This window comes from Novosphingobium guangzhouense (genome assembly GCF_002896965.1).
In the GTDB taxonomy this organism is placed as follows: Bacteria; Pseudomonadota; Alphaproteobacteria; order Sphingomonadales; family Sphingomonadaceae; genus Novosphingobium; species Novosphingobium guangzhouense.
Genome location: NZ_LYMM01000030.1, coordinates 56841 through 106058, shown reverse-complemented (window position 1 = coordinate 106058; position 49218 = coordinate 56841). Strand labels below are relative to the sequence as shown.

Sequence of the window (49218 nt, the reverse complement as noted above, 5' to 3'; positions counted from 1 at the left end):
GACATCGGATGTCCTATCCCGGATGACCCATGGCCGCCCAAGACGCGAACCCTGACGTCGGCCATACGGGACGAGTTCGATGGAATGCTGGTCGAGCCGGGCTGCCCGCTGCTACCCGGCCATTCGCCTGAGCCGCGGAACATACCCCCCCGCGTCCCTGCGTGGACGCTCCCGACGCCGACCCGATTTTACTTTCGGATTGCGTTGCCTTCCCCCGGCGTAATGGCCCGCACTCGCCAGCGGGCAATGGCGTATGCGCTGCAAAAAAAAGCCTCCCCGAGATCAACTCGGGGAGGCTTTTTGCTATCGGCGCCGGATGGCTCAGCTCAGGATTTCGTCGAAGAAGGCCAGCATCGACGCCCATGACTGGCGATCGGCGCTGACGTTGTAGTCGAGGAAGGCCATGCCCTTGTCGGGGCTGTGGGGGTCGGTGAAGCCGTGCTTCACGTTGCCGTAGCTGTGGAAGTGCCAGTTGGCGCCCGCCGCATCCATCTCTTCCCAGAACGCCACCACATGTTCGCGCGGGACGAGCGGATCGGCATCGCCGTGGCAGACGAGGATGCGCGGCTTGATGCCGCCGGGCTGGGCCGGGGCAGTGGTGGGCAGGGTGCCATGGAAACTGACGACGCCCGCCAGATCCTCACCCGCGCGCGCCGCTTCCAGAACGGCCTGGCCGCCCATGCAGTGGCCGATGGCGAAGACCTTCAGGCCATCGGCAATACCGCGCAGGGCCTCGATCCCGGCAATGATCCGTGCGCGGTAATAGGCATTATCGGCGCGCAGCTTTTCGGCGAAGGGGAACGAGGCTTCGAAGCTCTCGATCGGTTCTCCGTAGAAGTCGGTGATCATCACCAGATAGCCCTCTGCGGCAAGGCGCCTTGCGCGCTCTTCCATCAGCGGGATCACGTTGGCGATCGTCGGGAACAGGGCAACGGCCGCGCGCGGCGTGCCTTCCGGGCGCGCCAGCCAGCCGGTGAGTTCCACCCCGGCATGCGAATAGGCGACGGGCTCAAGGCTTGGTTGAGGGGCAGTCATAGTATCTCGCTTGCTTGAAGGTCGGGTTACTCGGGAAGGAAATCGGGCACCGAAAGATACCGTTCGCCGGTATCGTAGTTGAAGCCCAGAACGCGGCTGCCGGCGGGCAGATCGTTCAGCTTCTGGGCGATCGCGGCCAGCGTGGCGCCCGAGCTGATCCCCACCAGCATGCCCTCTTCGGTAGCGCAGCGGCGCGCCCATTCCTTGGCATCGGCGGGATCGACCTGGATGGCGCCGTCGATCGACTGGGTATGCAGGTTGCCCGGAATGAAGCCGGCGCCGATGCCCTGGATCGGGTGGGGACCGGGCTGGCCGCCCGAGATTACCGGGGAGAGCGTCGGCTCGACGGCATAGGCCTTCATCGTTGGCCAGGCGGCCTTCAGCGTCTCTGCGCAGCCGGTGAGATGGCCGCCGGTGCCGACGCCGGTGACGAGCACGTCGATCGGCTCGTCCGCGAAGTCCTTGAGGATTTCCTGTGCGGTCGTCTTCACATGGACGGCGACGTTGGCGGGATTGTCGAACTGCTGGGGCATCCACGCACCAGGGGTCGCCTCGATCAGCTCCTTGGCGCGCTCGATCGCGCCTTTCATGCCCTTTTCGCGCGGGGTCAGGTCGAACTTCGCACCGTAGGCCAGCATCAGGCGGCGGCGTTCCACCGACATCGATTCCGGCATGACAAGGATCAGGGTATAGCCCTTGACCGCCGCGGCCATCGCAAGGCCGATGCCGGTATTGCCCGAAGTTGGCTCGATGATGGTGCCGCCGGGCTTGAGGCTGCTGTCAGCCTCTGCCGCTTCGATCATGGCAAGGCCGATGCGGTCCTTGATCGAGCCGCCGGGGTTGGAACGTTCCGCCTTCACCCAGACTTCATGGTCCGGAAACAGGCGGGACAGGCGGATGTGCGGGGTGTCGCCGATCGTGGCGAGGATGCTTTCAGCCTTCATGATTACTGCTCCCAACGGGCTTCGAAGGTACGGGCCCGGCGCAGTTCCGGGAACAGCCAGGCCCAGGCAAGGGTGATGACTATGGCAGCGCTGCCGCCGAAGACAACCGCTCCGGTCGCGCCGAGCAGCGCCGCGGCAAAGCCGGACTGGAATTCACCCAGTTCGTTCGATGCGGACACGGCAAGGCCGGAAATGGCGGAGACGCGGCCGCGCACGGTGTCGGGCGTGCGCAGCTGGACAAGCGAGCTACGGATGAACACGGATATCATGTCGGCCGCGCCCAGCAACGCTAGGCAGACGAGCGACAGCAGGAAATGGCGCGAGAGGCCAAAGCCGATCGTCGCCGCTCCATAAGCGACAACGGCGGCAAGCATCTTGACGCCGACGTTGGAGGCGAGCGGCCGGAACGAAAGCCAGAACGCCACGATCGCCGCGCCCGCTGCCGTTGCCGCGCGCATCTGGCCAAGCCCTTCGGGGCCGACATGCAAAAGATCGCGGGCGAAGACCGGCATCAGCGCTGTCGCCCCGCCAAGCAGGACGGCGAAGAGGTCCAGCGTGATGCAGCCGAACAGGAAGCGCTCGCCCCACACAAACCTGAAACCCTCCACGATCTGGCGGATCGGGTGGGCCTTGGCCGGGTCGCGCGCGATGGCGGGCAAGTGGCGGATCGCCTGGATCGAGATCGAGGCTCCCAGCGTGAACAGCGCCGAACACCAGTAGGGCAGGGCGTGATGGGCGGCGAACATGAAGCCGTAGGCGGCCGGGCCGATGATCGTGCCGGCCTGCATGGCGATGGAGTTGAAGCCGATCGCGCGCGGAATAAGTTGTGGGGGCACGATGTTGGGCGCGATGGCGGACATCGACGGGCTGATGAACACGCGCACCATGCCGTGCAGTACCGCGAAGGTATAAAGCACCGGCAGGCTGCGCAGTTCAAGGGTCGTGGTGATGCCAAGGCCAAGCGCAACGCACATGTCCAGCAGGGCGGCAGTACCCGCAACCTTGCGGCGATCGAAGCGGTCGGCGACTACGCCCGCAACCGGGGTCAGCAGAAACACCGGAAGGAACTGCGCGAAGCCAAGCAGGCCCAGCTGGAACGACGCCTGCGTGATGGACATTCCATAATCGGTGCGGGCGACATCGTAGAGCTGGTAGCCGATGATCACCACTGTCCCGGTCGTCGCCAGCACGGCGAAGAAGCGCGCCAGCCAGAACTTGCGATAATCGGCGATCTGGAGCGGCGAACTTGGACCGCCGTCGGGAGAAGGATGGGGGAGACTCACGCGATGCTGAATGGCAGCGCGGCCTCCCCTTGCCAAGATAGGGTCAGCTTGATTTTCTTAATAGGTGAACTTGGCCGTCAGGCGAACGTCGCGTCCGGCAATGGGCACGAAGTCGCTGGTGAACGAGGTGGAACGGCGGCCGATCACATCGAACAGGTTGTTCGCCGAAAGCATCAGCGTGACCGGCCCTGCATCGCCAAGCGGATGCCAGTCGGCGCTGAGGTTCACCAGCGTGAAGGCATCGGTCGGGTTTTCGTAATCGCCGACGCGGTCCTGCCTGGCGTTCCATTCGACTTCGCCGCGGACCCGCACTTCTCCAAGAGTTACGGCGCTGCCGCCCCGGACGCGCAGCGGCGGGATACGCGGAACAGGGCCGTAGCCCTTGATCTGGGCATGCGTGTAATCGGCTGCGGCATCGAAGCGCAGTTCTCCGCTGTCCCACGCGGCTGCGCGGACGCTGCCCGAAGCCTCGAAGCCCTTGAAGCGCGCCTCAACGCCCGTGTACTGGTAGACTGGCTGCCCTTCCTGCTCGGCTCCGGTGGCAAGCGGGGCTATGTAGTTGTCGAAATCGGTGAGGTAGCCGGTCAGGGCAAAATCGAAGACCGGGGTATTGTAGCGCAGGTACGCCTCGAAGCCGTTGCTCTTTTCCTTGCCAAGCGTGGCGTCGCCCAGTTCGTAGGACTGGGTGGCGATGTGGATACCATCGCTGAGCAGCTCTTCCGGGGACGGGGCACGTTCGCCATGGATGAAATTCGCACCCACGCTGAACCCGGCGCCCGACTTCCAGCTGGCACCGAAAGCGCCCGACCACAGATCAAAGCCCTTGTCGAACCCGGCACCGCGCGAACGGATGCTGGAGCTGTCGTAGCGGCCCGATGCGTCGAAGGTGATGCCGGAACCGATATCGAGCGATTGCAGGGTGAAGAAGCCGATCCGGTCGATCTCGTAATCGGGCACGACCGCTTCGGGGCCGGTGACCGTCAGGGAGCGCCAAAGGTATTGCACGCCGCTGCGCCCGCGCCAGCCGCCGTTGTTCGCCTGAACGAGATCGAGGCGGGTTTCCAGGCCTTCGCCCTCGAACACGGTGCCGACCTCGTCACCTTCGAACTCGGTGTGCTCGTAATCGGCATAGGCGCCGCGCACCTGAACGCTTTCGAACAGACCTGACAGCTTGAGTTCGCCGCGCAGGTCGAAACGATCCTGCTTCAGACCGATGGTGACATCGCCATGTTCGTGCGCGTGCCCTTCTTCTTCTTCCTCCTCCTCGTGATCATGGCCATGTCCGTGGCCGGTTTCGGGGCGGGAAGGTACGCCATATTTGGTGTCGTAGTGCTGGTACGAGATGCCCAGACTTCCCCCCGCATCGATGAAGGCAATCCCGGCGCCGATGGTCTTGGTGCGGGCGGCGGAGTTGGCCAGGCGTTTGCGCGCACCGGCCTGTGTTTCCAGTTCGACCGCCTCTGCTTCCTCGCCATCTTCCCGAAGGTGCTCGGCGGCGTGGAGCATATCTCCGCGCAGTGCGCTGGAGTAGACGTTGCCGCCGATGCGCAGATCGTCGGCCTTGCGCCACGATGCATCGACGTGAGCAACGAAGCGATCGCCCAACGGCGCCTCGATGGCACCGCTCAGTGCGCGCTCGTCGGCAGCAGTGGCGTAACTGCCGATGCCGGTCGCGGTGATGCGATCGGGCACCTGCCGGGGAATGCGCTTGTCGATCGCGTTGACTGCACCACCGATCGCATTGCCGCCGTAAAGCAGGACCGAGGGGCCGTGGAACACGTCGATATGATCGACGGTCAGCGGATCGAAGACAACGGCATGGTCGACCGAAACGTTCGACGCATCGAGCGATCCGATGCCGTCAGTCAGAACGCTGACGCGGTCGCCGCTGAAGCCGCGCAGAACGGGTCGCGATGCACCGGGCGAGAAACTGGTGGAGGAAACGCCAGGCAGCGTATTCAGGATTTCGCCGATCTGTCCACGCGTCTGGGCCACAAGCGCGTCACCTGCGATACTGGCCGTCGCAGCCAGCAGGCCGTAATCCGTCGGCGGGTGACCGACGACGACGATGTCGCCGGACTTATCACCGTCATGCGGCCGCGCGTGAGCAGCATCGGTGACGTCCACGGGGCGCGGCGTCGAGCCGGCGTCCTGTGCATGGGCATGAGATGAAAGCGCGGCTGAGCTGATGGTGGTCAGAACGCCGGCGCAAGCCAGCAAGGCGATTCGAGAAGGGCGATTGCTCATGGGGCATCCGCTATTTGTAATGTTATACTGTATCAATAGTCTTGCGGGATGCGAGACGAATTGTCTTTGTCTGGCAATATAGTGATACAATATGCCCGTTAGCGACGCGGCCGCAGGCGCGGATTGGGCTGCAGGGTATCGACCAGCTTCAGGAAATCATCGATACGAATGATGCGTTCGAACTGAAAACCGGCGCGGCCTTCATGCGTCCAGATCATGTGGGCCTCGATCCGCCCGACGACAGGCAACCGCATCACAAGACGCTCACCGCGTTCAAGCGTGATGTCGCCCTGAACCATGAAGCCCTGTGCCGAGATATTGACGATGTGCAGTTCGAGATCGCCCAACTGGCGGTGCTCGGCGATCACGGCGTAATCGACCGGGTGACGCGTGGCGCGCCGTTTGTCGGTTACAGTGAGCTGCGCTCCTGCACTCATGGTTTCATGCCTTTGCTCTTTGCGGTCGAGTAACTCTACGGCAAAATGGCAAACAAGGAGTTAATTCCGCCGACCCCGGCTTAGTGAGGCCGGCGGATTGATTGTTATATACCTTTAATGACGCCGTGTTTCTTCTTGCCGACGCTGAGCTTGCGGGTTTCTCCGGCGGCCAGCACGATCAACAGCGCCGGGTCGTCCATCGCCACATCGTCAAGACGCACGGCGCCTTCGGCAATCTTGCGCTTGGCCTCACCGTTCGAAGCAACAAAGCCAAGAGCCGTGCACGCGGCACCAAGGCGGATGCCTTCGGCATTAACTTCGATGGTTGGCAGATCACCACCCATGCCGCCGCCCGCAAAGGTTGCCTGCGCGGTGGCCTCCGCCGATTTCGACGCTTCCTCGCCGCGGCAAAGGCGCGTCGCTTCGTTGGCGAGGACGACCTTGGCCGCGTTGATCTCGTTACCCTGAAGGGCTTCAAGGCGCTCGATCTCGTCCAGCGGCAGGTCGGTGAACAGGCGCAGACGCTTGCCGACATCGCGGTCATCGGTGTTGCGCCAGAACTGCCAGTAATCGAAGTGCGGCAACTGGTCTTCGTTGAGCCAGACCGCACCGCCCACCGTCTTGCCCATCTTGGTGCCATCGGCATTGGTGAGCAGCGGCGTCGTCAGGCCGAAGACCTGGGTGCCATCGACACGGCGGGCAAGTTCGACGCCGTTGACGATGTTGCCCCACTGATCGGACCCACCCATCTGAAGGCGGCATCCGGCGCGGCGCGACAATTCAAGGAAGTCGTATGCCTGCAGGATCATGTAATTGAATTCAAGGAAGCTCAGCGACTGTTCGCGATCAAGGCGCAGCTTCACGGAATCGAAGCTGAGCATGCGGTTGATCGAGAAATGCTGGCCGATATCCCGCAGGAAGGGGATGTATTCCAGCTTGTCGAGCCACTCCGCATTGTCGACCATGATCGCGTCGCTTGGTCCGTCGCCAAACGTCAGGAAGCGTTCGAAGACACGGCGGATGGAGGCGACGTTCTCCTTGATCAGATCCTCGGTCAGCAGCTTGCGCGCTTCATCCTTGAAGCTGGGATCGCCGATCTTGCCGGTGCCGCCGCCCATAACGACGATGGGCTTGTGCCCGGCGCGCTGCAACTGGCGCAGCATCATGATCGATACGAGGTGCCCGACGTGCAGCGAAGGCGCCGTCGGGTCGAAGCCGATATACCCCGGCACCACCTGCTTGGCGGCCATGGCATCAAGGCCCTCGGCGTCGGTCAGCTGGTGGATGTAGCCTCGCTCTTCAAGGAGGCGTAGCAGGGTCGAATTGTAGGTCATCGGTTCCGCTTCGGTTTGAGGGAAGCGCGCGCCTAGCACGGGATGGCGCAGATCGCCAAAACCTCATTGCCACACCGGCATTCCAGCGCATAGCGAGTGGCCATGACCCAACTCCATTTCCATCCGGCGCACCCGCCACTTGCCATTCGAAGCGTGGAGGCGCGCATTATTGGCCACGATTCGCAGTGGCTGCGAGCGCGGTGGAAGATCATGGGGGCGGGGCGACTGGTCGTGCCGCCCTTCGCAGGAAGGGGCCGGGCGGAAGGCTTGTGGCAGACGACGTGTTTCGAACTGTTCCTGCAACCTGTCAAAGCGGCAGCGTACACCGAAATCAACCTGTCGCCGTCGGAGCGCTGGAATGTTTATGATTTCGTAGGTCGGCGCGAGGGAATGGCAGAGCGGGCAATGCCGCGCGAGCCAGACTGCACGTTGCGGCTCGGCACCGACATGGCGATCTTCGATGCCGCAATTCCGGTTGCGGGACTGCCCGCAGCCCCATGGCGCTGCGGTTTCACGGCGGTGATCGAGGAGCAGGGAGGCTGTAAGAGCTACTGGTCGCTTGTCCACGGTTCTGACGTGCCTGACTTCCACGATCCGGCTTGCTTCGTCGCAACCATTGCGGCACCCACCGCGCCATGAAGTTCGGCATAGACCGCCTGCTGGCGGACCCCACCCTGCGCACCCCGCTTGATGGCAAGCGCGTATCGCTTGTCGCTCATCCGGCCTCGGTCACCGAGGGGCTGGTGCATTCGCTTGATGCGCTGATCGCCGCAGGCGTGAACGTCACCAGCGCTTTCGGTCCGCAGCACGGGCTCAAGGGCGATAAACAGGATAACATGGTCGAAACCGTGGACGAAGTGGATGCGGTCTACGGGATTCCGGTGTTCAGCCTTTACGGTGAAGTCCGCCGGCCCACGGCTGCGATGATGGACAGTGCAGATGTCTTCCTGTTTGATCTGCAGGATCTGGGCTGTCGCATCTACACCTTCGTGACGACATTACTCTATCTGCTGCAGGAAGCATCGGCACAGGGAAAAAGCGTCTGGGTGCTTGATCGCCCAAACCCGGCGGGGCGCCCGGTAGAAGGCACAACGCTGCTGCCGGGACAAGAGAGCTTCGTAGGCGCCGGGCCGATGCCGATGCGGCATGGGCTTACCCTGGGCGAGATGGGGCACTGGTTCATCCGACATTTCGGGCTCGACGTGGACTACCGCGTGATCGCAATGGAAGGATGGGAGCCTGAAGCTGCGCCGGGCTATGGCTGGCCGCAGGACCGGATCTGGATAAATCCGAGCCCGAATGCCGCAAACCTCAACATGGCGCGTGCCTATGCCGGCACGGTGATGATCGAAGGCGCAACGGTGTCCGAAGGCCGGGGCACGACCCGCCCTCTGGAAGTCCTGTTCGGCGCACCGGATATCGACGCGAAGGCTGTCCTTGCCGAAATGCAGGCATTTGCCCCTGAATGGCTGGCAGGTTGCGCGATCCGCGAATGCTGGTTCGAGCCGACCTTCCACAAACATGCCGGCAAGCTGTGCAATGGCCTGATGATCCACGCGGAAGGCGGGTTCTATGATCACCATGCTTTCCGGCCGTGGCGCCTTCAGGCATTGGCATTCAAGGCAATCCGCCGCCTGTATCCGGACTATCCGCTCTGGCGCGACTTCCCTTACGAGTATGAATTCGAACGCCTGGCCATCGACGTCATCAATGGTGGTCCTGCCTTGCGAGAGTGGGTGGACAATCCATCTGCCTTGCCGGACGATCTCGACGCCCTGACTGCACGGGACGAGGCTGCATGGCGCTCAGAAGTGGCTGACCTGCTGCTTTACCCCTGAAATCATTCATCGGGTTCGGTTAACCGATCATCCATCGATCTGCCCTACGAAGTCTTGCGTAGGGCAGATGTGGGGTAACATGGTCGACTGCAACATGTGCGGCAGCGCAGGAACGAAGCCCCTGTTCAGGGTCAAAGGGTTTGATCTTGTTCAGTGCGTTCGATGCGATCTGGCTTATGTCTCGAATCCTCCCGATCCGGAAGGGCTGCGAAAGCTCTATTCCGCGGGGGAGAGCGATTACCATTCCGAACTGCATGACCCCGACAGCGCGGCATCGCGGCGCATGGCGGCGATCGCCGCGCGGCACCTGACATTTACGCGGCGGTTCGTCACAGAGGGGCGGCTTGTCGACGTCGGCTGTTCATCGGGGGAATTCCTTCTGCTTGCGCAGAAGGCAGGGTTCGATTGTTCCGGGATCGAGTTCTCCGAAGAATCGGCGATCGAGGCCCGCCGCCGAACCGGGCTGACGGTGGAGCGCGGTACGCTGCACGATACGACCATTGAGGCCGGTTCATGTGACGTGCTCACCCTATTCGACGTCATCGAACACGTGCCTGATCCGCTGGCCGATCTTGCGCGGGCCTTTGAACTTCTGGCGCCCGGTGGATGGCTTGTGCTCTCTACCCCCAACATCGACGGGCTGTTCCCCCGAGCTTCGCGGCCGCTGGCGAACAGGCTGGACTACTGGCCTCATCCGGAACCGCCGCATCATCTGTTTCAGTTCTCTCAGACCACGCTGTCCCGCATGGTCGGGCAGGCCGGCTTTTCCGTCGAAGGTGTGCGCCACTGCAACATCGACCTTGCCTATACCTTCGGCACCCCCGCGACGCTGGCGCGAATGCCCAAGCGGCTGGCCTATGCGGCGCTCTTTGCTCCTCTGGCCAAGCTGGGGCCGATGTTGAACATGGGCGACTGGCTTTACATGGCCGCGCGCAAACCGAAGGCGAACTGACGCTTCAGCCCTTCTTGCGCGTCAGTTCGCGCATCGCGTCGTCCAGGCCGTCGAGCGTAAGTGGGTACATGGCCCCGCCCATGATCTCGCGGATCATCCGGGTCGATCCGGAGTAGCCCCACTGCCGTTCGGCGGAGGGGTTCAGCCAGACCGTTGCCGGATATGTCTGAACCACGCGGTTCAGCCATACCGCGCCCGCCTCCTCGTTCATGTGCTCTACCGAGCCGCCGGGGTGGCTGATTTCGTAAGGGCTCATCGCCGCATCGCCGACGAAAATCACCTTGTAGTCGTGGCCGTACTTGTGGAGCACGTCCCAGGTCGGTGTGCGCTGGCTCCAGCGGCGGCGGTTGTCCTTCCATACGCCTTCGTAAAGGCAGTTGTGGAAGTAGAAGAACTCCATGTTCTTGAACTCTGCGGTGGCGGCGCTGAACAGGTCCTCCACCAGCCGGATGAACGGGTCCATCGAACCGCCCACGTCGAGGAACAGCAGCACTTTTACTGCATTGTGCCGCTCCGGGCGCATGACCACGTCGAGCCAGCCCTGTTTCGCCGTGCCTGCGATCGTGGCGTCGAGGTCAAGTTCCTCTGCCGCGCCTTCACGCGCGAAGCGGCGCAGGCGGCGCAGGGCCACCTTGATGTTGCGGGTGCCTAGTTCTCGGCTGTTGTCGAGGTTGGCGAATTCGCGCTTTTCCCAGACCTTGATTGCGCGGCCCTGCTTTCCTTCGCCGCCGATCCGCACGCCTTCGGGGTTGTAACCTGAATGGCCGAACGGCGACGTGCCGTTGGTGCCGATCCACTTGTTGCCGCCCTGATGGCGCTTTTCCTGTTCTTCCAGACGCTTCTTGAGCGTTTCCATGATCTCGTCCCACGAGCCGAGAGCCTTCACCGCCTCCATCTCCTCGGCGGTGAAATAGCGTTCGGCCAGCTTTTTCAGCCAGTCCTCGGGGATGTCCACCGGCTGCTGGCCGTAGTCGCTGAAGGTGCCTTCGAAGACCTTGCGGAACACCTGGTCGAAACGGTCGAGCAGGCCCTCGTCCTTCACGAACGTGGCGCGGCTGAGGTAGTAGAACGCCTCTGGCGTCTGCTCGATCACGTCCTTGTCGAGCGCTTCGAGCAGGACCAGGTGCTCTTTGAGCGAGGCGGGAATCCCGGCGCTGCGCAGTTCGTCGATGAAGTTCAGGAACATCGCGGGCTCCGGCTGCGGGTTGACACGGAACGACGGGTGAAAATGTGTCGCCTTACCCGTGAGTCCCCCGGTTTTCCGAGGGTTTCCGAAAAGGCCGTGTGACCTTTGGGAAGACCGCAAGGTGACAGGTCGGGGAGGGCGGGCAGGCGGGTCATGCGGCGCATTCTACCGATCGTGCGCGGTGTAGGAAACGGACGGAACCGCCGCCCGCATCCGGGGCCGATGAACGAGCGCGACCAGCACGAACGAAATGTACATCAACAGATACCACGCTCCCAGCTTGCCGAAATGGACCATCGCCCAGCCGCTGCGCTGACTTGGGTAGATCCACGCGCGCGAGAACGTGGCAAGGTTCTCTGCGAACCAGATGAACAGCGCGACGAGGAACCAGCCGAGCAGCAGCGGCATCCAGCGATCCTCGCGCCAGACGCGAAACCAGATGCGCGTGCGGGCGAAGCACAGCGCCAGCATGGCAAAGAGGATCAGCCGCATGTCCGGCAGCCAGTGGTGTGCAAAGAAATTGACGTAGATCGCCGTGGCCAGCACCACCGACAGCCACTCGCGCGGGTATCCGGTGAAGCGGAAATCGAAAATCCGCCAGACGCGCGCGATGTAGCTGCCGACGGCGGCGTACATGAAGCCCGAGAACAGCGGCACGCCGCCGATCCGCAACATGGCCGCTTCCGGATACTCCCATGATCCCACCGCCGTCTTGAACAGTTCCATCACGGTGCCGACGGCATGGAAGGCAAGGATGACCTTGGCTTCCTCCAGCGTTTCCAGTCGCAGCGCCAGCATGGCAAGCTGGATGGCCAGCGCGCTGATCGTCAGGAAATCGTATCGCGCAAGCGGCGCATCCTCTGGATAGAACAGATGCGTGCCCAGCAGCAGCGCCAGCAGAAGTGCTCCGAACAGGCAGGCCCAGCCCTGCTTGAACCCGAACAGCGCGAATTCGTAGGTCCACGCGCGCCAGCCCGGACGCGGCGTGAACTCTTCCAGCCGCGCGCGGATTGCGGCAAAGCGGGTGTGCGTGGTCGGCCCCGTGGTCATGGCCCGAATGCCTGTGCTCAGTCCTGCGATGTGGGCTTGGGCATGGGCGCGGGCGGCTGCTGCGGCCAGCGTTCCAGCGCCGGGTCGATCATCGCCCAGTCGGGCGCGTCGTCAGTCCAGATCGCCATCGCGGGCCTCAGGCGATGATCGCCTTCCAGCATGCCGATGCGGATGGTGCGGAACTGTGGACGGGCGCTTGACCGGCCAAGCACCGGGCTGCCGCAGGACAGGCAGAACTCCTGCGTCAGCGTGTTTCCGCTGGCGGCGACATAGACGAATTCACCGCGCGCCCCCGAAAGCGTCACCGAATCGGTCGGGAACATCGCATTGTTGGTCGGGCCGCCCGCCGCCGTCTTCTGGCACTGACGGCACCAGCACTGGCGCGTGGCGACCGGCTCTGCGGTGATCTCTGCCGTCACCGCACCGCAGTTGCAGCGGCCGGTGTAGAGAAGCGCGGTCATCTCAGCGATTGCCCCGTGCCATGAAGGCCAGCCTTTCGAACATCATCACGTCCTGTTCGTTCTTGAGCAGCGCGCCGTGCAGCGGCGGAATGGCCTTGCCGGGGTCCTTGCTCTGCAGCACGTCCAGCGGCATGTCCTCGTTCATCAGCAGCTTCAGCCAGTCGAGCAGTTCGCTGGTTGATGGCTTCTTCTTGAGGCCGGGCACTTCGCGCAGTTCGTAGAAGATCTCCATCGCCTTGCGCACCAGCACCTTCTGTATGCCGGGGAAATGGACATCGACGATGGCTTCCATCGTCTCGCGATCGGGGAAGCGGATGTAGTGGAAGAAGCAGCGGCGCAGGAACGCGTCGGGCAAGTCCTTCTCGTTGTTGGACGTGATGACCACGATCGGCCGTTCCACCGCGGCGACGTGTTCGCCCGTCTCGTAGACGTCGAAGGCCATGCGGTCCAGTTCGGCCAGAAGGTCGTTGGGAAATTCGATATCGGCCTTGTCGATCTCGTCGATCAGCAGCACCGGCAGCCGCGGCGCGGTGAAAGCCTCCCACAGCTTGCCCTTGCGGATGTAGTTGCCGATATCATGGACCCGTGCATCGCCCAGCTGGCCGTCCCGCAGGCGCGCTACCGCGTCATATTCGTAAAGCCCCTGATGCGCCTTGGTGGTGGACTTGACGTTCCAGGTGATCAGCGGCGCGTCCAGAGCCTGTGCGATCTGTTCGGCCAGCACTGTCTTGCCGGTGCCGGGCTCTCCCTTGACCAGCAGCGGGCGGCGCAACAGCACAGCGGCATTGACCGCGACCTTCAGGTCTTCGGTGGCGACATAATTGCTGGTGCCTTCGAAACGCTGCATCGGCTTATCCCACTCGCTTTAACCGTTTGATTAAGCCTTATGTGGTGCGGCGCAGCAAGGCAATATCGCTCCGGATACGACGGGGAGGCGATGGACTTCCCTGATCGGGCGTTGCACAGCATCGCCCATGGGGCTCTATTTCCTGCGAAAGATGGACTGGCTGGGCGCGGCGCGTTGCCGTGCCTACCTGCGCATTCTGGCGCTGCTCAACGTGGGGATGCTGGTCTGGCTGGTGGCGGGTTCGCACGGCGGTATCGATCGCAACGGGTTCCTGCTGGGCAGCGATTTCATCAGCTTCTGGACGGCGGGGCACATGCTGCGCGAAGGAGCCGACATCTATGACGGCGGGGCCCATATCGCTGCGCAGCGGGCGTATTATGCCTCGGCGGGCGGCTATACCGCGTTCTTCTACCCGCCGTCCTTCCTGCCGTTCTGCTGGCCGCTGGGAGGCATGGGTTACTTCCCGGCGCTGGCTGGGTGGCTGCTGACGACGGCAACGGTCTATGTCGCAAGTACGCGCGTCTGGTGGCACGAGGCGAAGTTGCCGGTGCCGCTGTGGTTGCTGATCCTGGCGTTTCCGGCAGTGCCGATCGTGGTGACGCATGGTCAGACGGCGTTCCTCGTTGCCGGGTTGCTGGGGGCGGGGCTGTGCCTGGTGCCCCTGCGTCCCGTTGCGGCAGGTGTGCTGCTGGGGCTGGCGACGATCAAACCGCAGTTCGGCTTGCTGCTGCCGATCGTCCTGCTGCTGACGGGGCAGTGGCGCACGATCCTTGCCGCCGTCCTGACCGCCGGGCTGCTGGCGACGGCATCGGCCATGCTGTTCGGCGTGGAGGTATGGGCCGGGTGGCTGGCCGCCAGTGGCCGCGCGCAGGAAGCCATGGCGGCGGGCGCTGTCGGCTATGCCAAGATGGTGAGCCCCTTCGCTGCGCTCAAGTTGCTGGGCGCGACGACAGAGGTGGCTTACGCGGGGCAGGCACTGGTCATTCTGGCGGTGGCCGCCGTGCTGGCGCGGGTGGCTTGGCGGGCAGGATGGACCACCGGACTGGCCGCACTTGCCCTTGCAGGAGCGCCGCTGGCGACGCCCTTCGTGCTCGATTATGACATGGTGCTGCTGGCGTTCCCGCTGATCTGGCTGGTGGGGAGGGGGCTGCGCGATGGTTTTGACGATTGGGAGAAGCTGGCGATCCTGCTGGCCTTCGTCGGACCGGCCTTCGCGCGGCCGCTGGCGTTGAGCCTTGGCCTGCCGGTCATGGTGCCGGTGCTGGGTCTCTTGTTCTTCGTGCTGTGGCGAAAGGTCAGCGCGCCAGCCTCGCCAGCCTTGCCAGCCGCAGCATGAGCAGTTCGAAGCGCTGGTTGTCGACCGGCGCCTTGCCATCGTTCCAGCTTCCGGTCGCGACCGACCATGTGCCTGCCGCATCGCGCAGGAGCCAGGTCATGCTGATCACGCCGTCCTCCGAGCCGCCCTTGTAGCCCACATAGGCGTGTGCGCGGGCGCTGGCATCGTCCATCGCCGGGTTGATGCCAAGAATGTCGAACACTTCCCGGCTGTCGAGACGGCGCAGGTCGTCCATCACGCCGGCAAGGTCGGCGGGGGAGGCGAACCATTCGATCCGCTCGATCGCTACAGGACCATGACCGAAGACTTCTCCGGGATCGGCCTGGGCGATCCGAGAGAGGTCGAGCGCGTCGAGCCGGCGCTGGCGTTCCTGCGGTGTGGCGCGTGCATAGTCCCGCGTCACCGCATCGCCGCCGCGCTTGAGGGCAAAGAGCTGCGCGGTTGTCAGCATCGGGGCCAGCGCCTCGGGCTTTGCATGCCCGGCAAGGCGAACCTCGCGGTCCAGTGCGTCCTGCCCGACGAGCCGCACCAGCATATCGGTGGCGGTATTGTCGCTGATCGAGATCATCAGGCTGGCCAGGGTGTGAAGCGTGACGGGCGCTCCATCGGGCAGCGTGTGGATGGTGCCGCCGGGGAAGGACTTGCCCTCTACCGGCACCACGTCGCTCCAGCGCCGCTTGCCTTCGTTCACCTGCCGGGCCAGCGCGGCAAGCACATATAGCTTGAAGGAGGAGCCCACCGCGAAGGGCACCGTTGCCTTGCGTCCCTTCACAAGCGCGGGCGCGCCATCGCCAAGGCGGTAGAGCGCGAACCCTGCGGTGCCGGGCAGGGCGGCGAAGTCTGCTTCCAGCGCGTCGAGACTGTCGGCAAGCGGCGTTACGGCAAAGATACGAAAGCCTGCGACGCGGGGCTGGTCGCCGGCGCCCAGTTCGATCCGGGCGGGCGCCGTGGCATTGGCCAGCTTCAGGGTGAATGTTGCCGAGCGCTGCTGCTCCCGCCGGAAGTCGGCATAACCTTCGACCGCACCACCCTGCGCGGTGATCTGGGCGGTGAGGGCACGTAGGCGCTCTGCCGGGACTTCGTTCAGGAAACGGGCGTCGAAAGTCTGCGCCGGATCGCGCGTGCCCTGCATTACCGCGATGACCTGATCAGCCCGATCGCGCAGTAACGCTTCCGTAGCGTCCTCGGCCTGCGCGGAAGCGCTGCCCGGAACGAGCGCCAGAACCAGCCCCAAAACCAGCGCCAGCATTAGCCCCAGAAAACCACGCAGCAACCCGACCATGGAATGCCCCTTCGCCATCATCGCCCCACAGGCTGACGAGCGGCAGGGGACAGGTCAACCGATGTCCGTCAGGCGTCGATCAATTCCCGATCGACGTCGCCTGCACGGTTCTGGATGAAGTTGAAGCGGTGCTCCGGGTTGCGGCCCATCAGCCTGTCGACCAGATCCTTGACGGCAAAGCGCCCCTCATTCTCCTGCGGCAGCGTGATGCGGATCAGTGAACGGGTTTCCGGGCTCATCGTGGTTTCGCGCAACTGGCCGGGGTTCATTTCGCCAAGCCCCTTGAAGCGGCCGACTTCGACCTTCTTGCCCTTGAACCTGGTCGCTTCCAGTTCCGCGCGATGCGCATCGTCGCGGGCATAGGCCGAAGTGGCGCCCGAGGTCAGACGATAGAGCGGCGGCTGGGCGAGGTAGAGGTGTCCGCGCCGCACGATTTCCGGCATTTCCTGGAAGAAGAAGGTCATCAGCAGCGTGGCGATATGCGCACCGTCCACGTCGGCGTCGGTCATGATGACGATGCGGTCGTAGCGCAGGTTGTCCGCATTGCAGTCCTTGCGGGTGCCGCAGCCGAGCGCGAGGCCGAGGTCGGCGATTTCCTGGTTGGCGCGGATCTTGTCCGCCGTGGCGCTGGCAACGTTGAGGATCTTGCCGCGGATCGGCAGGATCGCCTGCGTCTTGCGATCGCGCGCCTGTTTGGCCGAGCCACCTGCCGAATCGCCTTCGACGATGAACAGTTCGGTTTCGCCATGCCCTTCGCCCGAACAGTCGGTCAGCTTGCCGGGAAGGCGCAGCTTGCGGGCGTTGGTGGCGGTCTTGCGCTTGACCTCTCGCTCTGCCTTGCGGCGCAGGCGTTCATCCATGCGCTCCATCACCGCGCCCAGCAGCGCCTTGCCGCGATCTAGGTTGTCGGTGAGGAAGTGGTCGAAGTGGTCGCGCACTGCCGCCTCGACCATGCGCGCGGCCTCCGGCGAGGTCAGGCGGTCCTTCGTCTGGCTTTGGAACTGGGGGTCGCGGATGAAGACCGAAAGCATCACTTCGCTGCCGGTCACCACGTCGTCAGGCGTGATGTCCTTGGCCTTCTTGGCCTGTCCGACAAGATCGGCGAAGGCGCGGATGCCCTTGGTCAGCGCGCCGCGAAGGCCCTGTTCATGGGTGCCGCCATCGGGCGTCGGAATGGTGTTGCAGTACCACGAATAGCTGCCGTCAGAATAGAGCGGCCAGGCGATCGCCCATTCCACGCGGCCCTGTTCTGCACCGTCTTCGCCCTTGGGAAAGTCCTGACTGCCAGAGAAGAACTGTGTGGTCACGCATTCGCGGCTGCCGATCTGTTCGGCAAGGTGGTCGGCCAGACCGCCGGGGAACTGGAAGGTTGCTTCCGCCGGAACGCCGTCCACGGCAAGCGCGGGTGAGCACTTCCAGCGGATTTCCACGCCTGCGAACAGGTAAGCCTTCGACCGGACCAGCTTGAACAGCCGTGCGGGCTTGAACTTCTGGTCGCCGAAGATCTCGGTGTCAGGCGTGAAGGTGACGGCGGTGCCGCGCCGGTTGGGCGCCGCGCCCACGCGCTGGATCGGGCCAAGGGTTACCCCGCGTGAGAATTCCTGCGCGTAAAGCTCCTTGTTGCGCGCCACTTCCACGCGCGTCTTGACCGACAATGCATTGACCACCGAGATGCCGACGCCATGCAGACCGCCCGAGGTGGCATAGGCCTTGCCGGAGAACTTGCCGCCTGAATGAAGGGTGGAAAGGATCACTTCCAGCGCCGACTTGCCGGGAAACTTGGGATGTTCGTCCACCGGGATGCCGCGCCCGTTATCGGTGATGGTGAGGCGACCGGCGGTTCCGGGTTCCTCTTCCAGCGTCACTTCGATGCGGTTGGCGTGCCCGGCGACGGCTTCGTCCATCGCGTTGTCGAGAACTTCGGCTGCAAGGTGGTGCAGCGCGCGTTCGTCGGTGCCCCCGATGTACATGCCCGGGCGGCGGCGGACAGGTTCGAGACCCTCCAGCACCTCGATGGCGGAACCGTCATAGGACTCGCCGGAAGCGGCGGGGAGCTTGTCGAAGAGGTCGTCGGACATGGCTGCCACTATAGGACGCGCGGAATCGTGGCGGCAAGCGGGGCTTTGCGCTTTATCCGCAGGGCCGGTTCAAATCGGGAACGGAAGGTGGGTGGCGCAGAGGCTTCGGCAACCTCAAGCTGAGCTTGCCGAAGCCTCGGCCGTCACTCGCCGAACTTCACGGGCGCCGGACTGACCACCTTGGTGGCGCCGGCGCCGACCTCACGCACTTCCAGCGCGCGTTCGATCAGGCCGCCCTTGGTGAAGCGGAATGCGCCGTCCACGCCCAGGAAGCCGCCGGGAAACGCCTTGGTGTCGCGCAGGGTATCGGCGGGGAAGCGGGTGCCCGGCTTCCAGTCGCGCGCGACCCGCAGGGTCAGCAGCACGGCATCGTATCCAAGGGTTGCAATGCGGAACGGCTGGCCGCCGAAGCGGGCGCGGTAGCTCTTGGAGAACTGGGCGAAGCGCTGGTCGGAAACGGTGGAGTACCACGCGCCCGCCAGCGCGGCCGATGCGTTGACGTCCCGCTCGCCGCTCCACAGTTCGGTGCCCAGCAGGCGCACGCCGGGGGTCTTGGACGTACCCTTGAAGGCAGTGGCGGCGCGCACTGAAAGCGATCCGCTGTCGGCGATAAGCAGGGCCTCGAAACCGCCCTTGGCCTTCACACGCTGCGCGGCGGAGGCGATGGAGGCGGCGCTGCGCTCATAAGGTTCGAGGGCAACGACCGATCCGCCGCCGGAACGCACCGCCGCCAGCAGCGCGGCGCTGGTCCGGTCGCCGTAATCGCCACGCGGAACCAGCGCGCCGAAGGTGGAGATACCCTGCGCGCGGGCATATTGCACGGTGCGGGTCACCGATTGTCCGGGCAGGTTGCCCATGATCAGCACGTCACGGCTGGCCGCCTGCTCATCGTTCGAGAACGAGATGACCGGGATCTTGGCCGCACGCGCGACGCCGGACACGGTGGGGATATCATCCGACAGCAGCGGGCCGAGAATCAGCTGGTTTCCATCCGCGATGGCCTTGCGCGTGGCCTCGGCCGCACCGGCGGAGGTGTCATAGGTGGTTACGCGCAGGTTCTTCGCGGACGTATCGAGCAAGGCCATGTTGGCGGCATTGGCGATCGCCTGGCCGACCCCCGCGTTCACGCCGGTCACCGGAACCAGCAGCGCCACGCGATGCCGTTCGGTGTCGACGGGAATGTCGCTTTGGGAAGGCGCGGGCGTCGGGGCGGGCGCGGGGCCGGATACGGGCGCCTTGGGTACTACGGTACAACCCGCGAGCACGGCCATCGCCGCTGCGGCGAGAAGATTCCGGCGATTGAGGCGCCGATTCCCGCTGGCGTCGAACATTGGCTTGCCGCTCCCTCTATCTATGGGCCATGAGATCGGCCGATGGAAAACACACTCTTGCCGGGCCTTTACATAGTCGCAACCCCCATTGGCAACCTGGGGGACATTACCCTGCGGGCGGTGGAGACCCTGCGGGGCGTCTCCATAGTCGCCTGCGAGGACACCCGCGTGACGGGCAAGCTGCTGCATCACCTGGGTTTGAAGAAGAAGCTGCTGCGCTACGACGACCACGCTGGCGAGGGCGATCGCGAACGGTTGCTGGCCTTGATGGAGGCAGAGCCGGTGGCGCTTGTCAGCGATGCCGGAACGCCGCTTATCTCCGACCCCGGCTATCGCCTTGTGCGTACCGCGCGCGAGCGGGGAATCGCGGTTACCAGCCTGCCGGGGCCGAATGCGGCGGTCGTGGCGATGACGCTGTCGGGCCTGCCGAACGACCGCTTCCTGTTCGCCGGGTTCCTGCCCAACAAGGCCAAGGCGCGCGAGGATATGCTGGCCGAACTGGCGAAGGTTCCGGCTACCCTGATCTTCTATGAGACCGCGCCGCGCCTCGATGCATCGCTTGGCGCGATCGCGTCGGTGCTGCCCGGGCGCGAGGTTGCGGTGGCGCGCGAACTCACCAAGAAGTTCGAGGAATGCCGTAGCGGTTCTCCACAGGAACTGTCGGAATACTATGCCGCGCACCCGCCCAAGGGGGAAATCGTGCTGCTGATCGCCCCGCCCGGAGATGAACCGCTGGGCGAGGTTGATGTCGATACCCTGCTGCGAGAGGCGCTTTCCACCGCCAAGGCATCGCAGGCCGCCGCCGCCGTGGCGAAAGCAACCGGCCTTGATCGCAAGGTGCTTTACGCAAGGGCGATGGAACTCAAGTGAGCGATCGGCGCCGCCGGGCAGAGCAGCGGGGAAGGCGGGGCGAATGGATCGCCGGGGTCTGGCTGTGGCTCACCGGCTGGCGAATCGTCGGTCGCCGGGTGAAGACCCGGATCGGCGAGGTCGATCTCGTCGCGCGGCGGGGGCGTACCGTGTGTTTCGTCGAGGTCAAATGGCGCGCGTCTCGGGCTGATCTTGCGACGGCTATCGATGCCCGGCGTCTGCAACGGGTTGCAGATGCGGCACGGCTCATCGCACCGCGCTATGCGCGTCCAGGCGACGACCAGCGGATCGACGTGATCCTGATCGCGCCCGGATGCCGGCCACGCCGGATCACCAATGCCTGGCAACCCGGCGCGATGTAGCGTTTATCGACCCTTCGGGTGCTCTGTAGGATGCTCGGTCGGGTGAGGGGACGGATGGTCCGTCGGATGCGGCGATGGATGATCGGTGGGATGCGGCGTGGGCGTTTGCGTGGGATGCGGGTCCGGGTTCGCAAACGCGATGCCCGGTGCGGCAAGGAGGCCGCCGGCGCAGACAAGGGCGATGAAGGTGTGCTTCCTGATCATGGAAAAATTCTCTCCCTGAAAGAAGTTGAGGTTCGCTTTGCGCGCCAGCGACCTATATGCGCGAAACACAGCTGGCTTCATTAACGAGCCACCCCGGACGCCCCCGTAGGAGCGCGATTACATGACCTTGCGTATTGCCGTTCAGATGGACCCGCTCGAATCGATCAAGATCGGCGGGGATTCAAGCTTTGCCCTGATGCTGGCCGCGCAGGCGCGCGGGCATACCCTTTATCATTACGACGTGCGCACGCTGGCCTATGACACCGCCTATGGCGCGGGTGGCCGGCTGACCTGCTGGGGCGCCCCGGTCACCGTGCAGCGGGTGGAGGGTAATCACTTCACGCGCGGCGAATATCGCCTGATCGACCTTGTCGCCGATATCGACGTGGTGCTGATGCGGCAGGATCCGCCGTTCGACCTTGGCTACATCACTGCAACGCACCTGCTGGAACGTCTTGCCGGCAAGACGCTGGTGGCCAACGATCCTGCATCGGTGCGCAATGCGCCTGAAAAGGTCTTCGTACTCGATTACGCGCAGTTCATGCCGCCCACGTTCATTGCCCGCCGGATCGAGGACGTGAAGGCGTTCAATGCCCGCCATCCCGGCGACCTGGTGATCAAGCCGCTCCACGGCAACGGCGGCAAGGCCGTGTTCCGCGTACCTGCCGACGGTTCCAACCTCGGGGCGCTGATCGAAATGTTCGAGAACGCGTGGGTCGAGCCGTTCATGGTCCAGCCCTTCCTTCCCGACGTGTCCGAAGGCGACAAGCGCATCGTCCTTGTCGACGGCGAATTCGCAGGCGCCATCAACCGCAAGCCGGGCGAAGGCGAATTCCGTTCCAACCTTGCCGTCGGCGGATCGGCAGAGGCAAGTACGCTCACTTCGGCGGAAGAGGAAATCTGTGCGGCGCTTGGGCCGGAACTCAAGGCGCGGGGGCTGGTTTTCGTTGGCATCGACGTGATTGGCGGGAAATGGCTGACGGAAATCAACGTGACTTCGCCCACCGGCATCGTGGCGATCGACCGCTTCAACGGCACCGATACCGCCGCGCGGATATGGGACGCAATCGAGCGGCGGCACAAGCTGATGTGACGATGCCTGCGGTCGTCCATCGCACGCCGAGGGCCTGCGCTCATGGGTGAATGGATTTACGAGGTCATCCGCCAGGGCGGCTATCTGGGCATCATGTTCCTGATGGCGCTGGAGAACATTATCCCGCCGGTCCCTTCCGAAGTCATCATGGGCCTTGGCGGGGTCGCGGTGGCGCGCGGAGACATGGCGTTCTGGCCGCTGCTGTTCTGGGGCACGCTGGGATCGGCTATCGGCAACTATGGGCTGTTCCTCGTCGCCGATCGGCTGGGCTACGAACGGTTGCGCCCTTTCATCGACCGCTGGGGCCGCTGGCTGACGCTGGAGTGGCATGATGTGGAGGCGGCGGGCCGGTTTTTGCGACGCCACGGTCACTGGGTCGTCTTCCTGTTCCGGTTCATGCCGATGTTCCGCACGGTCATCTCGATACCGGCGGGGCTGGCGCACATGGCGCACTGGAAGTTCCTGCTGTTCACCTTCGTCGGTGCGGCGATCTGGAACGTTGCACTGATCCTTGGCGGACAGTGGCTCGGCCATACACTGGCTCAGGCAGAGGAATGGCTTGGGTGGGTTACCGTGGCGATCGGTGCGCTGACGGTGGTGCTCTATCTTTGGCGCGTGATCAACTGGAAGCCAAAGGAGCAGTAGGGACTGACGTTTCTCAGCCCCGTTCGCGGGGATGGGCGTTGCGGTAGACATCCAGCAGGGTTGCCGCATCGACGCGGGTGTAGATCTGGGTAGAGCCGAGCGAGGCATGGCCCAGAAGCTCCTGCAAGGATCGCAAGTCGGCGCCCGCGCCCAGAAGATGCGTGGCGAAGCTGTGACGCAGGGCGTGCGGCGTGGCGCTTGCCGGAAGGCCAAGATAGACGCGTGCGCGCGCAACGGCTCTTTGCACCATGCCCTGCGCCAGCGGCCCGCCTTTTGCCCCCCGGAACAGCGCCTGATCGCGCGCCATGGGCCAGGGGCATTTGGCGACATAGTCCGCCACCGCATCGCGTACGATCGGCAGCACCGGCACTACGCGTTGTTTGCCGCCCTTGCCAGTGACCACCAGCGTCTCCCCCAGCGGTAGCGCCGATGCGGTCAGGGACAGCGCCTCCGCGATCCGCAGCCCTGCGCCGTAAAGCAGCAGCAGCACCGCGCGATCCCGCGATCCGATCCATGGCTCTGCGGCATCTTCCTCCACCCCTGCAGCAAGATTTACCGCCTCGTCCGGCGTGACCGGGCGCGGCAGTCCTTTTTTCAAGCGCGGCCCCTTGAGCCGGGGCGCGGAGGCTTGCGGGATACCCGCCTTACCCCGCGCGAAGATCAGGAATGCCTTGAGGGCCGAAAGCTCACGCGCGGCAGATACATTGCCTATCCCGTCCTGCCGCCGCGCCGCCAGGTGTGCCCGAAGCGCCGGCGCGTCGAGCGCGGCCAGCGCCTGCCAGTCGGTTTCGCCAAGGCCGTCAAGCAACCGGTTTGCCGTCGCCACATAAGCGCGCACGGTATGCGGGCTGCGCCGCCGTCCATGCGCAAGGTGATCGCCCCAGGCTTCGAGCAGGTCGGCCTTGTGCGCCATGGCCCGCCCCGTCAGGCCTCGACCAGCTGTTCGGGGACAAGTTCGCTAAGCAGCGCGTCAAGCAGAACCATGCCTTCGCCGGTCACGCCCACGCGCGGCCCGTCGCGCCAGACAAGGCCCTGTCCTTCGTAGAAGCGGGCCTTGGCGGGATCGCACAACTGGTCCTGCGCCATGCCGAAGCGGGCGGCCATTGCGGCAAGGTCCACGCCTTCGCGCAGGCGCAGGCCCATCAGCATCGCCTCGCTCGCCTGTTCCGCAATGCCCAGCGGGCGTTCTTCTGCAATGCCGTGGGCGGCGCGGGCGATGCCGGCCAGCCAGTTTTCGGGCTTGCGATGGCGTACCGTGGCGACGCCGCCGCGCCGACCATGCGCTCCGGGACCGATGCCGCTATAATCGTGGTAGCGCCAATACGTCAGGTTATGACGGCTTTCCTCGCCGGGGCGGGCGTGGTTGCTGATCTCGTAGGCGGGAAGCCCTGCTGCGGCGGTCACCTCGCGGGTCAGGGCGAACATGTCGGCGCAGGCGTCTTCGTCAAGCGGCGTGAAATCGCCCTTGCGCACCATCGTTTCGAAGCGGGTGCCCGGTTCGATGGTCAGTTGGTAGAGCGAAAGGTGCCCGGTGCCATAGGCCAGCGCGCGCTCCAGTTCGGCGTGCCATGCATCCACGCTCTGGCCGGGGCGGGCGTAGATCAGGTCGAAGCTGACGCGCGCGAAGTTGCGCTGGGCCACTTCCAGCGCCTTCAGCCCTTCCGATGCGTCATGCAACCGGCCAAGGAAACGCAAGGTCGCGTCGTCCAGCGCCTGCAGGCCAAGCGAGACGCGGTTGATTCCCACATCGGCAAGCGCCGCGTAATTGGCGGCCTCCACCGAAGAGGGATTGCCTTCCAGCGTGATCTCGATGCCCGGCGCGAAGCCCCACAGCGCCTCAGCCTCTTCCAGCAGGCGCGCGACAAGCGCAGGCGGCATCAGCGAAGGCGTGCCGCCTCCGAAGAAGATCGATTCCAGCGGCCTGCCAATGTCGTTGCCGCCGACTGTTGCCCCATGCTCGTGCCGCATGTCGGCCAGCAGCGCTTCCTGCCAGTGCGCGTGGTCCACCCGATCGCGCACATGGCTGTTGAAGTCGCAATACGGGCACTTGGCGAGGCAGAACGGCCAGTGAATGTAGAGAGCGCGGGCCATCGGCCTATCGTATCACGGTCAGGGCGTATCGGGGAACTGGTCAGCGACAAGCTTTGCGAACGCGTCGGCCCGGTGGCTCATGCTCTTCTTTTCTTCGAGGCCCAGTTCGGCGAACGTCTGATTGCGGCCCTGCGGCACGAAGACCGGATCATAGCCGAAGCCCATCGTGCCGCGCGGCGGCCAGGAGAACGTACCATCGACGCGGCCTTCATAGACCGCCTCGTCGCCTTCGGGCCAGGCGATGGCGAGGGTGCAGGAGAACCGGCATGAACGGTCGACGTCCGGGCCCTTTTCGCACAGCAGTCCTTCGACCTTGCCCATGGCGAGGTACCAGTCCCGGCCCTTGTAGTCCTTGCCCGGCTCGGCCTCGAACCACTGCCGCTCCGTCCAGTCGGCGGTGTAGACGCCCGGCCGTCCGCCAAGCGCCGTCACCGACAGGCCGCTGTCGTCCGCCAGCGCCGGCAGGCCCGCCGCCTTGGCGGCGGCGTGGGCCTTCAGCAACGCATTCTCGACGAACGTGGTGCCGGTCTCCTCCGGCTCGGGCAGGCCGAGTTCGCCCGCCGAGACGCAGTCCACACCGAACGGGGCGAGCAGTGCGGAAATCTCGCGCAGCTTGCCCGCGTTGTGCGTGGCGATGACCAGTTTCGATCCGTCGAGCTTGCGGGTCATCAGCGGCCTACCGCCTTGGCCTGCGCGGCGAAGATGCGCTCGCAGCCGATGCGGGCAAGGCGCAGCAGGCGCAGCAGGCCCTCTTCGTCATAAGTCGCGCCTTCGGCGGTGGCCTGTGCCTCGGCGATCAGGCCGCCTTCAATCAGCACGAAGTTGGCGTCGGCATCAGCCGCGCTGTCCTCGATATAGTCGAGGTCGAGCACCGGGGTGCCTTGATGGATGCCGCAGGAGATCGCGGCGACGCGCGCGGTGATCGGGTCTTCCTTGATCTTGCCCTCGGCCATCAGCTTGTCGACGGCAAGGCGCAGCGCCACCCATGCGCCCGAGATCGAGGCGGTGCGGGTGCCGCCGTCGGCCTGAAGCACGTCGCAGTCGAGCACGATCTGGCGCTCGCCCAGCTTCTTCATGTCGACCACGGCACGAAGCGAGCGGCCGATAAGGCGCTGGATTTCCTGCGTGCGGCCCGACTGCTTGCCCTTGGCCGCTTCACGGCTGCCACGGGTATGAGTGGCGCGCGGCAGCATCGAGTATTCGGCCGTCACCCAGCCTTCGCCCTTGCCGCGCAGGAACGGCGGCACCTTCTCCTCGACCGAGGCAGTGACCAGCACGCGCGTATCCCCGAACGAGATCAGGACAGAGCCTTCCGCGTGCTTGGTGAAACCGGTCTGGATATCGATGGCACGCATTTCATCAGGAGCACGGCCGGAAGGGCGCATTTTCAGGAATCCTTGTCTTATGGCGATTGTGTCGTGGAATACCGCTTCGCCCTAGTCGCATTGGGGTTGAGGGTTCAAGGGCATTGCCTAAATTGAACGCAAGATGCCCACGCCCCCGATCACCGAACTGACCACCCGTGCGCGCGAGATCTTCCGGCTCGTCGTCGAAGGCTATCTGGCGACCGGAACGCCCGTGGGGTCCAAGGCGCTTGCAGGAGCGGGGGGCGTGAACCTGTCGTCCGCCTCGATCCGCTCGGTGCTGGCCGACCTGGAAGGGCTTGGCCTGCTGGCCGCGCCGCATACCAGCGCGGGGCGGTTGCCGACCGAGGCGGGGCTGCGCCTGTTCGTGGACGGGATCATGCAGGTTGCCGAGCCCACGCCCGAGGAGCGGCAGGCGATCGAACGGCGCATTGCCGCACCCGGCCCGATCGAGGCAGCGCTGGAGGCAACGAGCGCCCTGCTTTCCAACCTTTCATCGGGTGCAGGCGTCGTCATGGTCCCCCGGCGAGAGCCCCGGCTGATGCACCTGCAGTTGGTTCCGCTGGGGCCGGGAAAGGCGCTGGCGGTGCTGGTGGGCGAGGATGGTGGGGTGGAAAACCGCATCCTTGAACTGCCCATGAGCCTGCCGCCCGGCGCTCTGGAAGAAGTTTCCAACTACATCTCCGCGCATCTTGGCGGGCGCACGCTGGCACAAGCCGCCGGAGCGATGCGCGCCGAGATCGCATCGGGCAAGTCGGCGCTCGACGCCGCCAGCCGCGACCTTGTCGAGCGCGGCCTTGCCGTCTGGAGCGAGGATGCCGCCCAGCGGCCTGTGCTGATCGTGCGCGGGCAGGCCAACCTGCTGGATGAAGCCGCGCTGACCGACCTTGAACGCGTGCGATCGCTGCTGGACGACCTTGAAAACAAGCAGTCCGTCGCTGACCTGCTGGACACCGCGCGCGAGGCGCGGGCGACGCGCATCTTCATCGGATCTGAAAACCGCCTGTTCGCGCTTTCCGGTTCATCGGTCATCGCTTCGCCCTATCGCGACCGTGAAGGCAAGGTGGTGGGCGTGGTGGGGGTAATCGGGCCGACCCGGTTGAATTATGCGCGCGTCGTCCCCATGGTGGACTTCACTGCCCAGAGCCTGGGCAAGCTTATCGGATAGCTGGAACCAAAGAACAAATGACCGACGACAAGACGCAGTCGCCTGCAGTTGATCCTGCCGTGGCGGAGGAGCTTCAGGGCGTGCCGGAGGACTTCGTGGATACCAGGGGCGAAAACGAGGAAATCGCAAGCCTGCGTGAAAAGCTGGCAAGCGCGGAGCAGGACGTGCTCTATGCGCGTGCGGAAACGCAGAACGTGCGTCGCCGTCTGGAAAAGGACATCGCGGATACCCGTGCCTATGCCGCAACCAGCTTCGCGCGCGATATCCTTTCGGTGTCCGACAACCTTGCCCGCGCGCTGACGGCGATCCCCGCCGAACTGCGCGAGGATGAAAAGCTCAAGGGTCTGGTCGCCGGGATCGAGGCCACGGGGCGCGAGATCGACAAGGTCTTCGCCAGCCACGGCATCAGCCGCATCGCCGCGATGGGGCTGCCGCTTGATCCCAATCAGCATCAGGCAATGATCGAAGTCCCTTCGGCCGATGCCGAACCGGGTACGGTCGTGCAGGAACTGCAGGCCGGTTACATGATCAAGGACCGCCTGCTGCGTCCGGCCATGGTTGCGGTGGCGAAGAAGCCGGACTGATCTGGCCGCCTGCACTTCAAACTATAGCGACGGCCCGCTTCCGGTTTTCGGGAGCGGGCCGTTTTCGCGATTGGTCCCGTTTCGTTTTGTTGCATGGGAACCGGGTGTGCTTGGTTCCGTTCACTTGTGCATAGGCTACAGATTTCGGAGAATATCGATGCGCAAGCTCATCCTTCCCATTCTTGCCGCTGGTGCGCTGAGCGTCGGTGGCTGTGCAAGCAACTACGCGGGCGAGGGCGCTCTGGCAGGCGGCGCGCTTGGCGCGGGCGTTGGTGCGATCGCTGGCGGTGATGTCGGCACGGGCGCTGCGGTTGGCGCGGCGGCTGGTGCGCTTGCCGGTTCGCAGGCCAAGAAGAACGATCGCGGCTGCTATCGCTATGACCGTCGTGGCGATCGCTACTGGGATCGCGACTGCTGATCAGATCCGATCAGAGACAAGACGAAGGCGCGGACACGGCGGTGTCCGCGCCTTTTTCGTATGATCGTTCGCCCGATGCGCCTCTTCAGGCCAGCCATAGTCCAGCTGGCGGCCCGAACGGCAGTATTCCGTGATAAGCGTCGATCTCCGGCGCTCCGGCGAAGCGAGCGCCCATGCGCAGCAAGAAGACGTGGCGCACGATTTCCGCCTGTTGCTCTATCCCGTAGCGGTCTAGCGTCCAGCCGGGCTTCAGTGCGTAGTCATAGCGGCAAAACGGGTGGCGCATCAGCGGCAGATACCAGCGCCCCTTGCGCTGCGTTTGCCACACGTGCGTCATCTCATGGATGAACAGCCCCTGCAGTCCCGGCGGGGCTGCCGAGAAGTCATCCCGGTAAAGATCGCTGCGGGGATGGAAATGCAGGTGCCCGCAAGGCGCCATGACGGTGTTGACGGGCTGGAAGGGGAACCACCGCCGTCGCCGCACCAGCACCGGTCCGCAGTCGATGGCATCCCCGAAGACGAAACGGACGAGGTTCGCCTCGCCCGCCGTCAGGGCGCGCGCTGCACCCGGCTCCAGCGTCAGTGGTGCATCCCCGGCATATTATCGTGGTCCATGCCCTGGCCAGCATCTTCGCCGCCCATCTTCTCGACATGAAGCGGCATCGAAAGCTTGTCTCCGTCCGAGAAGGTCAGCGTCAGTTCCGCCGCTCCGCCCGGTTTGAGGTCGGGCGACACGTCGAAGGCCATCACGTGCAGCCCGCCCGGCGCGAACACCATGGATGCGCCGGGGTCGATCGGCAGCGAATCGACCTTCGCCATCGAGCCGCCGTTGGTCTGGTGCATCTCTGCCCGTCCGACGCCCGATACGTGCACCCCCGCGAGCGTGACGGGCTCTGCGCCATCGTTGCGCACGGTGAAGTAGACCGCGCCGGGCCGTCCGGCGATGATCGGCAGGATCAGCTTGCCGTCGCTGGCGGCCATGCCGGGCTTGGCATCCGGGCCGGAAAGCGTCGCCTCGTTCGATTCGGAGGGGCTGTCCGGCGTCTTGCCGCATCCTGCAAGCGCGCAGGCAAGCGCTATGGAGCAGAGTATCGACAAGCGTGCGCGGGGCATCGGGTTGCGTTTGTTCACAGGCATTTCCTCGTTCGTCGGCCCCGTTTCGAAATCGTTGCGGGTAATGCCATTCGCACAGGCTTGTTCCAAGCGAAACGTCACCTATATCCGGGCTCGACGACATGGAACGTCACAGAGCCGGACAAGCCGCCTTGCCTTGATGGAAGGGAGGCGATCCGCCCGGTGTCACCCACTGACGTGAGGAATGGGGATAATGGGTAAAGTAATTGGTATCGACCTTGGCACCACCAACAGCTGTGTCGCCGTCATGGACGGCGGCAAGCCCAAGGTCATCGAAAATTCCGAAGGCGCGCGCACCACGCCCTCGATCGTCGCTTTCACCAAGGATGGTGAACGTCTGATCGGGCAGCCCGCCAAGCGCCAGGCCGTGACGAACGGCGACAACACGATCTTCGCGGTGAAGCGCCTCATCGGCCGCCGCTTCGACGACCCGGTGACCAAGAAGGACACCGAGCTGGTTCCGTACCACATCGTCAAGGGCAAGAACGGCGACGCTTGGGTCCAGGCCGGTGGCGAAGACTATTCGCCGTCGCAGATTTCGGCCTTCACCCTTCAGAAGATGAAGGAAACCGCCGAATCGTATCTGGGCGAAACGGTCACGCAGGCGGTCATCACCGTTCCTGCGTACTTCAACGACGCCCAGCGCCAGGCGACAAAGGACGCCGGCCAGATCGCCGGCCTCGAAGTGCTGCGCATCATCAACGAGCCGACTGCGGCCGCGCTGGCCTATGGCCTCGACAAGCAGGACGGCAAGACCATCGCGGTCTACGACCTTGGCGGCGGCACCTTCGACGTCTCGATCCTTGAGATCGGCGACGGCGTGTTCGAAGTGAAGTCCACCAACGGTGACACGTTCCTGGGCGGTGAAGACTTCGACACCAAGGTCGTCGAATGGCTGGCCGACAAGTTCAAGGCCAAGGAAGGCATGGACCTGCGGACCGACAAGCTGGCCCTGCAGCGCCTGAAGGAAGCGGCCGAAAAGGCGAAGATCGAACTGTCGTCCACCGCGACGACCGAGGTCAACCTGCCCTTCATCACCGCACGCATGGAAGGCGGCGCCACCACCCCGCTGCACCTCGTTGAAACGATCACCCGTTCGGACCTCGAAAAGATGGTTGCGGACCTGATCCAGCGCACGCTCGAACCTTGCCGCAAGGCGCTGGCCGATGCCGGTATCTCTGCCAAGGAAATCGACGACGTCGTGCTCGTCGGCGGCATGACCCGCATGCCCAAGGTGCGTGAAGTCGTGAAGGACTTCTTCGGCAAGGAGCCCCACACCGGCGTGAACCCGGACGAAGTCGTCGCCATGGGCGCGGCTATCCAGGCCGGCGTGCTTCAGGGCGATGTCAAGGACGTGCTGCTGCTCGACGTGACCCCGCTGTCGCTGGGCATCGAGACGCTGGGCGGCATCATGACCAAGATGATCGACCGCAACACGACGATCCCGACCAAGAAGAGCCAGGTCTACTCGACCGCCGAGGACAACCAGCAGGCCGTGACGATCCGCGTGTTCCAGGGCGAGCGCGAGATGGCGCAGGACAACAAGCTGCTTGGCCAGTTCGACCTCGTCGGCATCCCGGCGGCCCGTCGCGGCGTGCCGCAGATCGAAGTGACCTTCGACATCGACGCCAACGGCCTCGTCAACGTGTCCGCCAAGGACAAGGGCACCGGCAAGGAACAGCAGATCCGCATCCAGGCCTCGGGCGGTCTTTCGGACTCCGACATCGACCAGATGGTGAAGGACGCCGAAAAGTTCGCCGAAGAGGACAAGAAGCGTCGCGAATCGGCCGAAGCTCGCAATCAGGCCGACAGCCTCGTTCACGCGACGGAGCAGCAGCTGACCGAGCATGCCGACAAGATCGAGCCTGCGCTCAAGGACGAAGTCGAAGCCGCTATCGCCGCGACCAAGACCGCTCTGGAAGGCAACGATGCGACCGAAATCAACGCCAAGGCTCAGGAACTGACCCAGGTGGCGATGAAGGTCGGTCAGGCGATCTACGAGAAGGAGCAGGCTTCTGCCGCTTCGCCGGAAGCCGCTCCGAAGGCTGACGACGATGTGGTTGACGCCGAATTCTCGGAAGTCGACGAAAACAAGGGCTGACAAGTCCTGATGAAAACCCTGACCGCCACCGGTGCAAACCGCGCCGGTGGCGGTTAAGGTATTCCGACGGGGAAATATCACGTGTCAGCGACTGAAATCGACTATTACGAACTGCTCGAAGTAGAGCGCACCGCCGACGACAAGGTTCTCAAGTCGGCTTACCGCAAGCTTGCCATGCGCTACCACCCGGACAAAAATCCGGGCTGTTCCGATTCCGAAGCCCGCTTCAAGCAGATCAACGAGGCTTACGATTGCCTCAAAGACCCGCAGAAGCGCGCAGCCTACGATCGCTACGGTCACGCTGCGTTCCAGCAGGGAATGGGCGGCGGCGGTCCCGGTGGTGGCGGAGACTTCGGCGACATCGGCGATATCTTCGAATCCATCTTCGGCAGTGCCTTTGGCGGCGGTGGTCGCCAGCAGCAGCGCCGCGGCGCCGACTTGCGTTACGACATGGAAGTCTCTCTCGACGAGGCATTCCGCGGCAAGCAGACCGAAATCACCATCGAAGTCTCACAGGCATGCGAGCCTTGCGAAGGTTCGGGCGCGCAGCCGGGCACCGGCAAGCGTGGATGCTCGATGTGTGGCGGCCATGGCAAGGTCCGCGCGCAGCAGGGCTTCTTCGTGGTCGAGCGTACTTGCCCGACCTGCCATGGTCGTGGCGAAGTGATCGAAAAGCCGTGCCGTTCGTGCGGAGGCGAAGGTCGGGTGGACAAGCCCCAGACGCTGCAGGTGGACATTCCGCCGGGCGTCGATTCGGGAACCCGCATCCGCCTTTCAGGCAAGGGTGAGGCAGGGCCTTTCGGTTCGCCTCCCGGCGATCTCTACATCTTCCTGCACGTCAAGCGCCATCGCGTTTTCGAACGTGACGGGACGACGCTGGTGACCAAGGTGCCGATCACCTTCACCACGGCGGCACTGGGAGGCTCGATCGAGATTCCCGGCATCGACGGCGAGACGCTGCAGCTGGACATCCCGGCAGGCATCCAGTCCGGCAAGCAGCTGCGCAAGCGCGGCGAAGGCATGCCGGTGCTCCAGGGGCGTGGCCGCGGCGATCTGGTGATCGAGATCGCGGTGGAAACGCCGACGAAGCTTTCGGCGCGCCAGAAGGAAATCCTGCGCGAGTTGCAGGCTACCGAAACTGGCGACGAATGCCCACAGTCAAAAGGCTTCTTCGACCGCATCAAGGATGCCTGGAGCGACCTTACCGAGTAAAAGCATGCCGGGCGGGTGAGGGCGGCAGTCACCTCATCCGTCCGTGCTACTTGCCGGCCAGCACTTCGCGCCTGATTCGTTGCACCAGCCCCGGATCAGCCCGCAGTCGCTGCTTCTCCTCATCCAGAATCGCCAGGAACGCCCGTCGCTTGAACCCCATGAGTTCCGGCGCCGACATCGCGCGCTCGGCTGACAGGGTCGAGGCCATGAGGTCGATCATGCGCTCCGCCCCGTGCAGGCGGCCCCACAGGTAGTCGTTCTCGCGATAACTCCGGCTGAAAAATGCACCGAAGTTGAAGAACTCCCTGCCGCGCAGGGTTTCCTCGCTTAATCCATCCCGGATCGCGTGGCAGTCCTCGGGTGAAATGCGATCGACCAGAACCGGATCGAATTCGGTCAGACCCTCCCCTCGCAGCAAGGGCAGGGTGACCGTGTCGTAGAACGGAAATCCAAGATAGGCGAGCAGTACCCGCCGTCTGAGCGCTTGCGGCATGGCGGCCAGCGCTTCGGCCAGTATTTTATCGACGGCGGTGTCGGTTTCCAGCAGGCGGCGGGCGCTGGCCATATGCTCGATCACCGGCTGCGGGTCCTCGAAGAACGAGCGCGCCAGTGCCGGAAAATCCTCGCCCAGCGCGGCCGGCGGTTCACGATCGATATAGAGCGCCAGCGCACGGTAGATCGCCGTGCGTGCCGTATCGCGATCCTGCTCCGTCACGCCGGGCTCTGCCTCCCATTCCTGCGTTACCCGGCGTGCCAGCAGGCGAAGCCGACGCACCCGGAAAGGCAGGTCGTGGTTGCGAAAGAATTCGACCATGGCCGGGGAATCAGCGTCCTTCAGCGCCTGCGCCCGGTCGAGCCCGTTGGCTGCAAGGTGCGCGATCAGACGGTCGCGCACGGGTTCGGCGGAGTGCAGTTCAAGTTCGGGCGCGGCCTCGAAGATCATCCGTGCCAGCATCGCGGCGATGCCGCTGAACTTGACCTGCACGTAGCCGTGATAGGCAAAGCCCGCCTGTTCGAAGGCCGCGTGCTGCGCCTTTGCCCTCCATGCCGCAAGACGTTTGGGGGTGGGCCGATCAAGGAAGAAGGTGCCACCGAACAGCCTGTCGACCGTCTCCTCGATCTCGGGGCGCAGCGCCACGATAATTTCGCGAAGGGCAGCCATTTCGCGCGATCGTTGTTCCAGCGCCTCCAGGTTGTCGCGGATCGGCTGTTCGCGCGGGATGGCGGAGAGCGAGCCAAATATCACCGGGAAGAACCCGGGCAGGCGGGATTCACGCCGCATTTCAGCGCCAAGATGGTCAGGCGTCGGATCTATATATACGAACCGCCGGTCAACCTCGCGCGTGGCGGGACGATCACGCAGGACCGCCATCGCATCGGCAAAGGGGGCGTTGACCAGTACCGAACCGTCGATCAGCGACACGCAATCAAGGTCTCCGCGCCGGGCGTGTTCGGGCATGATGCGCGCAAGGAAAGCATCGCGCGTTGGCCAGTCCTCGCCCTCCTCGGCAACGAGGCGGTCGATCTCGCTGATCTGCAATGGAGGGAATGCCCCCGGAAAGCTTGCCGACGCGCGCGCCGCCATGACAAGTTCAGGAATTGCTGCAATTCCACATGCTTGATGCCCAACCTTCGCGTGAAAACTGAAAGTCAGGCGATGCTCGCTCTCCAGCACCATATGCGGGGAATGCAGCCGCAGCGTCTCCAGGTGTCCCTTGAAGTCGGTAGCCGTGACGAACAGGTCGAGGGGATGCCCTGCCGGCAGCAACGGTCGGCCGGCAGGAACCTTGCCCATTGCCGTCAATGCGCGGTGCAGCAGGCGGGAAAAGCCGATCCCCCCGAACGGCGGCTCGAACCAGCGGGACCGCACGAGCCGCGACAGCTTTTCACGAACTTCGGCGCGCGTCTCGGGCGCCACGCTTTCGCTGACCGCATTGCCGGGGCGGTGTAGCAGGTACGTTACGAGCGGACTGGCCCAGAATTTCGCGGCCTTTGACCAGGGCTTGGCCTCCGGATCAAGCAGGACGTCGACGTCGGCGGTATCGAGCCACAAGTCCGTCAGCGGCTCCAGCGACTGGCCGGAATGGATGGCCTGCGCAAGAAAGATGGAGTTTATCCCGCCCGCGCTGGCCCCCGCGACGATGTCGGTCAGCACCCGAAGGCGCACATTGCCGACGCTTTCCAGCCGTTTCAGCAAGTCGAGATAGACCGCTGCGCTGCCTTGCGGCGGCACGTCATCGTCAGCCGCGTCTGCCCAGAGGGCGCGGCTCGCCTGAAGGGCCTTCCACAACTCCTTGGTGACGCCGTGCATGTAGACGGCAAGGCTGACGCCCCCATAACAGACCAGAGCGATCCGCAGTTCTTTTTGCTGCATGACGTTATCTTACGCAGGGTTACAGGATTGGCAATTGCGTTCTCATTCCGTTCTGTTTACGCGAGCGATATGGCCAAACCCAAACGTCGATATGTCTGTCAGTCCTGCGGAGGCGTCGCCACGCGCTGGCAGGGGCAGTGCGCCGATTGCGGCGAATGGAACACGCTTGTCGAAGATGCGCCGCAGACGGTGTTTTCCGCCAAGCATGACTTGTCTTCGGGCGGGCGGCCGATCCAGTTCACACCGCTGGACCAGCCCGGCGAAGTGCCAAAGCGGCAGACCAGCGGCATTTCGGAATTCGATCGCGCGCTGGGCGGCGGGCTTGTGCCCGGCTCCGCGATCCTGATGGGCGGGGATCCCGGCATCGGCAAATCCACGCTTCTGCTGCAGGTTTCAGCGAACATCGCCAGCGCAGGCGGCCTTTCGGTCTATGTCAGTGGCGAGGAAGCGGCAGGACAGGTCCGTCTGCGGGCAGAGCGCCTGGGGCTTTCCAAGGCGCCGATCCAGCTGGCGGCGGCGACTTCGGTGCGCGATATCCTCACCACGCTGGGAATGATGGACACGCCTTCGCTGCTGGTGATCGATTCGATCCAGACGATGCATTCGGACCAGATCGAAGGCGCGCCCGGCACCGTCAGTCAGGTTCGCGGCTGTGCCTTCGAACTGATCCGCTACGCGAAGGAAAATGGCGTCACGCTCGTCCTTGTCGGGCACGTCACCAAGGATGGCACGATCGCGGGCCCCCGCGTGCTGGAACACATGGTCGACGTGGTGATGAGCTTCGAGGGAGAGCGCAGCCACCAGTACCGCATCCTTCGATCGATCAAGAACCGTTTCGGCCCGGTGGACGAGATCGGCGTGTTCTCGATGGAGGGATCGGGCCTTGCGGAAGTCGGCAACCCGTCGATGCTGTTCCTTTCGGGGCGCGACGAGCCGATGGCGGGCAGCGCGGTGTTCCCGGCGATGGAAGGTACGCGGCCGGTTCTGGTCGAAATACAGGCGCTGATCGTGCGGTTGCAAAGCGGCGCCACGCCCCGCCGCGCGGTCGTGGGCTGGGATTCGGGCCGCATGGCGATGCTGCTGGCGGTGCTGGAGGCGCGCTGTGGGCTCAGCTTCTCGAATTGCGAAGTCTACCTCAACGTGGCGGGCGGATACCGGCTGGGGGATCCGGCCGCCGATCTTGCGGTGGCTGCCGCGCTTGTCTCTGCGCTGGGCGACAAGCCGCTGTCCACCGATGCAGTGTGGTTCGGCGAAGTCTCGCTTGCCGGAGAGATCCGGCCGGTAGCTCATGCCTCGATCCGGCAGCGCGAATCGGCCAAGCTTGGTTTTGCCAAGGCGTTTGGTCCGTCCAATGGGCCGGCGCCGGAAAAAGGCTTGTCGTTTTCAGGGCTTACGCTGCTTCCCAACCTCGTTGACCGCATCCTGTCCGATGCCTAATCCCGTGAATCTATGACTGGCTTCGACATTGCCGTGCTGCTCTTCGTGGGACTCGGCGCCATTACCGGGTTTATTCGCGGGTTCGTGCAGGAAATCCTGGCACTTGCGGCATGGATCTTCGCGATCTTCGCCATCCGTCTGCTCCACACGCCGGTGACCGCTGCGCTGGAAGGATACATCAGTTCGGATTCGGCCGCCGCCGTGCTGGCATTCGCGCTGCTGCTGGGCGTGCCTTTCCTGACGGTGAAGCTGGTCGCAAGGTGGGCGGGCTCAAAAAGCCGGGCATCCGTGCTTGGCCCGATCGACCGTGTGCTGGGCTTCGGGTTCGGAGCCGTGAAGGGTGTGATCATCATCGTGCTGGGCTTTTCGGTGCTGGTGCTGGGCTACGACACGATCTGGGGTATCGGCGGCCGTCCCGAATGGATCACGCAGTCGCGGACCTATCCCTTCATCAATGCCAGCAGCGAAGCACTCGTCCAGCTGATCGCCGAGCGCAGGTCAGAGGCCCTTGCCGCCGAAGCGGCAAGCGAGAGGGAATAGGGGCCGTGTCGGCCACCGTGCTTTACACGCCGGACGTGCTTGCGCTGACGATTGAACTGGCGCGTTACCCGCTGACCGAGGACTTGCCGCTTCGTGCGGAAGCGCGCTCACGCAGTTGCGGCAGCACGATGGCGCTGGGGCTGGCGGTTGATGATGGCGGCGCCATCACCCGGATCGGGCTGCGCAGCCATGCCTGCGCCATCGGGCAGGCATCGGCGGCGATTTTCGCAGGCAATGCCCTGGGCGCTTCAAAGGATGGCCTTGCAGCGGCTCATGCATCGGTGAAGGCCTGGCTGGCGGGAGAGGGGGGGCTGCCACAGTGGCCGGGCTTCGACAAGATTTCGCCCGCCCGGGATTATCCCGCGCGGCACGGCGCGGTACTGCTGCCGTGGGAAGCGGCGATGCAGGCGCTTTCCCACTCTTGAAACATGGCCTTCGAGTTGCTCCATACTGGCGGGTAAGGCTATGGGCCGCGTCGTGACTTTGCCTACTGATTTGCCTCCACCGGCGCTTCGCCTCGATATCGACCATGACGCGCTACAATCGAACTGGCGCGCGCTGAACCGTATGTCGGGTGCCGCACGTGCAGGAGCGGCGGTCAAGGCCGATGCCTATGGCCTGGGTGTGCGCAAGGTGGTGCCCACGTTGCAGGCGGCCGGGTGCGACGACTTCTTCGTGGCGCATTGGGCAGAGGTTCGTGCTGTGCTCGAAGTGGCGCGTCCGGAATCGCTTTCCGTTCTGCACGGGCCGTTGAGCGGCGCGGATGCCGCCTATGCGCGGGCGGCCGGGGTGAAGCCGGTGATCAACTCGCTGGAACAGGCCCGGCGGTGGATCGATGCCGGGGGAGGGCGCTGCGATCTCATGGTCGATACCGGCATGAACCGCCTGGGCGTGGCGCTGGAGGAACTGGGCGATCCGGTGCTGGCGGTACTGGAGGTCGATGTCCTGCTGTCGCACCTCGTCGCTGCAGAGGAGGATACTCCGCTCAACGCCCTGCAGCGGGATCGCTGGGAGCATGCCCGCACCTTGGTGCCGCATCGGCGGGGCAGCCTTGCCAACAGCGCCGGGATCGCGCTGGGCGACGCATATCATGGTGACCTGACCCGGCCGGGCATCGCGCTGTACGGCGGCGTCCCGCGCCCGGAGATGGCAGGACGGCTGCGGCAGGTCGTGCGCCCTCAGGCGGCGATCCTGCAGGTTCGCCACGTTACTGCAGGCGAGACAGTCGGCTATAATGCAACCTTCACCGCACCCGCAGCCATGCGGGTGGCAACCATCGCGCTGGGCTATGCGGACGGTTACCTGCGTTGCTGGTCCGGCAAGGGAAGGTTCCATGCCGACGGTGTCGAACTTCCGGTGCTGGGCCGCGTGAGCATGGACCTGACCGTTGTGGATATCACGAATGCGCCGCAACTGGGGGAAGGCGACTGGATCACTGTGGACTATGCGCTTGAGCAGGCGGCGGCAACCACCGGGCTATCTCAATACGAACTGCTGACCCTGCTCGGCAGGCGGTTTGATCGCTGAAAATCGGGGAAATTCCGCCGGTCCCCTCTTTTGCTGCGCAGCAATTTGTGTTGCAATGCGATATCCCGGAATGGTAACTTAACCATACGGCAAATGGGGACTGGAAATGGCTGAAACGGCGTCTGGCGAAGACAACACCGTAATCATCAAGAAGTACGCGAACCGGCGGCTCTACAACACGCGTTCGTCCAGCTACATCACGCTGGAACACCTTGCAAAGATGACCCGCGAAGGCGTGGACTACAAGGTTCTGGATGCGAAGAGCGGCGCGGATATCACGCATACGATCCTGACTCAGATCATCATGGAAGAAGAATCGAACGGCGAACAGATGCTGCCGGTCAATTTCCTGCGTGAACTGATCAGCATGTACGGCAATCAGATGCAGTCGCTGATCCCGCACTATCTGGAAGCCTCGATGGAGAACTTCCGGGCTAATCAGGCAAAGCTTGCCAAGGCTTTCGAGGACAGCCTGGGCAACAATCCGCTTGCCAAGCTGGCCGAACAGAACATGGCGATGTTCCGCGCCGCGTCTTCCGCGTTCATGCCAGGCGCGGAAAAGCAGCCGGAAGCAAAGGCTCCGCCCGCTGCCGGCGAAAGCAACGGCGATCTTTCGGCCCTGCGCGACCAGATGGCCGAAATCCAGAAGCGCCTCGACGCGCTGGGCAAGTAAGGGGCAGCGCGGCGCAGGGCGATGGTTGCTCGTACTCCGCGTCCTGCCGCGCGCATCATCCTGCTCGACCCGGCGGACCGGGTACTGCTGTTCCGCTTCGACCCGCCTGACCGTGCGCCGTTCTGGTGCACGCCGGGCGGGGCACTCGATCCGGGCGAAACCTACGAAGATGCAGCCCGGCGTGAACTGCTTGAGGAGACAGGCTTCGTGGCGGAACCGGGGCCGCAAGTGGCGCGCCGGGTGGTCGATTTCCTGACCATCGAAGGCGTTCCGGTCACCGCAGACGAACGGTATTTCCGGGTGCGCATGCCCAGCGGCGCCGATCCCGAAGCGATCGATACCGGCGGGCATACCGAGCTTGAACGTTCCGTCATGCGCAGCTGGCGCTGGTTCACGCGCGAAGATCTGGCCGTGATGGACGAACCCTACTTTCCCGAAGACCTTGGCGAGATGCTCTGAAAGAGCCGCCATTTGTTTTGAACCTTGGCGCGGTTCCCGCTAACAGGCGCGCCATGAATCAGAAGACCGCCATTCGCCACGCCCTCTCCGTCAAGCGCGAGGACGATTTCGCCCAGTGGTTCCAGGAAGTCGTTTCCGAGGCCGAAATGGCCGAGGAATCGGGCGTGCGCGGCTGCATGGTGATCAAGCCGTGGGGCTACGGCGTGTGGGAACGCATCCAGCGCCTGATGGATGACCGCATCAAGGCCGCGGGCGTGCAGAACTGCTACTTCCCGCTGTTCATCCCGCTGTCCTACTTCGCCAAGGAAGCCGAACACGTTGAAGGCTTTGCCAAGGAAATGGCGGTCGTCACGCATCACCGCCTTGTTGGCGATGGCAAGGGCGGTCTTGTGCCCGATCCCGAAGCGAAGCTGGAAGAGCCGCTGATCGTGCGCCCCACTTCCGAAACCGTCATCGGTGCGGCCATGGCGCGCTGGGTGCAGTCGTGGCGCGACCTGCCGCTGATGGTCAACCAGTGGGCCAACGTCGTGCGCTGGGAAATGCGCACCCGCATGTTCCTGCGCACCAGCGAGTTTCTCTGGCAGGAGGGCCACACCGCCCACGCCGACCGCGACGATGCGATGGCCGAAACGCTGCGCGCGCTGGAAATGTACCGCGCCTTTGCCGAGACGGAACTGGCGATGCCGGTGATCGCCGGCGAAAAGCCCGAGAACGAGCGCTTCCCCGGCGCCGTGGCGACGTATTCGATCGAAGCCATGATGCAGGACGGCAAGGCACTGCAGGCGGGCACTTCGCACTACCTTGGCACCGGTTTCGCTCATGCGGCGGGGATCACGTTCCAGGATCGCGAGGGTACGCAGCAGTATGCCCACACGACCAGTTGGGGCACCTCCACCCGCATGATCGGCGGCCTGATCATGACGCACGGCGATGACGATGGCCTGCGCGTGCCGCCCGCCGTGGCACCGCACCAGATCGTGATCCTGCCGATGCTGCGCGAAACGCCCGAGGACGATGCGCTGCTGGCCTATTGCGAGGAACTGCGCAAGGCGCTGGCCGGCCAGTCCGCGCTGGGCGAAAGTGTACGTGTCCTGCTCGACAAGCGCCCCGGCAAGGCCACCCAGAAGCGCTGGGCATGGGTCAAGAAGGGCGTGCCGCTGATCCTTGAAATCGGTGGTCGCGATGCAGCCGGCGGCCAGGTGTCGGTGCTGCGCCGTGACAAGCTGTGGACCGAAACCGGCAAGGCCAACTTTGTCGGTCAGGCCAGGGACGAATTCATCGCCGGCGCCGTGGCCGAGATCGAGGATATCCAGACCTCGCTCCACGCAGAGGCCAAGGCCCGCCGCGACGCCAACATCGTCAAGGCTGCGACGTTCGATGAAGTCGCCGCGTTCTTTGCCGAAGACAAGCGCTACCCCGGCTGGGTCGAAGTGGAATGGGCACGCCCGACGGGCGATGAACTGGAAGCGGTGGTGCAGAAGCTCAAGGGCCTCAAGCTTACCATGCGCAACACTCCGCTCGACGGCGAGCCGGCGACCGGCACCTGTATTTTCACGGGACGCGCAGCCGTCGAACGGATATACGTGGCGCGATCCTATTGATTTGTAACGGGGGCACCGGATGATCGCAGCGATAAAGTGCAACCTCGCGAACCTGACCAACTTCAAGGGGCGCGAGGGTCGTTCGGCCTTCTGGTTCTACTTCCTGTTCCTGGCGATCATCCAGATTGCCATTTCGGTCGTCATGTCGATCGCGCTGACCGGCCCGATGATGGCCGATGTGTTCTCCGCCGCGCAGCAGGGGCTGGGCGAAGCGGAGATCCAGAAGCGCATGTTCGAACGGCTGACCGGCATGATGCGCACTTCGGTCTGGCTTTCGGTGGTAACCACGGTGGTGCTTACCGGAATGCTGGTGGCCTCGTTCACGCGGCGCCTGCATGATTCGAACAAGCCGGGCTGGATCGCGGGCCTGACGGTGGTGATCCAGTTCGCCGCGCTGGGCGTGGCTGTTTCCACCATCGACAAGATGGCGCAGGTGATGCTGATCGCGCAGAGCGGCGATATGGCAAAGCTGCAGGAAGCGCAGGCGGGCATGATGATGAACGGCGCGCTGGGCTATGTCCCGCTGCTGCTGATCGTGGTGTTCGGTGTATGGCCTTCCAGTGACGGCGCCAACCGTTATGGCGAAGAGCCCGACCACATCTGAAAATCCCGCTTTCGCCCACCGCTGCGCCTTGCATGATTGCATTGCGCGGCGGCAGCGGGCATTTGCGGGCAATGCCTTTCGACAAACGTCCCGCACATAATCGACCCGCCCGCAACGGGTCTTCAGGCAGCCGCTCATCCGGCAGCAGGTCATCGGGCGCGCGCCCCGCACCGGGCCTGCCCACTCGGAAGCAGATCCTCGACTTCATCCAGAACTCGACGGAACCGGCCGGCAAGCGCGAGATTTCCCGCCACTTCGGCCTCAAGGGCAATGAGAAGATCCAGCTCAAGGCCCTGCTGAAAGACATGGCCGAAGAAGGGCTGATCGACGGCAAGCGCACCGCCTTCCACAAGATGGGCGGCTTGCCCAAGGTCACCGTCCTGCGCGTGGTCGACATCGACGAGGGCGAGGCGATCGCCGTGCCCGACACCTGGCAGCCAGAGGATGGCACACCGCCGCCGCGCATCCGCCTGGTCGAAAAGGGCCTTGGAAAAAGAGGGGGGGGAAGCGCTCTGCGCAAAGGTGACCGTGTGCTTTCGCGGACCGAGGAAAGCGCCACCGGCTGGCGCGCCTTCCCGATGAAGAAGCTGGAACTGCGCTCCGAACAGATTCTGGGCGTCGTCGAGATCGACGGCGGCGGCAAGCCCTGGCTGGCGCCGGTCGACAAGCGCATCCGCAACTCTTCGCCGATTTCCGATCTGGGCGAGGCGAAAGCGGGTGAACTGGTGCTGGGCGTTCCTATCGGCCGTTCGGCGCGGCCTTCGGTCAAGGTGACCGAAGTGCTGGGCGAACCGCTGGCGCCCAAGTCGTTCAGCCTGATCGCGATCCACAAGCACGGCATTCCCAACCACTTCACCGAAGAGAATATCGCGGAAGCCGAGACGGCGGCAAAGCTGCCGCTCAGCCCCGATCATCGCGAAGACCTGCGGCACCTGCCGATCGTGGCGATCGACCCTTCGGACGCGCGCGACCATGACGATGCGATCTGGGCGCAGCCCGACGGGCAGGGCGGGTTCGACGCTCTTGTCGCGATTGCAGACGTTTCGTTTTACGTGCGCCCCGGCGGCCAGATCGACCGCGAGGCGCGGCGGCGGGGCAACTCGGTCTACTTCCCCGACCGCGTCGTGCCGATGCTGCCCGAAGTGCTCAGCGCCGATGTATGCTCGTTGCGCTCCGGCGAGGACCGCGCGGCGATGGCCTGCCACCTCAAGATCGATGCAGAGGGCAAGATCACCGACTGGCGCTTCACCCGCGCGATCGTGCGAATCGATGAGGTGATCGCCTACGAGGAAGCGCAGTCGCGCATCGACGAAGGCCGGGCGCAGGAACACCTGACCAACCTATGGGCTGCGTGGAAGGCGCTGGCCACCGCGCGCGCGAACCGCGACCCGCTGGAACTCGAACTGCCCGAGCGCCGCGTGAAGCTGGACGAGAAGGGCCGCATCACCGAGATCGCCATTCGCGAACGGCTCGACGCGCATCGCGTGGTCGAAGACTTCATGATCGCGGCCAATGTCGCCGCTGCCAAGGCGCTGGAGGCCAAGGTCGCGCCCGTCGTATACCGCATCCACGAGACGCCAAGCCGTGAAAAGCTGATGGCGCTCAAGGACTATCTGGCGACCTTCGGCAAGAAGCTGGCGATGGGGCAGGTGATCACGCCCAGCCTGTTCAACCGCATGCTCAAGGACGTGACCGACGAGACGGAAAAGGCGCTGATCATGGAAGCGGTGCTGCGCAGCCAGACGCAGGCCTACTACGGTCCGGCCAATGCAGGGCACTTCGGGCTTGCGCTGGCGTCGTATGCGCACTTCACATCGCCGATCCGGCGCTATGCCGACCTTCTGGTGCATCGCGCGCTGGTCGATGCCTATGGGCTGGAGCAGTCCAAGCCCCAAGCAGACATTCCGGCGCTGTCAGGTCTGTCTGATCGGGATCGCGAAGACCTTGGCCGCGTCAGCGACGCGATCAGCCAGGCTGAACGCCGTGCGATGGAAGCCGAGCGTGAAACCATCGACCGCTACGTCGCCGCATGGCTGGCAAGCCGGGTGGGGGAAGTGTTCGACACCCGCATTACCGGCGTCCAGAAATTCGGCTTCTTCGCCACGATCGTCGGCCTTGGCGGCGACGGTCTGGTCCCCGTTTCCACGCTGGGGGACGAGCGCTTTACGTACGACGAAAAGGCGCAGGTGCTGGTTGGCGATGAAACCGGCACGACCTTCTCGATCGGCCAGATCCTCAAGCTGCGACTGGCAGAAGCCAATCCGCTGACCGGCGCGCTCAAGTACGAACTGCCCGAGGGCGGCGGCCGGATCGAGCCGCGCGGCAACAAGCCGATGCTCAAGCACAAGGGCAAGTATGCCGTCGGTCAGCGCGGCCGTCCGAAGAACATCCGGCATCAGGGCCGCGGCAAGCGGTAAGGGGCATTAGGGGGGCGTTGTGTGCCCCCCTCCCTTGAGTGCTTTTATGTGCGCTTAGCTCAGCCGTTCGATCGCTTCTGCGTCAAGGCCACCGGGCACCACGAAGACCGGACAAGTCATGTGCGCCATGCCCGCCCCGGTAAAGTGCGCGACCATGGGGCCCGGCCCGCCTTCTTTCGCCGCGCCGAGGACCAGCGCTGAAACCTCGGGATGTTCCTCAAGGTACTTGCGCACGATCTTGATGTCTTCTCCCATGTGAACGGAGATGACCGGCATCTTTGCGCCTTGCGACAAAAGGTTTCCGGCGGCAGCGGTAACCAGCGTTTCCGCGCGGGCGCGTGCTTCCTCCTCGATGGTTGCCTGGACCCCCGCGAAGGCATTGAACGGCTGCGGCGGGACCAGCGCCAGAAGGTGCAGGGCACCGTCTGTCTTGGCCGCGCGGCGCGCCGCGAACTGCAGTGCGACGAGGGCTTCCTCGCTCTCGTCGACGATCACAAGATAGATGCGCATTGGTTGTACCCTCTCCAACGGGCTTATCGATACGCGATGGCTGCAACACAAGCCACCACCGTTGCGAAAAAAGAAACTGCAAGGCGCTTGAACGCAACGCTCAAGGCGTCCAAGGAAGGGGCCAATGCCCGTCAGCGGCCTCCCTACGGACAATAAGGAACGCGAAGTTTCCATGCCCATCGAGATCAAGATGCCCGCCCTGTCGCCCACCATGGAAGAGGGTAAACTGGCCAAATGGCTGGTCAAGGAAGGCGACACCGTTTCCTCCGGCGACATCATGGCCGAAATCGAAACCGACAAGGCCACCATGGAATTCGAAGCCGTCGATGAAGGCGTGATCGGCAAGATCAGCGTCGCCGAAGGCACCGAAGGCGTGAAGGTCGGCACCGTCATCGCCGTGCTGGTCGAAGAGGGAGAGGACGCTTCGGCGATCGACGCCCCCAAGGCCGCAGCGCCCAAGGCTGCCGCGAAGGAAGAAGCGCCGAAGACCGAAGCCCCCAAGGCTGAAAGCAAGCCCGCCCCCGCTGCCGCGCCCAAGGCTGCCGCTTCGGGCGACCGCGTCGTCGCCACCCCGCTCGCCAAGCGCATCGCCGATGCCAAGGGCGTGGACCTTTCGGGCGTGACCGGCTCCGGCCCGAACGGCCGCATCGTCAAGGCAGACGTCGAAGCCGCACAGGGCGGTTCCGCCAAGAAGGCTGCTCCGGCCCCCGCCGCTTCGGCTCCGGCGGCAGCACCCGTCGCGGCGGCTTCGTCGGTCGAAATGGCTGACGAGACCCGCGCTCTGCTTGATGCCCGCGTGCCGCACTCGGTCGAAAAGCTGTCGGGCATGCGCAAGACCATCGCCCGCCGCCTTGCCCAGTCGAAGCAGGAAGCGCCGCACATCTACCTCAGCGTCGACGTTCAGCTCGACAAGCTGCTGGAACTGCGCTCGCAGATCAACGCCACGCTGGAGAAGCAGGGCGTGAAGGTCTCGGTCAACGACATGCTGGTCAAGGCGCTCGGCATGGCGCTGGTCGCGGTGCCTGAATGCAACGTGACCTTCGCCGGCAACGAACTGATCAAGTACGAGCGCGCCGATATCTCGGTTGCCGTCTCGATCCCCGGTGGCCTCATTACTCCGATCGTCACCGCCGCCAACGAGAAGTCGTTCTCGGCGATCGCCAAGGCGACCAAGGATCTCGCCAGCCGTGCCAAGGAAGGCAAGCTCAAGCCTGAAGAGTATCAGGGCGGCACCGCCTCTATCTCGAACATGGGCATGATGGGCATCAAGTCGTTCTCGGCCGTGATCAACCCGCCGCAGTCGACCATCCTCGCCATTGGCGCAGGCGACAAGCGTCCCTGGGTCATGCCAGACGGGTCGCTGGGAGTGGCGACGGTTATGAGTGCGACGGGCAGCTTCGATCATCGTGCGGTAGACGGCGCCGACGGCGCGCGCCTGATGGCCGCGTTCCGCGAGTTCGTCGAGAACCCGCTGAGCATGATCGCCTGATATGGAGCATGAGGCCGGAGAGTTGGTCATTCGCGTCACCGCGATGCCCACCGACCTCAATCCCTATGGTGGCGTTTTCGGGGGCTGGCTGATGAGCCAGCTGGCCCTTGGCGCCGCCTCGCTGGTCACCCGCCGCACCGGCCACAAGGCCGTGGTGGTGGGCGCGACCGACTTTACGTTTCCCGGCGTCATGCTCGTGGGTGATGAACTCAACGTCTATGCGAGCGTGCAGAGAACGGGGCGCACATCGATGACGATCGCCACGCGCGGCTTCGGCCGCGCGCGGGCGAGCGAGCATCAGGTGGAAGTCGCCACCGGGCTGTTCACGTTCGTGACGCTGGATGAAAACGACAGGCCCAGAGCCATTGGAGGCGCAGCCGCGCCGGCCTCGGAGATAGTTTGAAATGGCGGAAGAGTACCGCGAACCCGTCATCCGCATCACCGCCATGCCCGCAGACGCCAATGCTTATGGCGATATCTTCGGTGGCTGGCTGATGAGCCTGATGGACATGGGCGCCGGGCTGATCGCGGCGCGTCATTCGCATGGCCGTGCCGTCACCATCGCCATGGACGGCATGCAGTTCCACAAGCCGGTCAAGGTGGGTGACGAGGTCAGCGTTTACGGACAACTCAGGAAGGTGGGCCGTTCCTCGATGACCATTGCGGTCGAGGCATGGCGGCGCCACCGGCATGAAGAAGAACAGGTGCAGGTCACGCAGGCGACCTTCACCTTCGTTGCGATAGACGACGCGGGCAGGCCCCGCGCAATCGAGCAGGAGAGCTAATTCAGTGGCTGATACTTACGACGTCATCGTTCTCGGTTCCGGTCCCGGCGGCTATGTCGCGGCCATCCGCAGTGCGCAGCTGGGCCTGAAGACCGCCATCGTCGAGCGTGAACTGCTCGGCGGCATCTGCCTCAACTGGGGCTGCATCCCGACCAAGGCGCTGCTGCGCTCGGCCGAAGTGCTGCACCACATGAAGCACGCCAAGGACTATGGCCTTGCGGCGGAGAACATCACCGCCGACCTCGACGCCATCGTCAAGCGTTCGCGCGGCGTTGCCAAGCAGCTCAATCAGGGCGTCACGCACCTGATGAAGAAGAACAAGATCACCGTGCACATGGGCACCGGCAAGCTGGTCGCGCCGGGCAAGCTGGAAGTAACCGGCGACAAGGGCACCGAGACCCTTTCGGCCAAGCACATCATCATCGCCACCGGCGCCCGTGCGCGAGAACTGCCCGGCGCCAAGTCGGACGGCAACCGCATCTGGACCTACCGCCATGCGATGACGCCCAAGGAAATGCCGACAAAGCTGCTGGTCCTTGGATCGGGCGCGATTGGTATCGAGTTTGCCAGCTTCTACAACGACATGGGCGTTGATGTTACGGTCGTCGAGATGATGGACCGCATCGTGCCGGTCGAGGACAAGGACGTGTCGGCGTTCCTTGAAAAGGCGCTGACCAAGCAGGGGATGAAGATCCTCACCGGAGCCAAGGCCAGCGACGTCAAGGCATCGGACAAGGGCGTCTCGGTCAAGATCACGCCCAAGGGCGGCAAGGAAGAGACGCAGGAATTCAGCCACGTCATCGTCGCCATCGGCATCGTGCCGAACGTCGAGAACATCGGTCTGGAAGAACTCAAGATCGAGCCCGACGAGAAGTTCTTCGTCAAGGTGGACGACTATGGCCGCACCAACGTACCGGGCGTCTGGGCCATCGGCGACTGCGTGAAGGGCCCGTGGCTGGCGCACAAGGCCAGCCATGAAGGCGTCACCACGGCGGAATCGATCGCCAAGGAACTGGGCAACAAGGACGTGCATCCGCACGCTCTGGACCGTCGCAACATTCCGGGCTGCACGTACTGCCACCCGCAGATCGCGTCGGTCGGCCTCACCGAAGCCAAGGCGAAGGAAGAGGGCTACGAGGTCAAGGCCGGCACCTTCCCGTTCATCGGCAACGGCAAGGCGATCGCGCTGGGCGAGCCGGAAGGCTTCGTGAAGACCGTGTTCGATGCGAAGACCGGCGAACTGCTGGGCGCGCACATGATCGGCGCAGAAGTTACCGAGATGATCCAGGGCTACGTCGTCGGCAAGACACTTGAGACGACCGAGGCGGAACTGATGAACACCGTGTTCCCGCACCCGACGATCTCGGAAACGATGCACGAAGCGACGCTGGCCGCTTACGGACGCGCGATCCACATCTGACGCGCGGCGTCGGAACCGGAATTGAAAAGGGCGGGTCGAAAGGCCCGCCCTTTTTGATGTCAGGCGACGGTAATGTCAGCCTGACGCGCGCACGATATGTTCGAACACCGCGATATGAAGAGGCTCGGCGAACTCGCACCCGATCGCGCCTTCCCGCATCCAGCATATGCGGGCGCTAAGAAGGTGGAGGCCGGGAATACGGATGCGCAACGGTACTTCCGTGCGTGCATCGGGAAGCTGGGCGATACGGAACCCTCCCGGCGACAGGTCTTCAAGCCTTGCCTGCTTCCAGGGCCGGGTTCCCTGCCGCACGTCGCACAGGATCGATACGCCGACCCTTGCGGAGCGGGACGTCCTGTTGCCTGACGGATCTGTACTCAGGGAATCGCGCATGGGGTCTCCTAAGGGGGAAACCCCATGCCTCGATAAAGGTTACCGGCCGGTTAGCTGATCAGCGGAAGGTTTTTTCCAGCACGACAAGGGCAGGGTCCGCGG

49 protein-coding genes (1 of these 49 cut by a window edge) are annotated in these 49218 nt (G+C 64.3%); 26 read left to right on the top strand and 23 right to left on the bottom strand.

The annotated features are described in order from the left end of the window. Positions 1 to 321: 321 nt before the first annotated feature. The 6 genes from A8V01_RS11130 to tyrS form a co-directional block, all read right to left on the bottom strand. Entirely contained in the window at positions 322 to 1035 is a 714-nt protein-coding gene (locus tag A8V01_RS11130; protein ID WP_103095917.1) for a dienelactone hydrolase family protein, read from the bottom strand. A 26-nt stretch (positions 1036 to 1061) separates the two neighbouring features. Further along, complete coding sequence (cysK, locus tag A8V01_RS11125) at positions 1062 to 1979, bottom strand: cysteine synthase A (RefSeq protein WP_103095916.1); 918 nt, start codon at positions 1977 to 1979, stop codon at positions 1062 to 1064. Between the two features lie 2 nt (positions 1980 to 1981). After that, complete coding sequence (locus tag A8V01_RS11120) at positions 1982 to 3262, bottom strand: MFS transporter (protein WP_245892423.1); 1281 nt, start codon at positions 3260 to 3262, stop codon at positions 1982 to 1984. A gap of 57 nt (positions 3263 to 3319) precedes the next feature. Then, on the bottom strand, positions 3320 to 5509 hold the full coding sequence (locus A8V01_RS11115) for a TonB-dependent receptor (protein WP_103095914.1): 2190 nt from the start codon (positions 5507 to 5509) through the stop codon (positions 3320 to 3322). 98 nt (positions 5510 to 5607) lie between these two features. Further along, entirely contained in the window at positions 5608 to 5946 is a 339-nt protein-coding gene (locus tag A8V01_RS11110) for a PilZ domain-containing protein (protein ID WP_103095913.1), read from the bottom strand. Positions 5947 to 6050: 104 nt separating this feature from the next. After that, a complete protein-coding gene (tyrS, locus tag A8V01_RS11105; RefSeq protein ID WP_103095912.1) occupies positions 6051 to 7280 on the bottom strand; it encodes a tyrosine--tRNA ligase in 1230 nt (409 codons plus the stop codon). A gap of 102 nt (positions 7281 to 7382) precedes the next feature. Here tyrS and A8V01_RS11100 point away from each other — a divergent pair, with 102 nt between their 5' ends. The 3 genes from A8V01_RS11100 (at position 7383) to A8V01_RS11090 (ending at position 10070) form a co-directional block, all read left to right on the top strand. Then, complete coding sequence (locus A8V01_RS11100) at positions 7383 to 7919, top strand: DOMON-like domain-containing protein (protein ID WP_103095911.1); 537 nt, start codon at positions 7383 to 7385, stop codon at positions 7917 to 7919. Continuing rightward, positions 7916 to 9118 (top strand): exo-beta-N-acetylmuramidase NamZ family protein, encoded by a 1203-nt coding sequence (locus A8V01_RS11095; protein WP_103095910.1) that lies wholly within the window; start codon positions 7916 to 7918, stop codon positions 9116 to 9118. Before A8V01_RS11100 ends, A8V01_RS11095 begins: the two co-directional genes overlap by 4 nt. A gap of 79 nt (positions 9119 to 9197) precedes the next feature. Next, positions 9198 to 10070 carry a class I SAM-dependent methyltransferase gene (locus A8V01_RS11090; RefSeq protein WP_170065895.1) on the top strand — a complete coding sequence of 291 codons (873 nt, stop codon included), beginning with the start codon at positions 9198 to 9200 and terminating at the stop codon, positions 10068 to 10070. 4 nt (positions 10071 to 10074) lie between these two features. Here the strand turns inward: A8V01_RS11090 and A8V01_RS11085 are convergent, their stop codons facing one another. The 4 genes from A8V01_RS11085 to A8V01_RS11070 form a co-directional block, all read right to left on the bottom strand. Beyond that, on the bottom strand, positions 10075 to 11256 hold the full coding sequence (locus A8V01_RS11085; protein ID WP_103095908.1) for a vWA domain-containing protein: 1182 nt from the start codon (positions 11254 to 11256) through the stop codon (positions 10075 to 10077). 165 nt (positions 11257 to 11421) lie between these two features. Further along, positions 11422 to 12306, bottom strand: coding sequence for a DUF817 domain-containing protein (locus A8V01_RS11080; protein ID WP_103095907.1), 885 nt, complete (start codon positions 12304 to 12306; stop codon positions 11422 to 11424). A gap of 17 nt (positions 12307 to 12323) precedes the next feature. After that, positions 12324 to 12767: a GFA family protein gene (locus A8V01_RS11075; RefSeq protein WP_103095906.1), complete on the bottom strand. Its 444-nt coding sequence runs from the start codon at positions 12765 to 12767 to the stop codon at positions 12324 to 12326. A 1-nt stretch (position 12768) separates the two neighbouring features. Next, positions 12769 to 13614, bottom strand: a complete 846-nt coding sequence (locus tag A8V01_RS11070; protein ID WP_103095905.1) for an AAA family ATPase — start codon at positions 13612 to 13614, stop codon at positions 12769 to 12771. Between the two features lie 127 nt (positions 13615 to 13741). On the opposite strand from A8V01_RS11070, the gene A8V01_RS11065 reads away from it, so the two are divergent. Continuing rightward, positions 13742 to 14950: a glycosyltransferase family 87 protein gene (locus A8V01_RS11065; RefSeq protein WP_103095904.1), complete on the top strand. Its 1209-nt coding sequence runs from the start codon at positions 13742 to 13744 to the stop codon at positions 14948 to 14950. Here the strand turns inward: A8V01_RS11065 and A8V01_RS11060 are convergent. The 3 genes from A8V01_RS11060 to A8V01_RS11050 form a co-directional block, all read right to left on the bottom strand. Beyond that, positions 14910 to 16232: a serine hydrolase gene (locus A8V01_RS11060; RefSeq protein ID WP_170065894.1), complete on the bottom strand. Its 1323-nt coding sequence runs from the start codon at positions 16230 to 16232 to the stop codon at positions 14910 to 14912. The two genes, A8V01_RS11065 and A8V01_RS11060, sit on opposite strands and share 41 nt — an antisense overlap. A gap of 68 nt (positions 16233 to 16300) precedes the next feature. Beyond that, positions 16301 to 18310, bottom strand: a complete 2010-nt coding sequence (gene parE / locus A8V01_RS11055) for a DNA topoisomerase IV subunit B (protein ID WP_103095902.1) — start codon at positions 18308 to 18310, stop codon at positions 16301 to 16303. A gap of 143 nt (positions 18311 to 18453) precedes the next feature. Beyond that, entirely contained in the window at positions 18454 to 19641 is a 1188-nt protein-coding gene (locus A8V01_RS11050) for a penicillin-binding protein activator (protein ID WP_103095901.1), read from the bottom strand. A gap of 42 nt (positions 19642 to 19683) precedes the next feature. Here A8V01_RS11050 and rsmI point away from each other — a divergent pair, with 42 nt between their 5' ends. From rsmI to A8V01_RS11025, 4 genes are all read left to right on the top strand, one after another. Continuing rightward, positions 19684 to 20511, top strand: a complete 828-nt coding sequence (gene rsmI, locus A8V01_RS11045; RefSeq protein WP_103095900.1) for a 16S rRNA (cytidine(1402)-2'-O)-methyltransferase — start codon at positions 19684 to 19686, stop codon at positions 20509 to 20511. After that, positions 20508 to 20873 carry a YraN family protein gene (locus A8V01_RS11040; protein WP_103095899.1) on the top strand — a complete coding sequence of 122 codons (366 nt, stop codon included), beginning with the start codon at positions 20508 to 20510 and terminating at the stop codon, positions 20871 to 20873. Before rsmI ends, A8V01_RS11040 begins: the two co-directional genes overlap by 4 nt. Before the next feature lie 325 nt (positions 20874 to 21198). Continuing rightward, positions 21199 to 22170: a glutathione synthase gene (gene gshB, locus A8V01_RS11030; RefSeq protein WP_103095897.1), complete on the top strand. Its 972-nt coding sequence runs from the start codon at positions 21199 to 21201 to the stop codon at positions 22168 to 22170. A gap of 42 nt (positions 22171 to 22212) precedes the next feature. Then, positions 22213 to 22815 carry a DedA family protein gene (locus A8V01_RS11025; protein ID WP_103095896.1) on the top strand — a complete coding sequence of 201 codons (603 nt, stop codon included), beginning with the start codon at positions 22213 to 22215 and terminating at the stop codon, positions 22813 to 22815. A gap of 13 nt (positions 22816 to 22828) precedes the next feature. Here the strand turns inward: A8V01_RS11025 and A8V01_RS11020 are convergent, their stop codons facing one another. From A8V01_RS11020 to rph, 4 genes are read right to left on the bottom strand one after another with little or no spacing between them, the layout of a single operon-like run. Beyond that, positions 22829 to 23728, bottom strand: coding sequence for a tyrosine recombinase XerC (locus A8V01_RS11020; protein WP_103095895.1), 900 nt, complete (start codon positions 23726 to 23728; stop codon positions 22829 to 22831). A gap of 11 nt (positions 23729 to 23739) precedes the next feature. Continuing rightward, positions 23740 to 24906 (bottom strand): radical SAM family heme chaperone HemW, encoded by a 1167-nt coding sequence (gene hemW / locus A8V01_RS11015; protein ID WP_103095894.1) that lies wholly within the window; start codon positions 24904 to 24906, stop codon positions 23740 to 23742. 18 nt (positions 24907 to 24924) lie between these two features. After that, positions 24925 to 25575: an RdgB/HAM1 family non-canonical purine NTP pyrophosphatase gene (rdgB, locus tag A8V01_RS11010; RefSeq protein WP_103095893.1), complete on the bottom strand. Its 651-nt coding sequence runs from the start codon at positions 25573 to 25575 to the stop codon at positions 24925 to 24927. Next, positions 25575 to 26291 carry a ribonuclease PH gene (rph, locus tag A8V01_RS11005; RefSeq protein WP_103095892.1) on the bottom strand — a complete coding sequence of 239 codons (717 nt, stop codon included), beginning with the start codon at positions 26289 to 26291 and terminating at the stop codon, positions 25575 to 25577. The genes rdgB and rph overlap by 1 nt, the downstream gene beginning before the upstream one ends. Before the next feature lie 103 nt (positions 26292 to 26394). On the opposite strand from rph, the gene hrcA reads away from it, so the two are divergent. The 3 genes from hrcA to A8V01_RS10990 all read left to right on the top strand — a co-directional run bounded on the left by hrcA (position 26395) and on the right by A8V01_RS10990 (position 28440). Next, complete coding sequence (hrcA, locus tag A8V01_RS11000) at positions 26395 to 27438, top strand: heat-inducible transcriptional repressor HrcA (protein WP_103095891.1); 1044 nt, start codon at positions 26395 to 26397, stop codon at positions 27436 to 27438. A gap of 17 nt (positions 27439 to 27455) precedes the next feature. Further along, positions 27456 to 28022, top strand: coding sequence for a nucleotide exchange factor GrpE (gene grpE / locus A8V01_RS10995; RefSeq protein WP_103095890.1), 567 nt, complete (start codon positions 27456 to 27458; stop codon positions 28020 to 28022). Between the two features lie 157 nt (positions 28023 to 28179). Next, positions 28180 to 28440 carry a YgdI/YgdR family lipoprotein gene (locus A8V01_RS10990; RefSeq protein ID WP_103095889.1) on the top strand — a complete coding sequence of 87 codons (261 nt, stop codon included), beginning with the start codon at positions 28180 to 28182 and terminating at the stop codon, positions 28438 to 28440. Between the two features lie 85 nt (positions 28441 to 28525). Here the strand turns inward: A8V01_RS10990 and A8V01_RS10985 are convergent, their stop codons facing one another. Both A8V01_RS10985 and A8V01_RS10980 read right to left on the bottom strand, forming a co-directional pair. Then, positions 28526 to 29023: a vgr related protein gene (locus tag A8V01_RS10985; RefSeq protein WP_170065896.1), complete on the bottom strand. Its 498-nt coding sequence runs from the start codon at positions 29021 to 29023 to the stop codon at positions 28526 to 28528. Then, a complete protein-coding gene (locus A8V01_RS10980) occupies positions 29020 to 29577 on the bottom strand; it encodes a copper chaperone PCu(A)C (RefSeq protein WP_103095927.1) in 558 nt (185 codons plus the stop codon). Before A8V01_RS10980 ends, A8V01_RS10985 begins: the two co-directional genes overlap by 4 nt. 190 nt (positions 29578 to 29767) lie before the next feature. Here A8V01_RS10980 and dnaK point away from each other — a divergent pair, with 190 nt between their 5' ends. Both dnaK and dnaJ read left to right on the top strand, forming a co-directional pair. After that, positions 29768 to 31675, top strand: a complete 1908-nt coding sequence (dnaK, locus tag A8V01_RS10975; protein ID WP_103095887.1) for a molecular chaperone DnaK — start codon at positions 29768 to 29770, stop codon at positions 31673 to 31675. An 81-nt stretch (positions 31676 to 31756) separates the two neighbouring features. Further along, the gene (gene dnaJ, locus A8V01_RS10970) at positions 31757 to 32887 is read left to right on the top strand and encodes a molecular chaperone DnaJ (protein ID WP_103095886.1); all 1131 of its coding nucleotides are present in this window, start codon (positions 31757 to 31759) and stop codon (positions 32885 to 32887) included. A 46-nt stretch (positions 32888 to 32933) separates the two neighbouring features. Here the strand turns inward: dnaJ and A8V01_RS10965 are convergent, their stop codons facing one another. Next, complete coding sequence (locus tag A8V01_RS10965) at positions 32934 to 35261, bottom strand: patatin-like protein (protein ID WP_103095885.1); 2328 nt, start codon at positions 35259 to 35261, stop codon at positions 32934 to 32936. A gap of 69 nt (positions 35262 to 35330) precedes the next feature. Between A8V01_RS10965 and radA the strand changes: the two genes are divergently transcribed. The 9 genes from radA to A8V01_RS10920 all read left to right on the top strand — a co-directional run bounded on the left by radA (position 35331) and on the right by A8V01_RS10920 (position 44519). Further along, complete coding sequence (gene radA / locus A8V01_RS10960; RefSeq protein WP_103095884.1) at positions 35331 to 36698, top strand: DNA repair protein RadA; 1368 nt, start codon at positions 35331 to 35333, stop codon at positions 36696 to 36698. 12 nt (positions 36699 to 36710) lie between these two features. After that, a complete protein-coding gene (locus A8V01_RS10955) occupies positions 36711 to 37238 on the top strand; it encodes a CvpA family protein (RefSeq protein ID WP_103095883.1) in 528 nt (175 codons plus the stop codon). Positions 37239 to 37243: 5 nt separating this feature from the next. Further along, complete coding sequence (locus A8V01_RS10950) at positions 37244 to 37663, top strand: iron-sulfur cluster assembly scaffold protein (RefSeq protein WP_103095882.1); 420 nt, start codon at positions 37244 to 37246, stop codon at positions 37661 to 37663. Positions 37664 to 37721: 58 nt separating this feature from the next. Beyond that, positions 37722 to 38765: an alanine racemase gene (gene alr, locus A8V01_RS10945; RefSeq protein ID WP_425437311.1), complete on the top strand. Its 1044-nt coding sequence runs from the start codon at positions 37722 to 37724 to the stop codon at positions 38763 to 38765. Positions 38766 to 38871: 106 nt separating this feature from the next. Next, the gene (gene phaR / locus A8V01_RS10940) at positions 38872 to 39438 is read left to right on the top strand and encodes a polyhydroxyalkanoate synthesis repressor PhaR (RefSeq protein WP_103095880.1); all 567 of its coding nucleotides are present in this window, start codon (positions 38872 to 38874) and stop codon (positions 39436 to 39438) included. 21 nt (positions 39439 to 39459) lie between these two features. Beyond that, the gene (locus tag A8V01_RS10935; RefSeq protein WP_103095879.1) at positions 39460 to 39897 is read left to right on the top strand and encodes an NUDIX hydrolase; all 438 of its coding nucleotides are present in this window, start codon (positions 39460 to 39462) and stop codon (positions 39895 to 39897) included. Positions 39898 to 39950: 53 nt separating this feature from the next. Further along, the gene (gene proS, locus A8V01_RS10930; protein WP_103095878.1) at positions 39951 to 41498 is read left to right on the top strand and encodes a proline--tRNA ligase; all 1548 of its coding nucleotides are present in this window, start codon (positions 39951 to 39953) and stop codon (positions 41496 to 41498) included. Between the two features lie 19 nt (positions 41499 to 41517). Beyond that, a complete protein-coding gene (locus A8V01_RS10925) occupies positions 41518 to 42102 on the top strand; it encodes a DUF805 domain-containing protein (RefSeq protein WP_103095877.1) in 585 nt (194 codons plus the stop codon). A gap of 71 nt (positions 42103 to 42173) precedes the next feature. After that, entirely contained in the window at positions 42174 to 44519 is a 2346-nt protein-coding gene (locus A8V01_RS10920) for a ribonuclease R family protein (protein ID WP_103095876.1), read from the top strand. A gap of 54 nt (positions 44520 to 44573) precedes the next feature. On the opposite strand, the gene A8V01_RS10915 is transcribed toward A8V01_RS10920, so the two are convergent. Then, positions 44574 to 45029 carry a universal stress protein gene (locus A8V01_RS10915; RefSeq protein WP_103095875.1) on the bottom strand — a complete coding sequence of 152 codons (456 nt, stop codon included), beginning with the start codon at positions 45027 to 45029 and terminating at the stop codon, positions 44574 to 44576. Between the two features lie 172 nt (positions 45030 to 45201). Between A8V01_RS10915 and A8V01_RS10910 the strand changes: the two genes are divergently transcribed. From A8V01_RS10910 to lpdA, 4 genes are read left to right on the top strand one after another with little or no spacing between them, the layout of a single operon-like run. Next, positions 45202 to 46518: a pyruvate dehydrogenase complex dihydrolipoamide acetyltransferase gene (locus A8V01_RS10910; RefSeq protein WP_103095926.1), complete on the top strand. Its 1317-nt coding sequence runs from the start codon at positions 45202 to 45204 to the stop codon at positions 46516 to 46518. Between the two features lies 1 nt (position 46519). Next, entirely contained in the window at positions 46520 to 46921 is a 402-nt protein-coding gene (locus tag A8V01_RS10905) for an acyl-CoA thioesterase (protein WP_103095874.1), read from the top strand. A gap of 1 nt (position 46922) precedes the next feature. Beyond that, positions 46923 to 47303: an acyl-CoA thioesterase gene (locus A8V01_RS10900; protein ID WP_103095873.1), complete on the top strand. Its 381-nt coding sequence runs from the start codon at positions 46923 to 46925 to the stop codon at positions 47301 to 47303. Positions 47304 to 47307: 4 nt separating this feature from the next. Next, positions 47308 to 48723, top strand: a complete 1416-nt coding sequence (gene lpdA, locus A8V01_RS10895; RefSeq protein ID WP_103095872.1) for a dihydrolipoyl dehydrogenase — start codon at positions 47308 to 47310, stop codon at positions 48721 to 48723. A 75-nt stretch (positions 48724 to 48798) separates the two neighbouring features. Here the strand turns inward: lpdA and A8V01_RS10890 are convergent, their stop codons facing one another. Beyond that, positions 48799 to 49116, bottom strand: a complete 318-nt coding sequence (locus A8V01_RS10890) for a PilZ domain-containing protein (RefSeq protein WP_103095871.1) — start codon at positions 49114 to 49116, stop codon at positions 48799 to 48801. A 58-nt stretch (positions 49117 to 49174) separates the two neighbouring features. Continuing rightward, a protein-coding gene (locus tag A8V01_RS10885) for a GNAT family N-acetyltransferase (RefSeq protein ID WP_103095925.1) crosses the window boundary here: on the bottom strand, positions 49175 to 49218 show its 3' end. 460 nt of this gene lie beyond the right edge of the window; 44 of the gene's 504 nt are visible here — the last part of the coding sequence; the start codon falls outside the window, past its right edge; its stop codon occupies positions 49175 to 49177.

Bases quoted from the DNA above. Each gene is read 5' to 3' on its own strand.
- A8V01_RS10955 (WP_103095883.1), top strand. From the start codon at position 36,711: ATGACTGGCTTCGACATTGCCGTGCTGCTCTTCGTGGGACTCGGCGCC.
- A8V01_RS11050 (WP_103095901.1), bottom strand. From the start codon at position 19,641: ATGTTCGACGCCAGCGGGAATCGGCGCCTCAATCGCCGGAATCTTCTC.
- rdgB (WP_103095893.1), bottom strand. From the start codon at position 25,575: ATGACCCGCAAGCTCGACGGATCGAAACTGGTCATCGCCACGCACAAC.
- grpE (WP_103095890.1), top strand. From the start codon at position 27,456: ATGACCGACGACAAGACGCAGTCGCCTGCAGTTGATCCTGCCGTGGCG.
- A8V01_RS10900 (WP_103095873.1), top strand. From the start codon at position 46,923: ATGGCGGAAGAGTACCGCGAACCCGTCATCCGCATCACCGCCATGCCC.
- parE (WP_103095902.1), bottom strand. From the start codon at position 18,310: ATGTCCGACGACCTCTTCGACAAGCTCCCCGCCGCTTCCGGCGAGTCC.
- A8V01_RS11085 (WP_103095908.1), bottom strand. From the start codon at position 11,256: ATGTTCCTGAACTTCATCGACGAACTGCGCAGCGCCGGGATTCCCGCC.
- A8V01_RS10915 (WP_103095875.1), bottom strand. From the start codon at position 45,029: ATGCGCATCTATCTTGTGATCGTCGACGAGAGCGAGGAAGCCCTCGTC.
- A8V01_RS10990 (WP_103095889.1), top strand. From the start codon at position 28,180: ATGCGCAAGCTCATCCTTCCCATTCTTGCCGCTGGTGCGCTGAGCGTC.
- A8V01_RS10935 (WP_103095879.1), top strand. From the start codon at position 39,460: ATGGTTGCTCGTACTCCGCGTCCTGCCGCGCGCATCATCCTGCTCGAC.
- radA (WP_103095884.1), top strand. From the start codon at position 35,331: ATGGCCAAACCCAAACGTCGATATGTCTGTCAGTCCTGCGGAGGCGTC.
- dnaK (WP_103095887.1), top strand. From the start codon at position 29,768: ATGGGTAAAGTAATTGGTATCGACCTTGGCACCACCAACAGCTGTGTC.
- A8V01_RS10965 (WP_103095885.1), bottom strand. From the start codon at position 35,261: ATGCAGCAAAAAGAACTGCGGATCGCTCTGGTCTGTTATGGGGGCGTC.
- cysK (WP_103095916.1), bottom strand. From the start codon at position 1,979: ATGAAGGCTGAAAGCATCCTCGCCACGATCGGCGACACCCCGCACATC.
- hrcA (WP_103095891.1), top strand. From the start codon at position 26,395: ATGCCCACGCCCCCGATCACCGAACTGACCACCCGTGCGCGCGAGATC.
- A8V01_RS10905 (WP_103095874.1), top strand. From the start codon at position 46,520: ATGGAGCATGAGGCCGGAGAGTTGGTCATTCGCGTCACCGCGATGCCC.
- phaR (WP_103095880.1), top strand. From the start codon at position 38,872: ATGGCTGAAACGGCGTCTGGCGAAGACAACACCGTAATCATCAAGAAG.
- A8V01_RS10910 (WP_103095926.1), top strand. From the start codon at position 45,202: ATGCCCATCGAGATCAAGATGCCCGCCCTGTCGCCCACCATGGAAGAG.
- A8V01_RS11080 (WP_103095907.1), bottom strand. From the start codon at position 12,306: ATGACCACGGGGCCGACCACGCACACCCGCTTTGCCGCAATCCGCGCG.
- A8V01_RS11130 (WP_103095917.1), bottom strand. From the start codon at position 1,035: ATGACTGCCCCTCAACCAAGCCTTGAGCCCGTCGCCTATTCGCATGCC.
- proS (WP_103095878.1), top strand. From the start codon at position 39,951: ATGAATCAGAAGACCGCCATTCGCCACGCCCTCTCCGTCAAGCGCGAG.
- A8V01_RS11075 (WP_103095906.1), bottom strand. From the start codon at position 12,767: ATGACCGCGCTTCTCTACACCGGCCGCTGCAACTGCGGTGCGGTGACG.
- A8V01_RS11115 (WP_103095914.1), bottom strand. From the start codon at position 5,509: ATGAGCAATCGCCCTTCTCGAATCGCCTTGCTGGCTTGCGCCGGCGTT.
- tyrS (WP_103095912.1), bottom strand. From the start codon at position 7,280: ATGACCTACAATTCGACCCTGCTACGCCTCCTTGAAGAGCGAGGCTAC.
- hemW (WP_103095894.1), bottom strand. From the start codon at position 24,906: ATGGCCCGCGCTCTCTACATTCACTGGCCGTTCTGCCTCGCCAAGTGC.
- A8V01_RS11025 (WP_103095896.1), top strand. From the start codon at position 22,213: ATGGGTGAATGGATTTACGAGGTCATCCGCCAGGGCGGCTATCTGGGC.
- A8V01_RS10925 (WP_103095877.1), top strand. From the start codon at position 41,518: ATGATCGCAGCGATAAAGTGCAACCTCGCGAACCTGACCAACTTCAAG.
- rph (WP_103095892.1), bottom strand. From the start codon at position 26,291: ATGCGCCCTTCCGGCCGTGCTCCTGATGAAATGCGTGCCATCGATATC.
- A8V01_RS11110 (WP_103095913.1), bottom strand. From the start codon at position 5,946: ATGAGTGCAGGAGCGCAGCTCACTGTAACCGACAAACGGCGCGCCACG.
- A8V01_RS10980 (WP_103095927.1), bottom strand. From the start codon at position 29,577: ATGCCTGTGAACAAACGCAACCCGATGCCCCGCGCACGCTTGTCGATA.
- A8V01_RS10920 (WP_103095876.1), top strand. From the start codon at position 42,174: ATGCCTTTCGACAAACGTCCCGCACATAATCGACCCGCCCGCAACGGG.
- rsmI (WP_103095900.1), top strand. From the start codon at position 19,684: ATGGAAAACACACTCTTGCCGGGCCTTTACATAGTCGCAACCCCCATT.
- A8V01_RS11060 (WP_170065894.1), bottom strand. From the start codon at position 16,232: ATGGTCGGGTTGCTGCGTGGTTTTCTGGGGCTAATGCTGGCGCTGGTT.
- A8V01_RS11090 (WP_170065895.1), top strand. From the start codon at position 9,198: ATGGTCGACTGCAACATGTGCGGCAGCGCAGGAACGAAGCCCCTGTTC.
- A8V01_RS10890 (WP_103095871.1), bottom strand. From the start codon at position 49,116: ATGCGCGATTCCCTGAGTACAGATCCGTCAGGCAACAGGACGTCCCGC.
- A8V01_RS11065 (WP_103095904.1), top strand. From the start codon at position 13,742: ATGGGGCTCTATTTCCTGCGAAAGATGGACTGGCTGGGCGCGGCGCGT.
- A8V01_RS11100 (WP_103095911.1), top strand. From the start codon at position 7,383: ATGACCCAACTCCATTTCCATCCGGCGCACCCGCCACTTGCCATTCGA.
- gshB (WP_103095897.1), top strand. From the start codon at position 21,199: ATGACCTTGCGTATTGCCGTTCAGATGGACCCGCTCGAATCGATCAAG.
- A8V01_RS11070 (WP_103095905.1), bottom strand. From the start codon at position 13,614: ATGCAGCGTTTCGAAGGCACCAGCAATTATGTCGCCACCGAAGACCTG.
- A8V01_RS11020 (WP_103095895.1), bottom strand. From the start codon at position 23,728: ATGGCGCACAAGGCCGACCTGCTCGAAGCCTGGGGCGATCACCTTGCG.
- A8V01_RS11095 (WP_103095910.1), top strand. From the start codon at position 7,916: ATGAAGTTCGGCATAGACCGCCTGCTGGCGGACCCCACCCTGCGCACC.